We start from the raw sequence: 56,907 nt of genomic DNA on the forward strand, positions 1-56,907 counted from the left end.
GGGGGGGGGGGGGCCAGGAATGCACAACCAACGCCGGCGACCCCCCCCCCCCCCGGCCCCCCCCCCCTCCGTCGGGGGGGGGGGCCGCCGCCGCCCCCCGCCACCGCCCCCCGCCGGCCCCCGCCCGCGCCGGGGATCGCCGTCCTCGGCAGCGTCTTCCTGCACGGCCTGGGCGGCGGCCCGAACGCGAACGCCGAGGCGGAGCTCGCGTTCGGGCTCGCCCTCGTGCTGCTCGCGGCGACGGCCGTCGCCGCGGTGTTCAGGCGGACCCCTCCGGAGCCCTCTCCGGAACAGGGGCGCGCGGCTGAGCTGTTGCGGCTTTGGCCCTGGTCAGGCGGTGCCGTGGGGGTTGTCGATGACGTAGCGCCATTGCCCGTCCGGGCCGCGGCGGACGACGTCGGTGGCGGTGCCGCTCATGTCGATCTCGGTGCCGTCCCGCGCTGTGCCGCGCATCGACCAGTCGACGATGAGCAGGGCGATGTCGCCGGACACGTACACGTGCTTCGGGCGGGCCTCGATCGGGAGCCCGAAGCTCTGCAGGTGCCGGTTGGCGGCGAGCCGGGCGGGGCCGGTGACGGGGTGGCCGGGGACCGGGACGAGGACGGCGTCGTCCTCGTAGACGTGGTCGAGAGCCTGGGGATCGCCAGAGTTCATCGCGGTGACGAAGCGGGCGGCGGGGCTGTCGGCGTCGCCGGAGAGCACCACACAAGGCTGGGATGTGTCATGACTATTCATGACAAAATGATCATATCACAGCCTGCCTTTCCCTGGTCGCTGGAAAAGGCAACGGGCCCACGAAGGCCTTGTACAGGCGTTCGCGGGGCAGGTCTGGACGTCGCGAGGTAGGCGCGGACAGGACGGCAGTCGGCGCGGCTTCGGAAGTGGGTCGCGTCGGCGGGCATCACCGCGGCGATGCGGGTGCGGTGCTTGGTCAGGTAGGTGATCTCAGCCGGGTAGCGGGCGCGTCGGCGAGCTGCTCGCGCGCCTCACGGATACCCAGTTCGCTCCGCCGGCGGCTGTCCGATTGCCGTCTCGGGTGCGGCCGCGTCCGGGGCGGTCAGGTCCCTGTCGCTGTGCGCCATACGTGTACACGATGCACACCCTGTACCGCCGGGGGTTCGCTCACGGGTCCACGTCGTCGTAGGCGAGGGCGACCCGCATGTCCCGCAGCCACGCGTCGGAGGTGCTCGAGCCGATGATCGCCCTCCTACGGCACCTACCCGAGCAGGACCGGCAGGCCCTCGCCGACCTGATCAACCAGTTCGCGCAGGAGGAAAAACCGGCATCTGACAGCCTGCGAAACGCCCGCAACCCTGGGTCTCCTGGTCTGACACCGTGTGAACAAAGTCCAGACGCGCGCGTCCTTATGATTTTCCAGCGGGCGGAACGGGTCGGCTGCCACTCGGCTACTGCTGGTCCGCATGACGCATACCGAGATCGAGATCACCGGGGAGCTGCTGCGTGAAAGCCCCCGACCTGGCCGATTACCCGGTGCGGCTCGGCGCGCGCGGCCGGGACAACCAACTAGCTCGGCGACGACCTCGCCATCCGGTTGCCTTGGGCGACGCAGGACGCGGACGCGCTGCTGCGCAAGGAGCACACCTGGCCGCCTTCCTGACCGCTCTTCACCAACCTGTCCCCGAAGAGGTGGACACCACCGGCGGGGGCCGCGGAGGGCCGATGGCCGGCTCCTCCGAGTGGGTCGCCCGACAGCTCGCCTCGGTCACCGAGCTGGGGCTGATCCCCGACCCGGACGCCGTCCGCGCGGTCTGAGAAGACGCCGCCGCCGCGCCCCCGCTCAGGTGCGGCGTTTCGCTGGGCCGGATGACTCGCGAAGCACCAGTTCGGTAGGCAGACGGATCGCCTCGCCCTCGCGTTGTGATCGTGCGGCGAACTGCTCGATCAAAGGCTCCACCGCGAGCCGACCGGCGTGCGAGCCGGGCCCGGCCAGGGTGGTCAACGAGGGATGGACGAAGTCGGCGGCGAAGATGTCGTCGAACCCGATCACGCTGATGTCGGCAGGGACTCGAACACCGCGCTGGGCGAGGCGTCGGATGATGCCGATCGCCAGGAGGTCGTTGTGGGCCACGACCGCCGTCGCGTCGGTGCGCAGTGCTCCGTCGGCGGCGGCCCCGCCGCCTGCGACGTTGGGGGCGTACGGACCGATCCGGTGTGCCGTCAGACCGTGCGTTTCGGCCCCGGCGCTCAGTGCCGCCCAGCGCGCCGCGCCTATCCAGGAGCTGGGTGGTCCGGCGCAGTAGGTGAGGCTCTGGTGCCCGAGCGAGGCCAGGTGTTCCAGGATCTGCCGGCAGCCGGCGCCGGTGTCGAACGTCACGCTGGTCAACCCGGGCAGCTCTCGGTTGAACAGGACGATCCGGTGCAGTTTGGCGAGGTCGCGCAGGACCTCGTCGTCGAGTCGGCTGGAGGCCAGCACGAACCCGTCCACGCCGGCGGACAGGTCGCGAATCTGGTTCTCCTCGATGCGCCGGGACTCCTCGGCGTTGACGATCACCAGAGTGACGTCGGACGCCTTCGTGCGCTGCTCCGCGCCCCGGATCAGCTCGAAGAAGTGGGGATTGGTGATGTCGGAGAGCACCATGGCGATGGTGCGGTGGCGTAGACCCGGAAGAGCGCGGTTCTGCGGTCTGTGCTGGTAGCCGAGCTGCGCCGCGGCGGCGACTATCCGCTGTCGCGTCGCTTCGTTGACCCGGCCGGGCTTGTTGAAGGCCCGGGAGACCGTCGACGCGGCCACGCCCGCAGCTTGCGCGACGTCGAAGATGGTGGGCTCCACGAACGCATCTAGCCACGAGAGTGGAAATTTTGGCAACACCTTGCAGAACTTGTCGCAAGGTACCTACGTTGCGATCATGCCGGCCACTCGATGACGTCTCGGACGAGAGGAGCGCGTAGTGTCGCAGCCCGGGCAAAGAGGTCGAGGTGTGCAGCACGACGAGCGCGATATCTCGGGTCGGGCCAGGCGGTGGTACGCGGCTGTGACGGCCGGCGCTCTGCTGGCCGCGTCGCTGACGTCGGTCGGGGTGAGGCCGGCGCAGGCGGCATCGACCGACTTCACCATCTTCAACGGCCGTACGACCGCTCCGATCCTGATCGACCCGTCCTATGGCGGCGATCACGCCGATCGGGACTACAAACAGGTGCGCCGCGCGGTTCAAGACCTGCGCCAGGACGTCGCCATGGTGACCGGGGCGATCGATCCCGGTGAGGTGCAGAGCCTGTTCGCCGACGATGAGCCGGCCAAGGAGGCGCGGCTGGCGAAGGCCGACCGAAGCAAGCTGCCGGCCCTGCTGACCGGGGCCGCGGGTCAGAAGACCGCGATCATCGTCGGCCAGATCGGTCAGAGCCGGCTGATCGACGGGATCGTCGGAGCCGGCAAGTTCGAGGAGGCCGCCGGGATCAAGGGCAGGTGGGAGGCGTACGCGACCAAGACCATCAAGAACCCGGTCCCCGGGGTCGACAACGCACTGGTGATCGCGGGCAGCGATGCCCGCGGGACGATCTACGGGATCTACTCGATCTCCGAGGAGATCGGCGTCTCGCCGTGGTACTGGTACAGCGACGTACCGGTCAAAAGGCTCGACGACATCAAGGTCTCAGGCAAGGCCCGGGCCGACGACGGGCCGGACGTCAAGTACCGCGGAATCTTCGTCAACGACGAAGAACGCACCGTCGCGTGGGCGAAGAAGAAGTTCCCCACCGCCAACGGCACGCCTGACGTCAACTACTACCGGCACGTCTATGAGCTGATGCTGCGGCTCGGGCTGAACACCCTGTGGCCGGCGATGCACCTGGCTTCGAGGGCGTTCAACGCGGTCACCGACACCGGGACGTACGACCAGGGGACCCCGATCAACGCCCGCGAGGCGGCAGCGTTCGGCGTGGTCGCATCCTCCTCCCACGCGGAGCTGATGCTGCGCAACAACGAGGGCGAGTGGCGGCAGTGGTACGCCCGCAACAAGGACGCGCTCGACATCAAGGGCCCGGACGCCGTGGCGGCCTTCGACTATTCGATCAACAAGCCCGCGATCCTGGAGTACTGGCGCCAGCGGGTGGTCGCCAACGCCGCCTTCGAGAACATCCTCGCCCTGGGTATCCGCGGTGTGCACGACAGCGATCCGGTGTTCACGCCCGGCAACCCGTACGGGTTCAAGGACAAGATCGAGATGCTGGCCGACGTCATCCGCGAGCAGCGCAAGCTGATCGCCGCGGTCTACGGCAGCGTCGACGCCGTGCCGCAGGTGTTCATCCCCTACAAGGAGATGAACGATCTCTACAACGCCGGGCTGAAGGATCACATCCCCGGCGACGTGACCCTGATGTGGGCCGAGGACAACCAGGGCTATCTGCGCCAGGTGCCCACCCGGAACGAAGCCGCCCGGTCCGGCGGGAACGGCGTTTACTACCACATCTCCTACTGGGGCGAGCCGAAGAGCTACCTGTGGCTGAACTCGACGCCGATGTCCTTGATGGTGCAGCAGCTGCGTCGGGCGTGGAGTTCCGGTGCGGGGCGCTACTGGATCCTCAACGTCGGGGACATCAAGCCCGGCGAGATCAAGCTCGACCTGTTCGCCAAGCTCGCGTGGGACGTCAAGGGCTATGACGACACGAACATCGCAAGCAGGTTCCTCACCGAGCACGTGCAGCGGGACTTCCGGCTGAGGGGCGCCAACGCCGCCGTGGTCGCCGACGCGCTGGAAAGGTTCGATGCGCTCGAGAACACCAAGCGCGCCGAGTTCTGGGGGGAGATCAACTCGTCCAACGCGAACTCGGGAAGGATCCACAACGGTCAGGTCTTCCCGTTCAGCGCCACCTCGGACGGGGACGAGCTCCAGCGCTACATCAACGAGTCCGGCAAGCTGGTGGCGATTCTCGAGGATGCTTCCGCGAAGCTCGACCCGCGCTATCGCTCCGCGTTCTATCAACAGGTGCTCCATCGGATCCGGTCCTATCGCAACATGGCAGAGCAGATCGGCTACTACTGGAAGAACCAGCTCGCTGCCGCCCAAGGCCGCTACGCCAGCGCGGGAAGCTACGAACTGCTCTCGAAGCAGGCCCGTGAGCGCATCCTCACCGACGAGGACTACTGGAACACGATCAGCGGCGGCAAGTGGGACCACGCCATCGGCCACAGCCATCCCGAAGGCTTCCCGAACGAGGGCGCCGTCATGCTCACCAACGACCGGTATGCCCGGGTGGCCACACCGACCGATGCGGTGGGCGCCGCCGCCGAGGGGAGCAAGGAGCCTGGCCGGGGCACGCTCAGGTTCAACTCGGCCGCGCCCGACGACAAGCGGTTCTTCGACGTGTTCTCCCGGGACGACGTAGCCGACCCGCAGGAGTGGGTCGCCGAGGCGGACGCTCCGTGGATCGCCCTTTCCCGGCGCTCGGGCACGACCGCGACAGAGCAACGCGTCACGGTGACGGTCGCCAGGAACCATCCGGCCACGACGGGGACGATCAAAGTCTTCAACGCCGTCGACGGCGCCAAGACCGGCGACCCGGTCGCGACGTTCACGGTCGACGCGGAGCGGGCAGCCGTGGATCTGCGCCGGGTCGCCGAGCCGGCGCACCTGGAGGCCAACGGTTACGTGGCCATCGAGGCCGAGCACTTCTCCGAGAATGTGCGCGGCGCCGACGGGAGCCGGTGGGCCCCCCTTGAGGGCGTGGGGCAGCGCGGGGCGTCCATGGGCAGCTTCCCGGAGATCGCGCCCCGGGTCGACTCCGGCTTCGAGACGACCGCCCGCCTGAGATACCGGGTCTACTTCACCTCCACCGGGAGGTTCACCGGGACCTTCTACCGGATTCCGACGCTGAACGAAGGCACAGAGGACGACGGCACGCCGCGAACCGCGCGCACGGCGATCGGACTCGACGACCAGGCCCCCAGCCTGCTGCGCGGCAACTCCGTCGCCGGTACGAGCACCAGCACCTGGGGATTCAACGTCATGCACGGAATCGAACCCCTGAACTTCACCGTCGAGGTGACCACGCCGGGCTGGCACGACCTCGTGGTCTACCGCTCGGACGCGGCGATCCTCTTCGACCGGATCATCATCGAGACCCGCGCCGGCTCGGTCGGTGACGGCCTCGTCGGCCCGCCCGAGAGCCCGAACAACATCGCCGCACCCCAGAGGGCCACCGTGGCGCCTCGTCCTGACACGATGCCGGAGCTGCGCCGGCTGCCCGCGATCCGGACGTCGGCCGGCGAGACGAGCACGGTCGAGGGCGTGCGGGATGTGGTGTCCGCGGCCTCCGACAACGAGACCGCCGTGTCGGTCGCGGTGCAGAACGGTCAGGTGCGGGTCACCGGACACCGGGTCGGGACGGCCGAGGTCTCCGTCACCGCCGGTCGTGGCGAGGCGTGGGTGGTGCCTGTCACGGTGGGCAGGGCTGCGGGGGCGCCGGTCGGCGCCTATCTGGAGCGGGACGGTTCGGTCGTCTTCGACGCGGCCGACGCGTTGGAGAAGAGTGCTTTCGCCAACGCGGTCGACAGCAACAACGGGACGCACGGCTGGGCACTGGCCCGCAACGGTCTCCAGGCCGTCCCGCCGGCCGACGCCGGCGCGAAGGCGCAGTGGCTGGCGACCACGGCGGCCCAGGCCGAGGCGTTGTTCGGGGCGGGCCCGACGCAGAAGGTCAACGGGAGCTCCGCGGCGGGAGCACCACCGCGGCTCGACTTCACCGTCGACATCCGGACCGGTGGCACGTACTACCTGTTCGTCAACACGAGCAACCCGAACGCCGACGCCGACTCCTACCACGTGCTCGTCGATGGGCGGTGGAGATACCAGTCGAACAAGTCCGGGCCGGAGACCGGGTTCGAGACCTGGTACGGCAGCACGAGCGCCGCCGCGGCCGCGTTGGCGCTCGGGCCGGGTGAGCACACGATCTCGCTGGCGCCTCGTGAGGCCGGGCTGGTGCTCAACCAGATCGTCTTGACCACGGACGACACACCCGGCCTCATCGGCTTCCAGACCCCCAGCGACCGGAGAGCGAGCGCTTCATGACGCTCTGACACCGAGCGGCGCCTCATCTCATCTGCCTTGGCCCCTCTAAGCCGGAGCAGGCATTGTGTCCCCCGACTCGCAGGTGTGCCCATGCTCAACCCGGATCCACCGTACGCCGCTCTGATCTTCGACTGTGACGGCACCCTCCTCGACACGGCCGCCGCCAACGAGAGCGCTTGGAGAACGGCGCTGGGGAAGTGGGACATCGAGCTCGACTCCGGGTGGTATCGCGCCCGCACCGGACTACCCGCTGATGCCCTGATGGCCGAGCTGACGGCGGAGACCGGACGGGAGTTCGACCACGCCGCCGTGCGCGTTGCAGAAACCCCACCCAACCAGCCACATTCACCGCTCCAAAACGATCAGGAACCGCAATCGTGACCACTCGGGCCGCTACCTGGCGGCTGGGGACATGTTCGGGAGTGGAGGGCCGGCATGGCCGCTGCCGGGGAACGCCGACCACCTCCTGATGATCATCGCGCTTGCGGGACAGGCCGCGAACCTCGCGCTTATGGCTGCCCGGTTCAGCACCGTGCCTTTACCTGCCTGACAAGATCATCTCGCTCTGACCTGCGAGAAGGGGCCAAGAACCCAAGATAACGATCGGCCCGGGAGTTGCACGTGTTCTCCACGCCGCAGACGGAGGAGATCGCTTGGGCGAGTGGGCAGGTGCGGTCGGACAACCACCTGCTGGCACTGATGGTGCAGCTGAAGTGCTTCAACCGGATGGGCTGTTTCCCCCGGCTGGATGACGTCCCGGAGGCAGTGGTGGCCCACATCCGCCGAGATCTCGGGCTGGGCGAGGACGTCGCCGCGGTGTACGACTCGGACCGGACCCGGGGCCATCATCGGATGCTGATCCGCCGGCGTAGCGAGGTCGTGTCGGACATTCAGCAAGACCGCCGTCGTCGTCATCACCGCGAAGTCCGCCGGGCGCAAGGTCTTCGGCCTCGCCACCGCAGACGTCCGTCCCGCTTGACCTCTTGCGCGTCAGTCCGGCAGCCAGTGCAGCTCGTGCGCCAGGGTTTTGGCGACGGCACGGATGCGGCGGTGTAGTGGCGACTGCTCGCGTGGGAGGACCAGGTGGAACGTCAGGCTGGGCGCGCCCCGCAGCGGTCGCCAGGTGAGACCGGCCGGTTGTGCCGTGGCCGCGGCTTCTCCGGCCGGGGCGAGGGTGACCCCGTCGCGCAGGTCGCGCTGAGACATGTCGAAAGAGACTGCGGGCGTGTGGAATCGGGGGTGTGGTCGGGTGTCTCGGAACAGTGCGGACAGCTGATCGTGGATCACGGGGTTGGCCGCACGGTCCGGGAGTCGCAGCGGATACGCGGCCGCGTCGGCGATCTCGATCTCCGGGTGTTCGGCCAGCGGATGGTGCTGCGCCAGCTGGACCCCGATGCGCGCACGCCGCAGCAGGAACCGGCGCACGCCACGGCCCGGCTGTTCACCGCGGGTGATCCCGGCATCGATGCGGCCGTCGGCGACCGCGGGGGAGATCTCCGGTGTCGCCATCGGGACCGCGCCGACCTCGAGTCCGCTGTTGCCGCGAATCAGCCTGTCCACCAGGGCCGGTGCCGTCTCGGCCCCGGCGCTGAGGCTGTATCCGATGCGCAGCGTGCCCAGTTCACCGGCCGCCGCGCTCCGGGCGGTGTCCCATGCCCGGTCCAGCGCCGCCAGCGCGGGCGGCGCGGACTCCGCCAAAGCCGCACCGGCCGTGGTCAATACGACGCTACGCGTGTTGCGGACCAGCAGGGCCGTACCGAGTTCCGCCTCCAATCGGCGCATCCGGGCGCTGAGTGCGGGCTGTGCGATACCGATCCGTGTGGCCGCGCGGGTGAAGTTCAACTCCTGCGCCAGCACCAGGAAGTACCGCAGGCTCACCGTATCCGGCGCCACGTGCCCTCCCCGCCGATTGATAACGATCCGTTCTGAGTCTATCCCGTACCGGTCTTTCCCTCGGCCGCACATCAAGCCCTAACCTGCGCATATGGCGATTCAACTGACCGCAGTACCCGTCCCCGGGATCGATCGATCTGAGTGTCAATTCGAAGTCGGACCTGTCCGGCCGAACACAGGAGGTTTCCATGGCTAAGGGCTACTGGGTCAGTGTCTACCCCGCCATTTCCGACCCTGAGAGGCTGACTGCCTACGACAAGCTGGCCGGTCCGGCTGTCCGGGCTGGGGGCGGGCGCACCCTGTCCCGTGGCGGTCGAGTCGTCGCCCACGAGGCCGGAATCACGCAACGCGCCGTTCTGATCGAGTTCGACAGCTTTGAACAGGCCGTCGCGGCATACGAGAGCGAGGCATACCAGAAGGCGCTGGTGGCCCTCCCCGACGGCGTCGAGCGCGACTTCCGCATCATCGAAGGCATCGACTGACCGGCGGGCCCAGCCATCGCTGAGCATCCGTCACCTGAAACGCACACGGTGCTGAACGACGACTCACGAGACGAGTTCGAAGCGATGCCCCGCGTCCCAGTTCGTCGTCGACGTCCTCGACGGCCTGATCCCTGTCGGCGGCTCGCCGCGCTACCCAACGTCGAGCAACTTGCCTGACTTGCCTGATCCGGCGATCAAGCTCTGACCTGCCGCAACGGCGATTTCGGTGCGGGGTTCGCGCTGCTGGCCGCCTACCTGCTGGTGCAGTCCACCTGGGTGCTGGTGGCCGGCTTCCGCCCGCACCACTCCCCGCTGGGCATCGCCTGGACCGCCGTCACCGCGGCGGTGATGTTCGCGCTCGCCTTCGGCAAGGCCCGCACCGGCGCGGCCCTGGACAACCCGGTACTGAAGACCGAGGGCCGCGTCACCCTGATCGACGGCCTGTCGCGGGGTCGGGGAACAGCGGGACAGCCATTAGCGGCACCGGCCGGTAACGATCGCCCCCGGAGCTACTAGTCATCCTGCCCCGCAGGCCCAGGGACGTCCTGGGGATGTTCTCAGCGTCCTGACCATCCTCGGGGGCGAGGAGCAGCCGTTGGTTTGTTGGACGCCTGGGATCAGGCGAGGGTGAGCGGCCCGCCGGCCAGGTACGCCGCCGGCGGACCGGTCACCTGGGACTGTGTCGGCGGTTGCAGGGCCAGCCCGTTGGTGTAGGTGGCGAGGTAGGCGACCTCGTCGGCGGCCGTGGAGTCGAGGTAGGCGAGCAGGTCGACCGCGCGCGGGACCACCTGGGAGAGGGTGTCCTGCACGCAGTACCGGACGTACAGCGAGTCGGCGAGCGTCGACTCGAGCGGGTCTCCGTCGTCGATCCGGCGGGCGACGCGCTCCGCGGCCGACATCGCGCCCTCGACCTCCGCCAGCAGCCGGACCCGCTCGGACTCGGGCACCCGGTCGTTGAGTAGCACCCGCTCGACCAGTGCGTTGGCGGCCCCGAGGTAGCTGCCCGTTATCAGCAGCTGGAACCAGGCGAAGCTCGCGGTGAGCAGTACGTCCAGCGGCCCGTCGAGGATCGGGGTCAACACCACCAGCTCCTCCGGCATCGGTACGTTGACGAGGGTGGCCTGCTCGCTCTCCGCCCCCTCCCCGCTGACGGTCAAACCCTTGCTGTCCGCGAGCACCAGCACCACCGCCAGTTCCGTCTGGCCGTCCTGGGGGGTGGCCATGACACTGGCGATGAGGGAGCGGCCGCGGCGCTGGCTGCGGGCATGCGGGTCATCGACGTACGGCCGGCCCTCGGCCGAGCTGCGACTTCGTAACAGACCGCAGAGGTCAGGCGCGCTTGGCCTTGCGCCATGAGTGGTCGTAGAGCGTGGCGCTGTCGAGGGTCGAAGGGCCGCCTTCGTCGCCCAGCGTAGGCCCGTCGACCGTTTTGCGGCTGGAGATGAACCGGTGTTTGCCGGTGGAGTCTATTCCCAGATAAATGCCGACATGGTCGAGGGCTGTGCCGTCGTCCGTGCTGGCGTCCCAGAACAGCAGGTCGCCCGTCTGCAGCTCCGCGTAGGACGTGGGTTTGGCCGTTCCACCGTCGACCACAGTGACGCCCGGGGCGTTCTCATCGGCCATTTGTACGGCTCGGCGGGGAAGTGCGGACTTGCTCAGCGTGTCGCCGATGCCCAGGGGGTATCCGCCGCGGTAGCCAAGGACCATCCTGACGAAACCGGAACAGTCCAGCGATTCCAACTGGCGGGCTTCCGGGGGATCGATCTTGTCGTCGTAGGTCCAGGTGAGGCCGAGGTAGTCGTTGAAGTCCGAGCCCTCCTCCCGGGTGCCGTCCGGGAGCAAGGGGCCGTAGTGCGCGTCGCCCGCGTAGCGCAGGCCGTCCCGGACCTTGGAGGGGGCATCCGCGAGGTACTGCGTGGCGATGTCCAGCAGATCCTCGTCGGTCCTGGCGATGTTGGCCGCCGGCCATGAGGCCGCCCATGGCGCCGAGGGTGACCACGGGCCGGGCAGCAGGCGGACCCAGGCTCGGGTCGAGACGGTCGCTTCGGTCGTTGCCTCGGCGAACCTGCGTTGCTGGCCGTAGGTGACGGCGGTTCGGGCGCCTTCCGTCAGGACAGCGCCGACCCGGCCTTGGCTGTAGTAGAGGCTCTGGCCGGATCCGCCGGGGGAGTAACCAGTGAAGGACTGTCCCGGCGAGCAGGCGGAGGCGTCGGCGAACAGGGTGGTGAAGGAGGCGAATCCTTCTTTCAAGGGGCGGCGGTCCTGCCAGACCGGTGCCCCGGCGAGGGGGTCGGCATGATGCTGCCACCACATCCGGCCGGACGCGTCGAGCGCGTAGACGACTCCCGCTCCGGCGCCGGACGGACTGCGGTAATCCTGCCAGCCCTCGCCGGTCACCAGTCCCGTGCCCGGGCCGAAGGTGGTGCCGCCTGCGACCGGATCGGTGTGGTCGTACCAGCGGACGTGTCCCTTGGTGTTCACGCCGTACAGGGTGCCGTCGCGCCCGGTCATCAGGGTGGTGATCGCTGTCCAGCCCGAGCGGATGACCTTGCCGCTCCCCGGCGCCCACTGGGCCTCGCCGGTTGTCGGCGAAAGATGGCGGTACCAGTGCAGGTCGCCTGCTTTGTCGAGTGCGTAGATGACCCCGGAACCGGTCGACACGATGTCGACGAAGTCGCCCCAGCCGTGGCCGATGACCGTGCGCTCGCCGGGAGCCCAGCCGCGCTCACCGGTCGCCGGATCCAGGTGACGGTACCATTTCAGGTCCCCGTCGCCGTCGACCGCATAGATCACGCCGTTGCCGCCGGAGAACACCTTGGCCAGCGTGTTCCAGCCGTAGCCGATCTCCTTGCCGCTGTCGGCAACCCAGGAATCCTCGCCGGAGGCGCCGGCGCGGTGGCCGTACCAGCGCAGTTTTCCCCCGCCATCGATGCCGTACACCGGCACGACCGCCGAGCAGGTCAGGGCGGAGGCGGCTACGGCAGGTCGCGGGTCGAGCGTGGACAGCAGGGAAGCTCCGACGATCGCCGCGGCCAGAACGGCCAGATGTGTACGCAGCATGTCCGCAACCTTTCGATCTCACGCCTCGACGCCGCCGGGCCGATCGTAGGAAATGATCTCACGGATGTCCCCGGGCCAGGCTGCCGCCGATCGCGCCCGCAGGCCCGGCGTGCTTCCTGCGGGCGCGTGCAGGAAGCACGCCGGATCGGTGGTTCAGTGGCAAGCCACCCTGAGGAGCCAGAGACGGCCGTTGTACGTGGGCTTGCCGCCGTTGTCCTCGGCGTCATCGTGTTGGGCCTTGATGGTCACGCAGAGGTTCTTGCCGTAGACCTTCACCGGACCCGCGTAGTACTTGAAGCTCCCGCCATCGGAGTCCCTCTTGCCCTTCACGTTCTTGACGTAGTCGTCGGCCATGAGGTCGTTCTCCATGTAGATGTCCATCGGGGTGCGCACGCCGTACCGCGCGAGTCCGGGACGCTTGGCGAGGACGGCGCAGTTCCAGCCGGTTCTCGCGTTGTAGTAGAGCTTGATGTCACTCCGGTAGTAGGTCTTTTTGGTTATCGCGTCTTTCAGCGGCAGGGGCCAGCTGCGCACCAGCGAGCCGGTGCAGCCGTACGCACTCGCGTTCGCCGGTGCTGACGCGAGCGCCTGCAGGGCCATGACGGAGGCCGTCGCAAGCACAACCGACAGAGATTTGCGGAACATGTCAAACTCCTGATTCGACGTCAACCAGTTCAGTGCAGGGGTCGGCCGGTCACCGAGAGCGGGCGCTTCTCTTGGACGCCGCGCACGGAGGTGGGCGGTTGCGAGGGGTACTCGGGAGCGCAGTGCGTGCCGTTCGGCGGCAGCTTCAGGCTCGTCAGGTACGTCTCGATGTGGTTGCGGGCGCAGGTGCTGTTGCGGTACTGGCCGTGGCCCACGCCGTCGTACTCCAGGATCCTGGCGTTGGGGATCTGCGCGGCCGCGGCGTAGTTCCAGGCCGCCGGGGTGCCGACGTCGCGGCGGGCCTTGGGCAGCAGGACCGGCGGGGCCCCCGAAATGTCCAGCCGGTGCTGAGGGTTGGTGACCTTGCCCTGCCAGCCCAGACAGTAGACGACGTCCGACCAGAACGGTGAGAGCTTGGTGTGCGGGTAGAGCGCCTCGAGCGCCTTGCGGTACTGGTCGAGCTCCCTGAAGCTGCTGATCTGCCACTTCCAGTCGGAGCACCAGATGGCCGGGTAGGCGTAACTGACGGTCTCCGCCTTCGGCGTGGCGAAGGCGCGGAGGGTGGCGGGCTTGCCGGCATCGAGGGCCTTCAGGGTCGTCGCGACCTCGAACCAGCTGCCCGCCGGGTCGTACATGCCCTCGAACAGGAACATGCGCAGCTGCTCGGCCGTGATCGGATCACCGGTGGAGGGGTCCTTCAGCGTCCCCTCGGCCGCCTTGCGGTGCAGCCCGTCCCAGATCGCCGTGACGTTCTCGCCGTTGAGCGGGCAGGCCTGCGTCTGGCCGCACCACGTGACGAACGCCTTGAACGAGCCCTCGAAGTCCTCGGTGGTCGTCTGCAGGTAGCGGAAGGCGGAGGTGATGCTGTGGTCCATGTTCGAGTCGATCGCCATGGCCCGCAGGTTGCGCGGGAACAGCTCCGCGTACTGCTGGCCGACCTGGGTGCCGTACGAGATGGCGAAGAAGCTGATCTGCCGTTCGCCCAGCGCGGCGCGGATGGCGTCCACGTCACGGGCGGCGCTCGTGGTGTCCACGTGGTCGAACACCGGGCCGGTGCGCTCGCGGCAGTTCTGCGACAGCTTCGCGTTGTAGGCCAGCCAGGCCTCGTACTCGCTCTCGTCGGCCGGGTAGGTGACCGGCATCCGCTCCACCAGGTCCCGGTCGCACTGGATCGGGTTGCTCCGGGCGACGCCCCGCGGGTCCACGCTGACCAGGTCGAAGTACTGGCGCAACGCGCTCTCGGCGGGGATGGCGTTGCGGAGGATGAACGGGTTGATCCCGGAGGCGTCGGGCCCGCCCGGGTGCACGATCAGCACGCCGATCCGCTTGGCCGGATTGAGCGCCTTGAGCCGGCCGATCGCCAGGTCAAGGGTCGGGCCCGAGGGGTTCGCGTAGTCGACCGGCACCTTGATCGTGGCGCACTCGCCGCCATGGTCGCCGCACGCCGCCCAGCTGACCGGGGCGGGGGCGGCCGGCTGGGGGTCCGGTTTGGCCGAGGCGGCCGTGGTGGTCACGGTGGCGAGCATCACACCCGCCAAGAGAGCGCTGACTAACCCTTTTCGCATGGAATTCCTGTCCCAGATCGCTGTTTCCTGCCGCTGCCTCATTACTTTCGGTAATGGCTCCGGTCAGAATGGGCAACCCACAAGATACATCATTTCGGAGCGCGTGCTCTGTTATTAGAGTGGCCGGGAGAGGTTCAGATCATGGTGACCGCTTGGCCTGCGACGTGCACCAGAAACGATCACCAATATAGGATCACCAGATGCTCCAGGCAGGGCGGCGGTCATGAGGCATTGCTGCAGTTCGGACGCCGTGATCACCGGCGGTGACGTAAACCTGCGCGATCGCCCGCTGACGTCCGCCACGGACCATCCCACGGTGAACATGCCATGACCTCGAACGACACCGCCGGCGATCACCACCCCGCCCACCGCCGCCCCGACCCCGCCGAACCGCTGCAGCCCTCGGCGATCCTCCGGCCCGGCGACGCCTCGCACGGCCCCACCGGCCACGCCACGGCGGAACCCGGCCTGCCCGCGCCCGCCATGCGCGTACACGACCAGGACGTCGCGCCGCCGCCGAGAGCGCTGGTGCGCAGCGTCGGCGAGATCGCCGGGCTGTCGCCGCGCCGCCACCGCGGCGATCGCGGTGAGGTGGCCGGGCACGACGTCGACCGTATCGACGCTCTCGACCCGGTCGCGTGGCACGCGGCGGCGACCTGGCTGCAGAGCCTGAAGACCGCCGAGACCCGCCGCACCTACCTGGCCGCCCTGTCCGGGTTCCTGGCCTGGCTGAACACGCTGGACGCCCAGCAACGCCCGCCTGGGCTGCTGGCCGTCACCGAGGACCATTTGCAGGCCTACAAGGACGACGCGCTGAACGGACGGCTGCGCCACGGCGTGCGCGAGCCCGGCACCCCGCTGGCGGCCAGCACCGTCGCCAAGCGCATCACCACGCTGCGCTCCTTCTTCAAGTACGCCCACCGTCGCCGCGCGAACGACCACAACCCGGCCATGTACGTGGAGCCGCCGCCCACGCCCCGAGGGGGCCGCACGTTCCCGCTGTCCAAGACGGAGGCCGGACAGGTGCGTGAAGGGGCGCGCATGCTCGCCGAGACCCGCCCGGACGCGGCCGCCGCGGTGGCCATGCTGGCCGGGCTCGGAACCCGCAGCGGCTCGCTGCTCGCGCTGACCGTGGGCGACATCCGCACGCTCGTCGACTTCCACGGCGTCCGGCATCTGACCGTCTCCTTCCGCAACAAGGGCGGCATGGAGGAACTGCTCCCGCTGCCGACGCTGGCCACGGAGCTGCTCAAACCGCTGCTGGCCGGCCGCGCCGCCACCGAGCTGCTGTTCAGCAAGCGCGACGGGTGGCCCATCGACCGCTGGTGGGCCCGTGACGCGCTGCGCGAGGCCGCCCGGCTGGGCGGCATCCCTGCCGAGCGCGCCGCGGAGCTGCACCCGCACATGCTGCGCTCCACGTACATCACCCACGCCTTCGCCCTGGGCATCGCACCCGACAAGGTGCAGGCCGCCGCCCGGCACGCCAGCATCGCCACCACGCTGCGGTACAACCATCCCGAGCAAGACCTCGGCGGGCACGTCGCCTACCAGCTCGAAGCCGACTTCGACGACGCGTGAAGGCCGCCCCGCCGTCTTCAGGCGGTGCTACGGCATGCCGGTGATCGCGCCGTCCAGGCCGGAGCGCTTGAGATCCAGCGTGCTCAGGTCGCATCCCCGCAGGTCGACGCCGTCCAGATCACACTCACGGAACGAAGTGTGGTCGAGGATCGCACCGGTGAAGACCGCATCGGTCAAGGTCGCCGGCTGGATCATCGCACTGCCCAGCCGAGTGAAGGCGATGGTCGCGTTGACCATCTCGCTGAAGCCGAACCCCGCCCTGGTGAGGTCGGCGCCGGCCAGATTGGCGCCGGTCAGGTCGGCACCGGAGAAGATGGCGCCGCGTGCGGAGGCTCGCGACAGATCCGCGCCGGCGAGGTTGGCACCGGCGAAGACCATCTTGTCGAGGTCCAATCCGCGCAGATCGGCGCCGGAAAGGTCGAGTTCCTCCTCCGGGTTGTCGGCGCGCCACTGATTGAAGGCGAACGGCCCCTGCCTCAGGATCCCGATAACCGTCGCCACGCCGGCCTCCCCGTCGAGATGCCCCACCCGCTCAGGACCGTCGGTGGTGTAGGCGTCGAGCGCGGCGACGTCCTCCCTCGCGCCGGCGAGTTCCGCGGCGAGCTCCTCATCGTACGGATACATGTCCGCCATCGCCTCCGTCATCGCGAGGCGGGTGCTCAGCAGTTTCAGTGCGTTGTCCCGATCGCCGTTGCCCTTGGCCAGGTCGGCGAGGCGTCGGAAGGCCAGACCGGCCTCCATGGCCGTTTGCGGGCTCGTATTCGCCTGGAAGAGCCGGGTACGGATCGCAGAGCACTCGGCCCAGATCTCGTATTCCTTGTCCTTGTGCTCCGGCAGGTCGAGCGCGCGGTACACCTCGCCGAGGTGCTGCAACGAGTTGGCGAGCCGCTGGTCTGCTTCCATGAAGGTCGGGTGCTCGGCCGCGAGCTCGTGGTAGATGTCCACGGCGACCGTGAGCACGGCCTCGGCCGCCACCAACTGGCCGTCGGCGAACCGGGCCTGGCCGCAGGTGTCGTGCGCGGCGCCGAGGCAGAACCTGGCCTCGTCGCGCTGCGGGTGGGTGACGGCCCACTCCTTGACGGCGGACAGCGACCGTTCGGCCACCTCTCGCGCGGCGCGCGGGAAGTTGTGCCGGATCAACATGGCGACCAGATTGTCACGGATGGGACGGTGATGGCCGTTGGCCGCCGACACGTACGGCGCGATCTCTCCCAGGAGCGCCATCCCCGCGTACTCGAAGTCTGGCTCCAGGCTCTCGATGACGGCGAGGACGAAGTGTGTCAGGTCCCCCATCCCGTCGACCGCCACCAGGTGCCGGCAGACCCCGACGTAGTCGTCGAACGTGCCGTCGCCGTGCGTGCGGCTGTAGTGCATGTTCATGGCGCGTTCGTGACGGTCGGCGATCGCCGGGCCCTGGTGCGGCGCCAGCATCTCCGCGATCCAGCGGTCGGCGACGTAGACGGTGTCCCCGTCCCACCCCTCCCACGCGTTGAGCAGTCCGAGCTCGGCGAGCCGGGCCGCGGTGGCCTGCACGCTGTCGAGCGCCGCCCGCCTGGGCTTCGGGCGCTCCCTCCGGTCCGGCTTGCTGGTGTCGCAGGCGATGGCCAGGTCGTACGCGGTGACGGGGAAGGTGGAGATCGCGGCCTGGAGCAGGGTCTCTCGCTGTTGCCCTGTCAGCTCGGCCATGATGAGGTCGGGCGGTGCGGCCCCCTGAGTCACGGCCGCGAGCCGCGCCCCCGCACTCTCGGGGTTCGCGGACAGCCAGGCGTCGACCAGCTGCAGGGACCGTGGATGCGCCGCGGTCGCGCGGACCACTCGCTCGCGGGTGACCGGATCCACTGTGGACAGGAAGGGCAGTCCGGCTGCCAGCTCGGTTCCCGCGGTGAGGTCCAAAGGGTCGAGCCGCAGGACACCGAGCCGGTTGCCCGCGGTCGACGCCGGTAGCGGCGTCCGGCTGGTCACCAGCACCCGGCCCCGGTCGGCGGCCTGGCACAGTCGGTCGAAGACCTCGCCGAAGCCGGGATCCAGGTAGCCCGTGCCGCCGAGGTTCTGGCCCAGGTCGTCGAAGAGCAGGACGAGGGGGAAGCTCTTCAGGAGTTGGCAGGTCGTCTCCAACATGGCGTCGTCCGACGGAGCCAGGCCGAGGGTCCCTATGATGCGCGCTTGTTCCGGGGAGAGCTCCTCGCCCCAACCTAAGAAGGCCTCTGTGACACCTCGGAACAGCGTTTGCGGTGCCCATCTGCCCACCACGGCGGCTGCTCCCCAGCCATCGGCCTGAAGCCGCCCGAGCACCTGGCGAGCCAGGGCGCTCTTGCCCGCCCCCGCGCCCCCGTTGATCACGAGCCCGGCCGGACCTGCGGCCAGCATGGTCAGCGCGGCCCGCAGGTCCGGCTGTCTGACCAGGCCAGGCGATCCGAGCCGCCGCACCTCCGGGCTCATGTTCGTTTCCCCGTTCACGATCGTCCTCCAACAGGCACGACGAATTTGACTGATCAAGCCCCCGAATTCGGGTGAGCTTACTTGATCGTCGGCGATCTCTGAGGCGATCTCTGAAATGAGCCGGTTGAGGGACTGAGGCCGCCGAGGAGAGCGTGCGGGCCGCGCCGCCGGACAAGCGTGAAGTCGATCTCGAAGGATCGGTTCCAGGGGAACGTGACGTCTTCGATCGTCCAGTCCGGGTCGAACCCGTGCAGGATCGGCTGGAGCTGCTCGCGGGCCGCGGCGGCGTCGGGGCCGGTGGCGCGGACGACGGCCTGGTAGCCGTAGTCCTCGGTGAGGCGGTGCAGCAGGAGGCGGCGGGCGGCCGTACGGTCGAGGGTGTGCTCCCTGGTCCCGACGACGGTCGCCACGGCCGCGGCGACCACCGAGCCGATCGTGTTGCCCGCGGTGTTCCAGCCGCCGTAGGCCACCAGGCCGTCCACGAGGCCTTCCGCCTGCAGCGCCGTGATCAGGTCCGGGTCGCCGCCGTTGGTGTGACGGACGTCCGCCAGCGCGACCGGGACGCCGGACTCGCGGACCGCGCGAACCGTCGCCGCGACCGCGGCGGGGTCCGGACCGGGCGGGTTGCCGAACCAGTCGGTACGGGCCGGGTCCGGGGTGTGCAGGACCAGGGCGACGTCGGCGTCCTGGCCCGGGGAAGCCACCTGGGCGCCGGCGGCGAGGATCTGCCGTCGCGCGCCCGCGCCGGCCGGCAGGTTCTCGTAGGCGGCGACGACGTCGAGCCCGGCCGGGTCGCCGCTGACCACGCCGATGCGGATCGGGCGGCCGTGCCGGGCCGCGAGCGCGCGGGCGACCAGCACCGCGCCGACCTCGTCCGCGCCCGGGTACATCAGCAGGGTGCCGGCCGGATCGAGGGCCCGGGCCCAGTGCCGCAGCCAGCCCTGCTCGACCGAGCCCGCCGAATGCACGGCCGTGTCGTCGGCGGTGATGAGCAGCGGGTCGACGACGCCTTCCGCGAGCAGCCGCAGGGCCTCCAGGTTGACGACGTGGTTGCGCAGGCGGCGCAGCTCGAAGTCGGCCCGGATCTCAGCGGGGATCCGGCCGGTGAGCTCGTCGGCGGGCGGCTCGTCTCCGGTGATGTCGGCCAGGTGCGCGCGGTGGAGCAGCCCGCCGTACGCGTGCAGCTCGCGGCCGAACCGCGGCCAGTAGGGCGGCTCCTCGTCGCCGTGGTAGCTGTCGCTGGCCCTGGTGACCAGCGAGACCGCCGCGACGGGCAGGCCGGGCCGGGCCTGGCGGAGCTCGCGCAGCACGCCGAGCCGGTCGAGGACGGTCAGTGTGTCGTCCGCGCTGGTCCTGGACGGGATGAGGCCGCCGTGCACCAGCGTCTCCAGGCAGACCACCGCGGCGTCGACGTCCTGGTCGAGCAGCCAGTCGCCGAGCGGCCCGGCCTTGCCGGGGATCCGCATGGACGGCAGCAGCCCGGCGTCGGGCAGGCTGAGCCGCGCGCCGGCGATGGCCGCGACGTCGGCGGGCAGGCGGGTGTTGACCGGGCGCTCGTCGAGGGGCAGCAGGGCGATGTGCATGGCGGTGGGACTTCCTACTGGGGGTCGCGGTAGATGGTGAGCTGGTAGGAGTAGCGATCTCCCCGGTAGAGCGAGTCGGCGCGCTCGATGGCCCGGCCGCGGGCGTCGAAGCCGGTGCGTTGCACCAGGAAGGCAGGGGAGAACGGCGGCGCGCCGAGGGCCTGCGCGTCGTCCGGATCCAGCACGGTCGCCTTGATCGTCTGCTCGGCCCGGTGCAGGGTCAGCCCGTAGCGGGCCGACAGCGCCTCGTACAGCGAGCCGTGCAGCTCCTCCGGCCCCAGGTCGTCGGGCACGAGCTCGCCGGGCAGGTAGCAGCGCTCCAGGCACATGGGCTCGTCGTCGGCGGTGCGGACCCGGCGGATGTGCAGGACCTGCGACGACGGGCTGATCTGCAGCGCGTAGCCGATGTCGGCGCCCGCCGGGATCCGCTCGCAGCCGACCTCGAGCGACCCGGGACGCAGGCCGCGCGAGCGCATGTCCTCGCTGAAGGAGGTCAGCTCGACGGACTTGCGGATGCGCGGCTCGCTCGCGAACGTGCCCGACCCCTGGACCCGGTAGACCCGCCCCTCCCGCTCGAGCTGGTCCAGCACCCGGCGCACGGTGAGCCGGCTGACCGAGAACTCCTCGGCCAGGCTCCGCTCGGTGGGCAGCTGCGCGTGCGGGGCCAGCTCGCCGAGCAGGAGGTCCACCAGGTGCTGACGGAGTTGCTCAGACTTGGCCGGGGGGCGTTCCGTCTTCATGGCCCAGGAGTCTAACCCAGAATTGGTGTACTCCAATATCTTGACCACTTCCCCTCGGCTGGCCTATACCAATCACAGCAATTACGGCATTTTCCGAGGAGCGAGAGATGAAGATCGTCAAAGTGGGCATGCCCTTAGTGCTCGTTGCCGCGCTGGCGGCCTGCTCCGGCAACGCCGCCGAATCCGGTGGCAAGACGACGATCACGTTCTCCTACCTCTGGTCCGGGCCGGAGGGCGAGGCGATCGAGAAGCTCATCGCCGCCTTCAACGCCGGCCAGAACAAGATCACCGTGAAGGGCGTGTCGAGCCCGGACGCCCAGAAGCAGCTCGCCTCGATGTCCAGCGCCAACGGCACCTTCGACATCTCCGACAACTTCGGCAACACCGTCGGCTCGTGGGCGGCCAAGGGCGTCCTTGCCCCGCTGGACGACCTGCTCAAGGGCCAGGGAGTCGACACGGGCGCGTTCGCACCCGCCGCCATGGACCAGATGCGCTACAAGGGCCAGACGTACGCGCTGCCGATCGCCGTGCACACGTTCCAGCTCGTCTACAACAAGAAACTGCTCACCGCGGCCGGGGTCCAGCCGCCCACGACCATGGACGAGCTCGCCGCGGCCATCCCCAAGCTCACCAAGACCGACGGCAAGGGCGCCATCACCCAGCTCGGCCTGGGCAACCCCAGCCTCTCGACCTCCATCACCACGCTCGGCTACGCCTTCGGCGGCACCTGGGACGGCACCGAACCGGCCAACCCGGCCCCGACCCCCGGCGATCCCGGCAACCTGGCGGCGCTGAGGTTCTGGCAGGACAACATCACCAAGAAGTACGGCGCCGACAAGGTCAGCGCGTTCAAGGCCGGGTGGGGCCAGTACATGTCGGCTCAGGACCCCTTCTACACCGGCAAGGTCGCCATGGTCATCGACGGCGAGTGGCAGGCCGTGTCGATCCCGAAGAACGCGCCCGGGCTCGAGTGGGGCGTCAGCCCCATCCCCGTCGCCCGGCCCGACCTCGACGGCACCACCCAGCTGACCGCGAGCACGCTGTTCATCCCGGCCAACTCCAAGCACCGGCAGGAGGCCGCCGCCTTCCTGAAGTACATGGTCTCGGAGAGCGCGGCGCGCGAGCTGAGCCTCGCCCTGGGGAACCTGCCCGCCCGTACGGGCCTGGCCGGCGACCCCGCGTACGCGAAGATCGCGAACTTCGACGCCTGGCTGACGGCGATGAAGTCGCCCAAGGTCCGCTCGCTGTCCAGCGCACCGTACGCCGCCGAGTACGCCACCGACCTCGAGAGCGCCTTCGACTCCGTCGCCAGGGACACGGCGACGCCCGAGGAGGCGATGGCCAAGGTGGCCGGCCGGGCGTCGGGTTATGCGAAGGGCTGAGGGGAGGGGGCTGGTCAAGGGGCTGGCGTTCGCCTCCCCCTTCCTGGTCGGGTTCGCGGTGTTCATCGCGTACCCGATCCTGGCCTCCTTCCGCTACAGCTTCACCGACTTCAACCTGTTCCAGGACCCGCAGGGTGTCGGCCTGGCCAACTACACGAGGATGCTGGGCGACGAGCGGCTGTGGCAGAGCCTGGGCAACACGCTCTACCTCACCGCGCTCGGCGTCCCGCTGACCATCGGGATCGCGCTGGCCGGGGCGCACGTGCTCAATCTGCCGGTGCGCGGGCAGCCGCTGTTCCGGGCGCTGGTCTATCTGCCGACGATCGTGCCGGTCGTGGTCGGCGGCTACCTGTGGCGGTGGCTGCTCAACGCCCAGTACGGCTTCGTCAACTGGGGGCTCGGCCTGCTCGGGCTGCCCGCCCCGCTGTGGCTGGAGAGCCCCGACTGGTCGCGGCCCGCGATCGTGCTGATGTCGCTGTGGACGGTCGGCGGCACCATGGTCATCTATTTGGCGGCGCTCAAGGACGTGCCCGCCGAGTTGTACGAGGCCGCGGCCATCGACGGGGCCGGGACGTGGCGCCGGTTCCGGCACGTCACCTGGCCGATGTTGTCGCCGATCACGCTCTTCCAGGTCATCGTCACCTTCATCGGATTCCTGCAGATCTTCGCGCAGCCGTACCTGCTCACGCAGGAGCGCCTCAACACCAGCAGCGGCGGCCCGGGGGACACCATGCTCAGCTACTCCATGTACCTGTTCCAGAACGCGTTCGTGTTCCTGAAGATGGGCTACGCCTCGGCCATGGCGTGGGTGCTGTTCCTCGTCACGCTGATCATCACGGCCCTGCTGCTGCTGAGCTCGCGCAGGTGGGTGCACTATGGTTCGCGCTAACGGCCGGCGGCTGGCGGTCGCCGGGCTCGTGCTGCTGTTCGTCTTCCCGTTCCTGGCGATGCTGAGCACGGCGTTCAAGCTGCCCGGCGACATCTTCCACGCGCCGCCCCGGCTGCTGCCGGCCGAGTGGACGTGGGACAACTTCGCCGCCGCCTTCGAGCAGATCCCGATCTGGCGTTACCTCGGCAACACGCTGTTCATCTCGGCCGCCAACGTGATCGGCACGCTGCTGGCCTGCCCGCTGGTCGCCTACTCGCTGTCGAAGGTGACGTGGCGTGGGCGCAGCGCGCTGCTTGCCGTGGTGCTCGCCACGATGATGTTGCCGCCGCAGGTCACCATGATCCCCGTCTACCTGCTGTGGAACGGGCTGAACGCGGGCGACACGTACTGGCCGCTGATCGCCCCCGCCTTCTTCGGCACGCCGTTCCTCATCTTCATGATCCGTCAGTTCCTGATGAGCGTGCCGAACGACCTGATCGCCGCCGCCCGCCTCGACGGCGCGAACGAGCTGCGCATCTACTGGTCGATCGTGCTGCCGCTGGCCCGTCCCGCGCTGGTGACCTCCGCGGTCTTCCAGTTCGTGTGGACGTGGACGGACTTCCTCAACCCGCTCATCTACCTCAACGACAGCGAGAAGTACACCTTGTCCATCGGTCTGTACGCCTTCTTCGCCGAGCACGACGTCGCCTGGGGGCCGCTGATGGCCGCCTGCGTCATGTTCACGATCCCCGCCCTGCTGATCTTCATCGCCGGTCAGCGCTACTTCGTGGGCGGCGTCTCCACGGGGGCACTCAAATGAAGGAGCTGCGCGGCGGGCTGGTCGTCTCCTGCCAGGCTCCGGCCGGGCATCCGTTACGCGATCCCGAGGTGATCGCCCGGCTGGCCGAGTGCGCCGTGCTCGGCGGGGCGGCCGGGCTGCGGGTCAACTCGGCCGAGGACGTCGCCGCGGTGCGCCGCCGTACGACATCGCCGGTCATCGGCCTGCACAAGGTCAGGCACGGCCACCGGGACGTGATCACGCCGACGCTGGAGCTGGCGGCCGGGCTCGCCGAGGCCGGCGCGGACATGATCGCCGTGGACCTCACGCCGGAGACCCCCGGGCCGGGGCTGAAGCTGATCGAGGAGATCCACGCGCTGGGCCTGCCCGTCATGGGGGACGTCTCGACCCTCGACGAGGGCCTGGACGCCTGGGCGGCGGGCGCGGACGTCGTCGGCACCACGCTGTCCGGCTACACCGCCCGCCAACTCCCCACGCCGCACGACCCCGACCTGCACCTGGTCGGCGCGCTCGCCTCGCGCGGGGTGCGGGTGATCGCCGAGGGCCGCTACCGCACCGAGCAGCAGGTACGGCAGGCGTTCGCGGCAGGCGCGTGGGCCGTCGTGGTCGGCGGCGCGATCACCGACCCCATCTCCATCACCCGGCGCCTGGCCACCGCGGCATCGCGATGACGCCGCTCGCGCTGGCCGTCGACATCGGCGGCACCAAGATCGCGGCTGGGCTCGTGGCGGCGGACGGCACGCTCGTCGAGCACCGCAGGACGGCCACCCCCGCCGGTCCGGAGATCCTCGAGACCGTCTTCGAGCTCGCCCGGCCGCTGGTGAAGCGGGCCGCGGTCTGCGGGATCGGCACCGCCGGCACCGTCGATCCGCGGGGGCGCATCGCCTCGGCGACCGACCTGCTCACCGGCTGGGCGGGCACCGACGTCAAGGGCGCCGCCGAGCGCACGCTCGCGCTCCCCACGGTCGTCCTGAACGACTGCCATGCCGCCGGAGCCGCCGAGGCGCGGGCCGGGGCCGCCCGCGACGCCCGTACGGCGCTGGTCGTCGCCATCGGAACGGGCATCGGCGGCGCGGTGTGCGTCGAGGGCCGGGTCCGGACGGGGGTCTCGGGAACCGCGGGCAGCATCGGCCACCTCCCCGCACCGACGACCGCGGGCGTGCGCTGCTCGTGCGGAGCGCTCGACCACATCGAGGCCCACGCGTCCGGACCCGCGATCGAACGCGCCTACCGGGAGGAGACCGGTCAGGCGCTCCCGCTCACCGAGATCGGCCGGCTCGGCTCCCACGTGATCACCGACGCGGCGACGCTCATGGGCCGCGTGCTGGCCGGCGCCGCCAACCTGATCGACCCCGACGCGATCGTCATCGCGGGCGGGGTCTCGATGCTCGGCCCGGCGCTGCTCCGGCCGATGGAGGCCGCCTACCGCGCCGAGACCCTGCCGGGCCCGTCCGCCGCACCGATACTCCCGGCCTCACTCGGTACGGACGCGGGGCTGGTCGGCGCGGGCCTGGAAGCCCTGTCCCATCTCGAGAACGGATCGTCATGCGCCGCGTTCTAGCCGTCTTATCCCTCGTCATGAGCCTGCTGGCCGTCGCGGGCCCCGCCGGTGCGGCAACGTGCACCGCCACGCCGCGTTTCGCCGGGTCGTTCCTGCAGCCCGGCCTCGGCGACACCTGGACCTCCGCCACCTGGGACCAGGAGCTCGGATACCTCACCCGCGCCTGCATGAGCCAGCTCGTCCTGCAGTGGACGGCCGACAGCAAGGCCGGGACTGCCGTCTACCCGTCCGCGCTCTACGGCCAGTCCACGACGACCGACGTGGTCGGGGCCGCCCTCTCCACCGCCGACCGCGCGGGCATGACCGTCTACCTGGGCCTCCAGGTCAACGACGACTGGTGGAACACCTACGCCAACGACCCAGCCTGGCTCGACAACGAGGCCACGATCGCCAACAACCTGGCCGACGACCTGTGGGCGAAATACCGGACCCACGCCTCGCTCGCCGGCTGGTACCTGTCGTTCGAGGTCGACAACTGGAACTTCACCACGACCGCGAGCCAGAACGCGATGGCCGCCTTCTACAAGAAGGTCGCCGACCACCTGCACGCCCTCAGCCCCGGCAAACCCGTCGTGATCTCCCCGTTCTTCAACACCGCCGGCGGGCTCACCACCGCGCAGTGGCAGAGCATGTGGACCACGATCCTGGCCACGAGCCCGATCGACGTGATCGCCCTGCAGGACGGCGTCGGCGCGGGACACGCCACCGCGGGCCAGCTCGCGGCCTGGTTCGCGGCCACCAAGAACGCGATCACCGCCGCCCGGCCCGCCACACAGCTCTGGGCCGACAGCGAGACCTTCAACCTCGACTTCCAGCCGATGCCGATCAAGGGTGTGGTCGACGACCTCCAGGCCGTGCAGCCGTACGTGAGCTCCTACTGGAGCTTCTCCTACGACCACTACCAGAGCCCCCTGCAGGTCGCGCCCATCTACGACCGGACCTACCGCGACTACCTGGCCACCGGGTCCGTCGAGTCGACCGCGCCCACCGCGCCCTCCGGGCTGACCGCCACCGCCACCGACCCGCTGACCGTCACGCTCTCATGGAGCGCCGCGACCGACGCCGTGGGCATCGCCGGATACCGGATCACCAGGAACGGCACGCCGGTCAAGACGTTGTACGGCACGGCCACCACCTTCACCGACGCGGGGCTGGACCCGTCCACGGCCTACACCTACACGCTGCGGGCCTTCGACGCGGCCGGCAACCAGTCGGCCGCGAGCGGCTCGGCCTCCGCCACGACCCCGGCCGCGCCGAGCAACCCGGTCAACCTGGCAGCGGGCCGGCCGTACACGGTGTCGCTCGCCGCCTCCCCGTCCTATCCCGACGGCGGTGGCGAGCTGACCGACGGCGCGTACGGCGCGGCGTCGTACGGCGACGCCGCCTGGCAGGGCCGCAACACCGGCGCCACCTACTCGATCACCGTGGACCTCGGCGCGCAGAAGACGATCAAGGAGCTGCGCAGCGACTGGCTGCAGACCAAGAGTGTCTACATCTTCTTGCCGAAGAAGGTGACCTACGAGGTGTCGGCCAACGGATCGTCGTACACGGCGGCCGGTTCCGTGGCCGCCCCCGCGGCCGGGGACGCCGACCAGGCCCGCACGTACCGTCTCCTCGGGCTGAACACCACCGCCCGCTACGTCCGGATCACCGTCGAGCCGGCCGGCAGCGCCTGGTCCTTCACCGACGAGGTGGAGGTGCGCACCACCTAGCCGGATCAGCCGTCGTGGACGGCTGAGGATTCCCCCGGCTACGACCGCGCACGGCCAGTTGCGCCTTGACGGCGGACGCCATCGCCGCCGTCAAGGAGCAACGACTCAAGGAACTCGTGGACATCTACGCCGCCGTCGCCGACCACGGGCCGACCCGCCGCAACAACGACACCCTCACCTGCTCAGCGGCCCATCCGGGCGCTGGGTCAGGCTGTTGGCGAAGGCGGCTCGTCATGAACGGTGACCCAGTCTGTGGAGAGCGGCCACTCGCGTTCGGGGCGGCGGGGGTGGATGCCGACGACGGCCAGCGGCGGCAGGTCGTCGAGTTCCGACAGCTCCCGCCATTGGTCCTGGGTCACCTCCAGGTACCGCAGTCCCTTCAGCTCGGTCACCGTGGTGATGTCGGCGACGGATGCCGCCGCGATGTCCAGCGCCCACAGGTTCGGCACCGTACGGAGCGGAGCCAGTTCGACGGGCCGCGCGCAGGTGATCGACAGCGAACGCAGCTCCCGGTTTCGGGCCGGCGCCGTCAGGTCGGGCGACTCCACATCGAGCTCCAGATACTCCACCGGATGGCCGCCGAGTGGGGTCAGGTCGGGCGAACCCTTGCTCGACAGCGCCAGCGAACACACGTCGGGCACCGCGGCGAGGAACGCGCAATCCTCCACGTCGACCACCCGGACCTCCTGCACACGTGGACCGGCCTGCATGGCCTGCGCGAGGGAGGGCCGCCTGTCACTGTACGTGGAGTGTTCGCCGGGCAGATCCGGCAGGTCCGCGTCGATCCACAGGCTCCTGTCGTGATGGCGGTAGTCACCGCGTTCCAGCGCTTCCACCAGACGGCGCAGGAACGTGGTCACCGAGTCGGTGACGTACGTCGGCCCGTTCGTGTAGTCGACTCCGACCTTGATGACCTGTCCGGGACGACCGTTCGGCCCGGGATCCAGGTCCACGGCGAGCCAGTTGCCGCCGGTGTCGAACGCGAACCGGATCCAGCCCGGACGCAGCGGCGACCTGCGGACGGTATTCGGGGGCTCGGTATCGAACACCGTCTGCCGCCAGGGTTCGTACTGCCATTCCTGTGCGATGTCGAGCCACTCGTCATCCTGTTCGCCGATCTCGGAAAGAGGGAGCCACTCGTGCCGGTCGAACAGCGGGTTGACGAGGTCACCGTCGCCGTCGGCGATGCCGTACAGCGCGCGGAGGTCTGGAGGCAGGACAACGCCGAGCTTCTCCTCCACCGCGGCGAGGTCCTCCTCGCTCGCGGGCTCGGGGAGTTCCTCCTCGTATCCGAGGATCTGCGCCATCAGCCGCCGGTAGTGGTGCAAGAGCCGTACGGCCTCGTCCGGATCACCAGCGGGAACCGCATACGCAGGCCCTTCCTGCTCGTCACCCCGATCGGGCGGAACGAAGTCCTCATCGATCACATAAAGGGACGGCGGCTTCTGCCGGGAGGATGTCGCCATGCCACCGCAACCTAGCACCGCCCTGGCACAGGTACGTCCCTGTGCCAGGAGAGCTGACACCGACTCGCGCCACAGAGGCAATTCAGGATGAGGCCGATGCCGGTGCGCTCGTGGCAGTCACGGAGCTGTTCGAGCGCGGCGGTCTGGAAGCGTCGTCAGGGGCGTCGGTGATGCGCCCGCGATCGCCTTGCGAAAGCCGGCGTGGCAGGTCGTCTCGGCGTCGTGCGAGGTGCGCACCACGCAGTGCCGCCCGGTCTGCGATGGGGCGGCCCCGGCCGGGGCCGCGCCCAGCGTCAGAGGAAAACGCGAGCGATGTCAAGCCACGTCTGCGCATCGTCGCCGACCGCCGTGAGGTCGGTCTGGGCTCGGGACCTGCGGTGGGTGACTCGAAGGCAGAAGTCGAGGGCACTGCCCTGAACCCGTTGCACGGCATCTTCTGGGCCCCATGCCCAGTTTTGGCCGTCGGGACCGGTCAGCTCGACACGGAACGGCCCTGCCGGAACAGGCAATTGGGCAGCGTAGAACGACAGCTCTCGCCCCACCACGCCCAACGAGGCCACATGCCGGAGCCGACCTGTCGGACGGCGTGAGACACCCAGCGCATCGAAAACGTCCTGCCCGTGAGCCCACGTTTCCATCAGTCGAAGCGGCACCATGAGGGCTGTGGTCAACTGCGAGCCGTACCACGGAACCCCATGGTCCAGCGGAACGTCACGTAGCGCCGCCGCCACCTCGGTTCGACCGGCGCGCCATTGCTCCAGCAGCGCCGATCGCGGTTTGGCCGCTCCCGCGGCGGCGTCGAGATCAGCGTATTGGCTGCCCGCGGCCTCCGCCTGCTTCAGCACAGCGTCGAACGCCTCCGGGGTCCGAATAGCGATGAGAACGTTCGCATCAGCTGAAGCAAGATGAGCGATCTGGTGGGCGATCGTCCACCCCGCTGCCGGAGTAGGCGTCGACCAGTCGGCCTGCGCTGATACCAGGGCGTCGAGCTCATCCCCTTCAGCCACCAAGTCGGGCAGAGCAACGTCGAGCTCAATGCCGGACATATCAAGGCCGTAGTTCAACATCGGTGTCACCTTCACACATTGACGGCAACGGGTTTGTCCCGTTCGGACGGGTAAAGTTGATCTAGCGTTGTCAGGCTATCTGAGGTTGATCAAGGCAAGCCGAACTATCGGGTCCAGCCGAGAAACAGGTAAAACCGGCCATGAGTCGATCTTGAGAACGTGCGGCATGCCCACTGCAGGCCCCGGGTTAGGGGTACTTGATACCCGGCGCTGGCTGCTGCTCCGCGAGGGTGAGACGGTGCATCGCGCCGACGTGGCCATCATGTCGCCCTACCAGGAGGACAAAGTACGCCGCTTTGGCGACTACATCTACGACCTGAACGGCCCGCTGGAAGGCATGGAGGTACAGCTCGACCTCGGGAGGAGGCGGCCTGAGACGGGCCTGCCGCCGCGCACGGGGCGGCTGGCCCCGGTGTCAGGCGCTGTGCCCGGCGGGCCAACCGTCGAGGCTGAAGGCGTGACCGTGGCGGTAGGCGTCGATGCCGGTGCGGATGTAGGTGACGGACGTCGTCGGGCAGGTCGTTGAGGTCGAACCAATCGAGCTTGCCGCACTTGCCGGGCTCGGCGTTGACAAGCTCTCCCGTCCAGCGGGTGGCGGCGAAGAAGACGCCGAGGCGGGCCTGGCCGTTGGGGTCGGCGTGGTGGCACAGGTGCACGAAGGCCAGGTTGTCGTCACAAACAATGATGATCACGCGGTGGCCGTCCCCGTCCCCAGCGTGTGCGGGTGCAGGCCGGGGCGGCAACCGGTTAGGTGCCGCGCCGGAATCCGGTTGCCGCGGTGATGGCTCCGAGACCGGCGAGGACACCGATAGCGGCGAATGCGGTGTGGAAGCCGTCGAGGCCGGTTCCGGCTACGAGGACTGTGGATACCGCGGCGACGCCTGCCGCGCCGCCGATCTCGCGCATTGTCTCGAGCAAGCCCGATACGAGTCCTGACTCCGATTCGGTGGCACCGGACAGCGCGCCGATCTGGAGCGAGGGCCCGCAGACCCCGAAGCCGAGTCCGGCGACCAGGAACGCCGGAAGCAGGTCGGTGAGGTAGACGGCGTCGGCGGGGACCCGAGTAAGCCACACCACTCCGACGGTCACCAGCGTCAGGCCGGTTACCAGCAGACGCCGGACGCCCACGGCGGCTGCGAGACGGCCTACGGCCCACGCGACCCCGAACCCGGTCGTTGTCGTGGCCAGCCACGACAGACCTGTTCGCGCTGCTGAGTAGCCGAGTTTCTGCTGCATCAGCAGCGATCCGAGGAAGATGAACGAGAAGAACGCGCCGAATGCGAGCAGCGCGGTGAGGTTCGCCGTGACGAGCGTGCGGTTCCTCAGCGCCCCGGCCGGCACGAGCGGGGCTGGTGAACGCTTCTCCGACCACACGAACACGGCCATCAGCACGCCGGCCGCGATGAACCACGCCAGTGTGCCGGCGGAGGTCCATCCGTGGGTGGAGGCATGGTGGAGTGCGTAGACGAATGTCAGCAGTCCGCCGGTCACCGTGCTGGCCGCTGCGACGTCGAGCCGCCCGGAACGGCCACGGGGCTCATCGGCCGCAGGACAGGTGATGGCGAGTGCGATGAGCGCGAGGCCGGCGGGAACGTTGATGAAGAACGCCCACCGCCAGCCCGGACCAGCGGCAATGAGACCGCTCGCGACAACGCCCGCCGTTCCGGCTACTCCGCCGACGGCTCCGGCGATGCCGAGAGCCCGATTGCGTTCCCGCCCTGCACGGAAGGTGACAGCCAGCAGCGACAGGATTGCCGGTGCGATGAGTGCACCGCCCAACCCCTGGAGCCCACGCGCCGCGATCAGCACGCCGCTGTGCTGCGCCACGCCCGCCACCAGCGACGCGGCGGTGAACAAGCCAAGGCCGGCGAGCAAGACGCGGCGTCGTCCAAGCAGATCGGTCATCCGGCCACCGACGAGGAGGAATCCGCCGAGCAGGAGACCGTAGGCGACGACAACCCACTGCAAACCGCCTTGGCTGATGCTGAGGTCTCGCTGGATCGAGGGCAGGGCCACGTTCACGATGGCGATGTCGAGGCCCACCATCGCCATGGCGGCGCACGCCAGTACCAGTACGAGCCGTTGGCGAGGGCCCGGCTTCTGCTGGCGCGTGGAGGTCAGCGGACTAGCGGCGATTTCCACGGGGCTTTGCGCGTCAGACATGGGTGCGGTGTCTTTCAGTTCGCGGCGGTTCACCGGCGGTAGCTCACAATGGGCTGACCGGCGCCGGTGGTGAGCAGCTGCGGCAGGCTCTTGGTGATGAAGAAGGTCCAGGCGCGCGAGCACGCTTCGAAGCAGGCGGATTCGGCCGCGGTGAGGCCTTCGTGCGTGAAATGCAGCGTCGTGCCCTGCGCGTCGGTGGTGATGTCGAAGATGACGTTGGTGTCGGTCCACTCGTCACGGTCGTCGAGGCCGGTGTTGTCGGAGTCCACGACGTGCCAGACCACCCGCCGGCCGGGCACGAACTCGGTGATCTGGAACCGGGCGAAACGGAGGCCCTTCTTGGCTCGGACGGTCTCACCGGCGTATTCGCTGTCGTCGGTGAAGACGAACTCGTCGTGCAGGGCGGCAGAGTGGCCGATGAGGTTCTCGCTCCACCAGCCGCGGACGTTGGTAATGGCCTCGAAGACCTGCTCCGGCGTCCGGTCGACGGTCATGGTGGCGGTCAGGTACTCGGTGTCCGGCATCGTCCTTGCCTCTCTCTTGGGTGGTTTCGCCCCACCGACGAAGGAGGCCGCCCGGGATCGACATCGACCGGGAAGAAACTTCGAAAATTCGGCCGCGATGGCCTTTGCGCTGGTCAGAGCTCGGAAAGACGACCCGTCAGATAGCGACGTTCGGCGTCGGTCGGCGCCAGTTTCAGCGCCTCCTCGTAGGATGTCGCGGCCTCGGCGAGGCGGCCGTCCCGGCGGAGAAGATCGGCCCGTGTCGCGGGCAGCAGGTAGTAGCCATCGAGCTCGCCGGACTCGGTGAGATCGTCGACGAGGGCGAGTCCGGCGGGGATGCCGTCGGCCATCGCGACCGCCACGGCGCGATTGAGGTCCACCACGGGAGATGGCGCCAACCGCATGAGCTCCGCATAGAGGGCGGCGATCTGCGGCCAGTCGGTAGCCGCGGCGTCGGGCGCTGTGGCGTGACAGGCGGCAATCGCGGCCTGCACCTGATACGGCCCGGAGCGCCGCACGGCCAACGCGTCGTCAAGCGTCGTAAGGCCTTCGGCGATCAGCGCGCGATCCCACTGGGATCGGTCCTGGTCCTCCAACGGGACCAGCACGCCGTCGTCGATGCGATGCGCGCGCCGGGCCTCGAGCAGCAACATCAACGCCAACAGGCCGCGCGCCTCAGGCTCGGTCGGCATCAGGCGGACCAGCGTCCGGGCGAGGTGGATCCCCTCAGCGGCCAGTGCCCTGCGCCCGTCTTCTTCGTCGTAGCCCTCGTTGAAGATCAGGTACAGCACCGCGAGGACAGCTGTCAGCCGCTGCGGCAGGAGCTCCGCCGGTGGAACCCGGTACGGTATCCCGGCCTCGACGATCTTGCGCTTGGCGCGCACCAGGCGTTGCGCCATCGTCGGCTCGGCGGTCAGGAACGCCTTGGCGATCTCACCCGTGCTCAGCCCCGCCAGCGTCCGTAGCGTCAGGGCAACCCGGGCAGGGAACGGCAGCGCGGGATGGCAGCACGTGAAGATCAGCCGCAACCGCTCGTCCGGAATCTCCTCAGCCGACGGCTCGATCGGATCCCGCTCCAGCACAGCAAGCTGCCGCAACTTCGCCGCCCCCGCCGTGTCCCGCCGCAGCCGATCGGTCGCCCGGTGACGGGCCGTCGTCGTCAGCCACGCACCCGGGCGAGCCGGAACGCCATCGCGCGCCCACGTCGCCAACGCGGCGGCGAACGCGTCCTGCGCGCAGTCCTCCGCCAGGTCCCAGTTCCCGGTCAGCCCGATCAGCGTGGCGACCACTTGGCCCCACTCGTCCCGAAATGCCGCATCGACCGCGGCACGAACCGCCTCCGGCGCGGTCATTCCCACACGGGGCGGACCTCGACACAACCCCGGCTCGCGTAGGGGTGCCGTGCCGCGATCGCGATCGCCTCGTCCAGATCGGCGCACTCGATGATGTCAATACCGCCGATGAAGTCCTTCGTCTCCGCGAACGGGCCATCGGACACCAGCGTCTCCCCATCGCGGACACGGACCGTCGTCGCATCCGCCACCGGACGCAACCGCGCACCACCGAGAATGGCTCCCCGCCGATCCACCTCCGCCCCATACGCCTGATGCGCCGGGTCCGCCGCAATCTCCTCCATGGACGGCGACACCTTCTCATCGTCACAGATCAGCAACACATACTTCATGAGGCCACTATGCCCGACCCGCCCGATCCGCTCGAACGCCGCACCTCTGCCAACGATCGCCGATACCGCCGCGGTCGCGGGCGGCAGAGTGCTGGTGATCCGACCGCCCGGCCGTCTTGACCCTACTTCCGAGATCGACCCAATCTCGGAAGCAGACTTCCAGGTGTGACTTCCGAGATTGCGTACTCCGGCCCCTCGCAGGTGCCCTGATCCGCTTCCGAGATTACGAAGCACCGTCCGGGCGCCCGCCCACCCGGCCCGCCTGGAGACCACCCGCCGCTACAGCTTGCGGTCAGGCCAAGACAAGGAAGACGCCCCTCAAGCTGATCACGGTTGACCGCTGACCGCTGACCGCTGACCGCCTGCCTGCCTGCCTGCCTGCCTGCCTGCCTGCCTGCGGAAACAGGTACCAAGATCGACTCATGACCGGTTTTACCTGTATCTCGGCTGGACACTCTGGTGTAGACCAGACCGGCTGATCAACGTCCTGATACGGGTGAGCGTCCATCGTTGGTCCTCCCAGCCGGGCCCTTGGCCATGTCCGCCGCCACCGCTGCACCGACCGGACGCTGACCGCAGGTCCTTGGCGATCAGCGCACTCGCCTCATCCCGAGCGAACCGCTCCGCGGCCTGGAGCCGTAACCCCTCGCGAAACTCCTGGCGTTCGGCGTCAGCCCGCTTCCCTCCGGTGACCGCAGCGAACGACCAGCCGTCATTGTGACTTGGCGCTTCAGCTGGCAGGCGAGTTGATCTCGCCGCCCGAATCGACCGAGACACCGCAGCCCAACCCGCCCGGGGCCAATGGCACATGACATGTCGGGTGTCGTCAAGGCTCCGCGTCAGGATGAGGCGAGGACGCAGAACTCGTTGCCCTCCGGGTCAAAGTCCCGTCTGCCCGGCGCTGTGTGGTGCGCACGCTCCCTAGGGCATTCCGGGAGGGACGGGCTCCGCGGTATCGCGCCGCGCCACGAACACGAACTCCCTGCCCGGACGGTCGGGTGCGTCGCGTACGTCCTCGACGACGAAGCCGTGCTCGTGCAAGTCCCGCTCGATCTCCGTACGTTCGCGGAAGCGAAGTGTCGATTCCGAAGTCAGTACGTCCCCGTCCGCAGCGAACACGTGCGTACCCCGGAAGCTCACCAGCGGCAGGCTCACGTCCGTCAGCTCGGCCCAGGTCTCGACATGCCCGACGCCCGGGATGTCCGTCATGCGGTACGTGGTCTCGCGCGTCCACGCCGCCCACTCCTCCCACACGCGCTGCGCCGGATCGCGCGTCTCGAAGACAAGCCGCCCGCCGGGCCGCAGCGCCTCGTACGCGCCGCGCAGCGTCGTACGCCATGCCTGCGGATCGGCGATCGCCTGGGCGACGTTCCCGGTCATCGTCACCAGGTCGATCTGCATGGGCGGCAGGTCCCCCGCATCGCCGTCGAGCCAGCGCACCCGCTCCGCGCCCGGCTTGCCACGCGCGACGTCGACGGACGCCCGCGCGGGATCGATCCCGGTGACCGTAATCCCGCGCTCGGCGAGCAGCAGCGCGAACACGCCCGTACCGCACCCGACGTCCAGCACGGACCGCGCGCCGAACTCCTCCGCCATCGCGAGATACGCGTCGAGATCGCTGCGGTCCGGATCGAGTGGGTCGTAGATGGCGGCGAGGCGCGGATGCCCGAAATTTGCGTCAATCATGGCGGTGAACGTATGTGGCCCCGAGCCCGCGCGGCCACTGCTTTTTCGGGTTACGGCGCCAAGCGGGCGCGGCGAAGTGCGCCGCTGATCCCGGCGCCCCTTCACCAGAGGCATAAGAATCCGCAGTCGGTGTCCACTCGATCCAGGACGCCACTGGCGGAATTCACTGTTCGCCGGGTGACATATGCATCTTTTCGCCAGCGAGCTCGTAGCACAAGGTGGACGTCATGAATCAAATCATCGCGGCTAACTCGGTTCTCCTAGACGGCTTCGTCACCGGTCCTGACGCCCGGTCCGGTCGAGATAACGGTCGACGGCGGCCGTGACCAGGAGGCGGCAGGGTCGACTATCCCCACCTCCCACCGCACCCCGGGGGCGGCGAGGTTGAAGCCGTGCCAGGCGGCAGTGCGTGGGAGGACCTGAAGCGCAACGCGGTCGAGGTGAGTCGAACAGCCAGTCCAGGCCACGAAGTCGCCTGATGTCCGGTAGTCGAGAGCGCTACCAGCGTTACAAGCCGTGAAATCAGTTCGGTGGGCCGGTCGAACCGGCCGTCGACCAGACCAGCGAAAAGAGAACCACGATCATGAAACTGACGACCACCACGCAAGTCTCCGTCGACGGGGTGATGCAGGGAAACGGCCCGTCGAAGGAGGAGCGCATGGCCGGATTCAAGCGCGACGGGTGGGCCCTGCGGCACTTTGACGACCAGGCCGGAACGCTCGTCAACCAGATCTACCAGCGTGCCGACGCGTTCCTGTTCGGCCGGTGGACGTATGAGTTTTTTGCCGGCTACTGGGGGACGATGGATCTGGGTAGCGGCCCCATCGCGGATGCCTTGAACACGCGGCCCAAATATGTGGCATCGACCACGCTCACCGAACCGCGATGGGCGGACACGACCGTCCTGTCCGGAGACGTCGCAGCCGCCATCGCAGAGCTGAAGGACAAGCCTGGGGGTGAGCTGCAGGTGCACGGCAGCGGCAGACTGATCCGCTGGCTGCTGGAGAACGACCTTGTCGACGAGATGAATCTGCTCATCGTCCCGGTGGTCGTCGGGCAGGGAACGCGGCTGTTCCCCGACTCCGGCCCGGACATCGCGCTCGACCTGGTCGACTCGCGCGCTTTCCCGAAGGGCATATCGCTCCAGGTCTACCGGCCCACCGGACGCCCGCAGTATGCAACGTGACGACCTGGACCCCCTATGGTTTCGGCGAGCCCCGTGGGCTGCTGGCCGCGGACTGGGTCTCCGCCCGAAATCGCTCTTGGCGACTCGTTTCTTTTCGACTGAACGCCGTGGTCGGCCCGCTGTCAGGTGCGGTAGCGGCGGGCGGCGGTGTCAGGGCTGACATCCAGGATGCTGGCGATCTCCTCCCAGGTGGCTCCGGCCGCTCGGTCGGCGGCGACGGCCGCGGCCAGGACGGCGCGGGCCTGGGCGAGCAGGGGCAGAGCGGTGGTGGAGTCGACCGACATCAGCCAGTTGATCTCGTCCCCTGCACGCAAGCTCTCGCCGCTACCGAGACGCCGCAGCCCAACCCACCCGAGGCCATGGCACATGACGCGTCGGGGTGTCGTCAAGGCTCCGTGGCACGATGGGGCGAGGACGCAGAACTCGTTGCCCTCGGGGTCGGTGAGGACCGTCCACGGCACTTTGCCCTGGCCCACGTGGGTGGGCGTCGCACCGAGAGCCTGGAGGCGCGCGACCAACTCCCGCCTGGTGGGCCGCAGAAGTCGTGGCGGGACACCACGAGTGCAACCTCAGTGGCTAGCACGTCTGTAAAGACAGGACGCGGGCTGCGCCCTCGACGTTGATCTCGCCGGCGATGGAGAGGGCCAGGTGGGTGAAGGTGGGGGCCAGCCGGGTCAGCGCTTCGAGGGGGTCGCCGTCCGTCTCGTGTTCCTGGATCTGCAGGCTCTTGATCTTCAGGCTCTCCAGCTGGGGGAGGATGGGGGAGCCGGCGAGCGCTTCGAGGGTGCCGAAGTTGCCGGCGTCGAACTCCGCGCGGCTCAGGTCGAGGTGCCGCAGGGCGGGGTAGCCGGCCGGGTCGAGCTCGTCGAGCTGCTCGATCGGGCACTCGGTGCCGAAGACGTCCGAGCGGATCTCCAGGGCCAGCGTGACGACGTTGGGCGCCTTGCGCGGGAAGACCGCGCCGTCGGCGAGCACCGCGCCGCGCAGCCGCAGCTCGGTCAGCGAGGTCAGCGTGTCCCCGTCGATCTCGTCGAACAGCAGTCCGCCCTCGGCGGTCAGCTCCCGGAGCGCCGGCAGCGCGTCCCACAGGCCGTTGCGCGAGTCGTCCGTGAAGCCCTCGTGCAGCCGGCTCAGCGGGTCGATCGCAGCGTCGGTCGAGGTGGTGCTGTGCTCGTACAGATAGGTGAAGTCGTGGCCGAAGTACAGGCTGGTCAGCCGCTCGCGCCGCTGTGTGGCGAGCGCCCGCGCGGCACGGCGCGCGGAGTGGTGGAAGTCGGTGAGGTGTAACTCCAGCCGGCGCAGGTCGGCCGCGGCCGGGTCGGTGAGCAGCGCCTCGATCAGCGCGGCCTCCCACAGCTCCGGGTCGGTCGCATCCGCGCCGAGCCGCTCCACCAGCGCGCGGCGGCCGGAGGCCGTGTGCGGCGCCAGCCGGAAGACGGCCTCGTCGAGCCGGCCGCCGGACCAGGTGAGGTGCCAGGAGCGGTCGGTGCTCAGTCCGTCGAAGTCGATCACCACGGCATCGTAGGCAGCGGGTACGACACTTTCAGCCGTCCCGGCCAGACGGAGCCGACCGAGCGCGACGAACGGGTGATCCGCTACGGGAGTGGAGTACGGGGGTGCTACCGGGATACGGCGGGAATGGGCCGCCGGAGGGGCCGACTTGGCTGAGTCGATGCTCTCCGGTCTTGGGCCGACCGGCCCGCCGACCAACGATCGCCCTGCCGACCAATCGACCGACCGACCAATCGACCGACCGACAGTGCGGCCAGGCTCGGTCGCACCCGCCGCGGTGCCGACGGCAGGTGGCCTCGCGCCGTCTGCGGTCCGGCACCGCGGCGGGTCTGCCGCTCCCAGCCCGCCGTAAGTTCTTCAGGACGGCCGGCTCGGCGCCGCTGAGGGCGTCCGGGTTCATTCAGGCGGTGTCCTGCGCGAAGCCGAGCTCGTTGATGAGGTTGCCGCCGAAGAACGTCGCATAGACGGCGTCGGCGTCGAAACTCGCCGGCGGACGGCCGAGCAGGATCTCAAAGGCGCCGGTCAGCTGTTCTTGCCACGGGCCCGAAGTGTTGGCAGACGCGGATATAGGCCGCACCATTGATCAGCGTGGGCGGCTGAGGGCGGCCTCGGCCAGATCCGTCCACGTCTCGGCCGAGGAGTGGGGCACGACCACCCAATCCTTCATGGCCCTGCCCTGCCCCGAGGGGTCGAACAGGGACGAGCCGGCCAGCTGGAGCGCGGCGGTGTGTTCGGGGGTGTCCCTGACCAGCCGGAACACCATCGCGCCGTCGCGCTGCAGGCTCGCGAACACCTTCCCCGCCTGATCTTTGAGCGCGGGACTCCCCATCATCCTGGAGATCCGTACACCCAGGTCGGCCAGCTCGGCGCCGACCTGCTTGAAATCCTCTTCCGCGCTCATCGTCAGTCAGTCAGTCCCAAACTCCATGGCGGTGTGGCCGAGCAGCGCGGCCCCCGCCTTCCGGCAGAACGGCGATCAGGGTAGTCGTCCTGGCGGTACCGATCAAGGCCGGATGCGGAGTGCCGACCGGGTGTGACGCGGAGGAACGCCGAGGAACGCGGAGGAACGCGATGGAACGCCGGACCTGTAGGGAGTCAGGTCGGTGGACCGGGGGTGGCTCCCGGCGATCCCCGGTGTGACCGCTGTCCGCGGTGTTCGCCGCCGTCTGACGCGCTCATCAGAACCAGTCATCGGAGGGTGTCCATGGTGTTGTACCGTCCGTTCGACCAGCCTGGTGGTCACCAGGCCGGCCCTTCGACGATCAAGATGCTCGGCCCGCTCGACGTCCGGCGTGGGGGTCGCCCCCTCGTGCTGCCCCCGCGGCGCAGGAGCCTGCTGGCGCTGCTGGCGTTCAGCCCGGGCAGGGTCGTGACCGCCGAACAGCTGGTGGACGGTTTATGGGGCGAGGATGCTCCGCCCACGGCCTTACGCACGCTGCACGCTCACATCGCCAAGCTGGGCGCGGACCTGTCCCGGCATCGCGGCGAGCGGCCCATCCGGCGGCAGGCCCCCGGATACCTGCTGCGCGCGGACGCGGTGGACGTCGATGGGGAACGGTTCGAGGAGTCGGTGACGACGGGGCTGCGGTTCTCGGCGCAGGGGCGGTTCGCCGAAGCGTCGCGGAGTCTGCGCGCGGGGCTGGCGCTGTGGCGCGGGAATGTGGTGTCGGACTGCCAGGTGCACGGTTGGGCTCTGGCCGAGATCGGCTATCTGGATGGGCTTCGGCTCCAGGCGTACGAGGGGGAGTTCGCCGCGAGCCTGGCGGCGGGCGTCACGGACACGGCGGTCGGCCGTCTGGAGCGTCTGGTGGGCGAGCATCCGCTGCGTGAGCGGCTGTGGGAGCTGCTCATCGTGGCGTTGCGGACGGCCGGCCGCCCCGGGGACGCGCTCGGCGCCTATCACCGGGCTCGCCGCACTTTGATCGACGAGCTTGGCATCGAGCCAGGGGAGGGGTTGCGACACGTCGAGGCGGGCGTGCTGCGAGGCGTCACCGACCCCCGGATGCTGCTCCGCCTGTCGTCAGGCCCGCCGGTGGCGATCACCGACTGCGCATGAGGCCGGTCTCCACGGCGAGGAAGGCGAGCGCGTCGGCGCCCACGGCCACCCCCTTGCGGCGGGACCGGGGTTGGTGGCCGAGGCCGCCGGCGACGTGGAAGAGGACCGTGCCCGGTCCGGTGCCGGCGTGCTGCAGGGCGGCGGCCATCTTGCGCGCGTGCATGTGATCGACCCGCGTGTCGTGCTCGAACACCACGAACATGCACGACGGGTACGTCTCGCCCGGGACGACGTGATGGTAGGGCGAGTACGCCATCAGCCAGTCGAGCTCGGCGGGCACGTCCACGCTGCCGTACTCGAAGCGCCAGGCCGGTCCCATCCCGAAGCGCTCGTAACGCGCCATGTCGGCCAGCGGCGCGATGCAGACGGCGGCGCGGTACAGCTCACGGCGCTGGGTCACGGCGACCGCCGCCAGCAGGCCGGCGTTGCTGGCCCCGATCACGCCGAGCCGGTCACCGCTCGTCCAGCCCCGGTCGATCAGCCACTCGGCTGCCGCGTGGAAGTCGTCGAAGGCGTTCTGCCTGTGCCCCCGCATGCCGGCACGGTGCCAGGCCGCTCCCTGCTCGCCCCCGCCCCGCACGCACGCGACGGCGAACACACCGCCTGCCTCCACCCAGGCCAGGGCGCTCGGCTCGAAGGACGGCGTCACGGCCGCGCCGAAGCCGCCGTAGGCGGTGAGCAGCGCCGGCCGGACACGATCCGGCCCGGACGCGCAGCTCGCCGGCGCCATCACGAAGATCCGGACCTCGGTGCCGTCCGCCGAGACATAGCTTTCCCGCCGCGTGGTGATCGTCGCCTGGGACGTCGTACGCCGGTCGGCGCCGGTTCGCGCCGCAGGTCCGGCGTACCGCAGGACGGTGGGCGCCGTCGTGTAGTCGGTGTAGGTGAACCAGGCGGTGGCGGGTGCGCCGGGCCGTACGGAGACCTCGCGCACCGTCCCGGCGCCCGGCAGCGCGACGCGGTCCAGGCACCGGCTGGACCGGCCGTCCCAGACCGTGACCTCCGACGCCGCGTCGCGTGTGCGCACCACGAACAGCCGGGGCGCGGCCGTCCCGTCGTCCTCCAGCAGGGAGAATCCGGAGATCGCCGCGGCAGGGTCCTCCGGCACCACGTCCCTCCAGGATCGGCCGTCCCACTTCGCGGCCGTCGTTCCCAGGTTGCGGGCGGCCATGGCGCGGACGCGGCCCCGCGGTGCCGCGCCGGTGGTGTGCAGGTAGATCTCGCCGGATCGGCTCACCCGCGCGAAGCCGAGCGCCCCCGGGGCGAGCGGGATCGGCAGGAACCGCGGTTCGTCGGGCGGCGAGACGGTCAGGTCCGCGAGGTGCAGCGTGTTCCACGGGGCCGTGCCGACCCTGGCGGACACCACGAGCCAGCGCCCGTGGTACAGCGCGACCCGATGGCTCGTCCCGGCGTCGCCGCCCAGGCCGAAGACCGGCGTGTCCTTCCGGGCGTCGCGGCCCACCCGATGCAGCCACACGCTCCGTACGGCCCCCGGAGACTCGTCGAGACCGCGCCTGACGTAGAAGAACGCGGACTCGTCGGGCAGCCACGCGACGGTCGGGTACCGGACGCCGCCGATCGGCCCGTCGACGATCTCGCCCGAGACGAGGTCGGCGACGAGCAGCACGCCCTGCTCGGTGCCGTCCCGCGACACCTGGCAGGCCAGCAGGCGGCCGGTCGAAGAGAGAGACCAGGAGTCGAGCGTGGCGCCGGCGCTTCCCGGCCCGCCGAGGCGTGCCGGATCGAACACGACGCGCTCGCCGCCGTCGTCCCTGCAGTACAGCGCGGCGTGTTCCTGTCCGGGGCGGCGGCTGAGGAAGTACGCCCGAGTCCCGCGCCAGACCGGTGCGGAGTCCGTCCCCGGTGTCATCAGCCGGTCGAGCCGGTCGGCGAAGAACGGCCGGGGCCTGGACGACCTGAGATACTCCTCCGTCAGCTCGTGCTGCGCCCGCAGCCAGCGCCGGCTCTCCGCGCCGTCACCCTCCAGCCAGCGGTACGGGTCCGGGATCACCCGTCCGTGCACGACGTCGGAGTCCTCGCCCCGGCGGGCCGGCGGGTAGGCCCGCGCGCTCATGCGGGCCTTTCGGCGTCGCCGCCCTCGGCGACCGGAACGGCGGCCGCCGCCGCGTGAGCGTGGTCCGGCGTGCGGTCGTCGCCCGCCCGCATGACCCGCAACACCGGAAGCAGGAGCAGCATGCTGACGGCCGACACCCCGCAGGCGACCCACAAGGTGGGGACGATCCCCGCCTGCTGCCCCAGAGCCCCGCCGATGAGCGCCCCCGCGAAGGCGCCGGCCGCGGTGAGCAGTTGCACGCTGACCGACAGCCGCCCCAGGACCTCTTCGGGAATCCGGATCGTGACGAAGCCGAGCAGCCCGACGTTCGCGATCGCGCCGAACAGGTACGGGAGCCCGATGCCCAGGCCCGCCGTGATCGCCGCCACGAGCACGGGCCCGCCCGCCAGCGGTAGCGCCACGGTGCCGATCGCGCCGCCGATCAGGCCCACCATCGTGAGCCGTTCGGTGTTCAGCCGCCGCGAGAGCAGCTCGCTGAGGAACGTCCCCGTCACCCCGGCGACGCCGAGGAGCACGAACAGCAGGCCGTACCACTGCGCCGGGACGTGCAGGACCTTCAACACGTACGGCGCGATCAGCGCGAGGGTCATCCCCATGACGAGCTGCTGGCCCACGAGGAAGGGGACGAGCGCGCGCAGGAAAGGCTGCCCCCACAGTGACCTGAACCCGGCGCCGAGCTCGTGGGCGAAGGAGCGTTCCTGCCGCGCCTGCTGGGCCGGCCGCTCCGGTGTCCTGATCAGAGCGGTGGTGCCCGCGCTGATCAGGCGCGAGACCGTGTCCACCAGGAAGGGGACGACGGGGCCGAGCGCCGCCGCCGGGCCGGCCAGCGCCCTGCCGAGCGTCCCGCCGACGTACTCGCCGCGGTTGAGCCGGGCCCTGGCCTTGACGATGTCGCCGGTGCCCACGATGGTCTTGAGGTAGACCAGGTACAGGGTCTCCACCATCACGCCGACCGTGCCGATCACGAACACCAGCGCGCCCAGCGCCCAGATGCTGAGCCTGCCGGTGAGCATCGACACGATGGTCAGGCCGAGGGCCACGGCGACCGTGAGGTCGCACGCGATGAGCACCCGCCGCCGGGAGCTCAGCCGGTCGACCAGGCTGCTGATGAACAACCCGAGGAGCGGTAGGGGAAGGCTCCCCGCCGCGACCAGGAAACCCGTCTCCGCGGGTGAGGCGCCAAGATATTGCACCGCCACCAGGGGGACCGCGATCACCGTGAACACCGAGCCGAAAGCCGAGGCGACCTGGCCGCCCTGGAAGAGCCGGAAATCTCGTGTCATGCCATTCTCCGAAGTTTCAGGCCGGCCGGCGAGTGTGGGCGGCAGACCGGTGCGAACGCTGGGAACGCGGGACCGGGAAGCAAGACGGCCGGCATCCGCTGGTCTCGGTGCCGGCCGCTCGCGTTCGGCGCGGCGTCAGATCGGACGCCCCGCGTTCATCCGCCTCGATGGCGGCATCAGTTGGTGTTGTTGCAGTTGAACAGGCTCAGCGTGCTCCAGGGAGCATCCTCCGCAAGCTCGACGTCAAGCTCCTGAAGGGCCAGAACTTCCGACATGGGTCACACACCTCCTTCCTTCTCTCGACACCTTCTCCGGCCGGCGGTCGCCGGCCGGGAGCTCAGGGTGGGGCAGGTCAGTCCAGCAGCAGGAAATGGCCGGCTGGACGGTTCAGCACCCGGTGCAGGGCCAGCAGGACGCCCGCCCCGCCGCTCCAGAGCTCCCCGCTGAACCGCAGCGAGCCCTCGCCGAGGAAACGCACGCCTCGCCGGCCGCCGACGGCGTACTTGACGAGGCCGGTGGCGACGTCGAGCGCGGCGTCCGCCGAGCGTGGATCGTCCATGAGCTCCGCGTGGTCCGCCAGCGCGAACGCCAGGCCCGCCAGGCCGCAGTACAGCCCGGGGAAGGCGCAGCAGTTCTTGCGGACGTCGCTGAGGACACGTGGCAGCGCCGTCGTGATCCGGGCGTCGCCGAAGTCGTCCGGGCCCGCCGCGTACCGGCTCAACGCCAGCGTGACCCCCGCCGAGCCGCTGAACAGGTAGGGCAGGCCGCGATGGGTCTGGTCGCTGTCGCTGAAGGAGAGCGCGCCGTCCGGTAGTTCGATGGCCAGGTCGAGCTCCTCGTGCAGCAGGCGCCTGCCGGCGTGCGCGTAGCGGTCGTTCCCGGTCACCGCGCTCAGCCGGTGCAGGAAGAGGGCGATGCCCGCGCGGCCGTGCAGCAGCCCGCGAGCGTTGCCCGGCCCCAGAGTGGGACGCAGGTCGCCGGCGCGGACGATGGCCTCGCCCGCCGTCACCGCCAGGTCCAGGAAGCGCGCCTGATCGGTGCCGCGGTGCATGCGCAGGGCGGCCATGCCGACGCCGGCCCGCCCCTCGCCGAGGGTCGTCGCCGTCTCCAGGATCGAGTGGCGGGCAGCGTGCGCGAGCACGTCACCGGCCTCGTCGAGCAGGCCGAGGTCGGCGAGGACCCAGGCGACGCCGGCCGTCCCGGTGTGCAGGCCCGGCGGGAGGTCGCCCGCGTGGTCCACCGCCCGGGCGCGAAGGCGCTCGGCCAGCCCGGCAGGGATCGCGGAGCCCGTGACGTGCAAGGCGTGCAGGATGCCGGCCAGGCCGTAGGCGACGCAGAGCAGATTCGTCTCGAATCCCCGTGGCACGGTGGGGAAGTTCCGGTCGAGCTGTTCGGCGTCGATCATGTCCGTGAGCCCCAGCCGGACCTCGTCGGCGAACCGGTTGAGACTCTCGCGTGGCCGTTCGTCGAGCTCCCCGGGAGCGGGCAGCGAGCCGGTCCGCGCCGTGTCCCGCTCGTCGTGAAAGCGTGTCGCACGTTGCCACAACGCGGCGGGGACGGGAGCGTGCTTGCCGACGTCCCGGCGCAGCCAGCGCAGATTGCCGGGGCTGCGCTGGACCACCGCGTGCATCGGCATGACCAGCAGCAGCGCGATGGCGGAAAGCCCGTACTCGTCCCAGGCGAACGGGCCGGACAGGGGGAAGCCGGCCGGCGGCGCGTAGCCGTCCGCCCCCATGGGGATGAGAGGGGCGTCGCGGTGGGTGCACGACTCGAAGTCGACCAGCCTGACGCCGTCGGGGGTCACCATCACGTTGCGCGGGTTGAGGTCGCCGAAGCGGAACCCGGCTCCGTGGAGCCGGGCGAGCGCCTGGTCCAGCTCGGCGAGCACCCTCTCGCATTCGCCGTAGTAGGCGTCGAAGTCGGCCGATGTCCTGCCGGCCTGGATCAGCGGCGAGTGCAGCGCCGCCCACGTGTGCAGCGGTGTTCCGGCGACGAACTCCGTCACCAGGAACTCGTGCTCCCACTCCTGGAAGTAGTCGAGCGGCTGCGGGCAGGCGTCCGGCGCGGCCTGGTACAACTCGGTGAGCACGCGGTGCTCCCGGCGCAGCCGTTCGACGGCCGTGCTGCGATCCCAGTACAGGCCGTTGTGCGCGCGTGCCTCCTTGATGAACACGGTGCGGCCCGTCCGGGTGTCCTTGGCCTCGTAGGCGCCACCGGCGTTGCTGGGCTGGAGGACCTGCACGATCTCGTAGCCGTGGATCACCGGCGGGCCGTTGCGCGGCCGCCCGGCCGGCTTCGCGAAGGGGTCGCCGATACCTGGGGGCAGCGTGAAGGAGACGCCTCTGGAATCGGTGACGTCGCGGCCGTAGCCGTCGCGTACCAGGCTCTCCCTGCCGCCATCCGCCCGCAGCCCGCCGCGCGCCTCGAACGCGCCGTAGCGGTAGTACACCGTGCGCGAGTCGCGGAAACGGCGGTCGGACAGGACGTAGGGCCCCTCCTCCCCGGCGAGTTCGCCGGCCAGCCGTTCCATCAGGCGCAGGGCGCTCCGCTCGTCGGGGTACAGGGCGCAGAACTTGCCGGCCTGCGGCCTCGGTCCGTGCTTGTGGTGCATGAACAGGAAGAACACCTCGGCCGACAGGTGCTTGAAGGCCACCCGCTCCGCGTGGCAGGCGCGGGCGACCGCGTCCAGTACGAGGTCGGCGCGTTCGAGGCGGGCGGAGACGTGCACCTTCCACCCCTGGTCCGGCGTGACCACGTCGGGATGGGTCCACCTGGTCCACACGTCATGCGTGGCGGAGGTCCAGCCGTCGGAGACGGACCTGGGGGCGAAACGCCTCCCTGGGTCCGGCAGCCAGGACAGCGGCGCGTAGAACTCAGGATCCGCCTGCGCGTAACTGTAGAAGCCGAGCATTGGTATGTCCCCGTTTCACTGACCCGACCGGTACGTCGCTGGTTCTTTGGTATCCGGGGGGTGTTGCCGGGCCGTTGCCACGCAGGTGGAGGCGGTTGGGGACACTGGCAGGGGCACCAGGGCCGCTGCCGGCCGCGCGGGAAACCGCCGTGAGCCGCAGGGGTGGGAACGGCCTCAGCCGTGATGCTCGACGAGGCGGGTGAGCAGGTCGATCAGGTTCTGCCGGTCGGCCGGGGGGAGCGGGGAGAGGAACTCGTCCTGGGCGGCGGCGAGCAGCCGGTCGAGGTGGGTGAGTTGGCTTCGGCCTGCCGCGGTGATGGTGATGATGTTGCGACGGCGGTCGTCCGGGTCGGGTGCGCGCTCGAGGAGTTGCCGTTCGGCGAGGTCGTTGACGGTCGCCACCATGTCGCTACGGTCGATGCCGGTACGGCGGCCGAGGGCGGCCTGGCTGGCCGGGCCGTACTCCTCCAGCGCGGCGAGCAGGGCGTAGTGGTAGCGCCGAAGGCCTGCTTGGCCGAGCGCCTGGTCCACGATCCGGTTGGCGGTCTGCGCCGCATGGTTGGTCAGCCTGCTCGGCAGCGTACGCAGCCGCTGTGGCGGCGGCCCCTCTGGCGTGTCCACGGGGACAATCTAGCAAATTGTTGGCCGCACCCACGATTAGGTGTACTGTTGGCCGCACCAACGTTGGTCTAACCAACATTCTCGTCGCTGTGGGCCTTCGAGAAGGCGCACAACTGACATGCTGGAAAGGCGGATAACTGACATGCCGACGACGAATTCCGCAGTGGTGAGCCTGGACGCGTCGATCCGGGGGCGCACGCTCTATCCCGGTGACGAGGGCTTTGAGGAGGCCTGCTCCGGCTGGTTGCTGACGGTCGAGCACCGGCCCGCGGCTGTCGTGGTCGCCGCCGACGCCGATGACGTGGCCGCCGCCGTCCGGTTCGCGGCCGAGGCAGGACGCCCGGTCGCGGTGCAGTCGACCGGGCACGGTAAGTCGGTGCCCGCGGATGGAGCCGTGTTCATCGCCACCGGGGAGCTGCGCGAGCTGTCGGTGGACCCGCGTGCCGGCACCGCGAGGATCGGAGCCGGGTTGCGGTGGGGTGAGGTGCTCACCGCGGCGGCCGAGCACGATCTCGCGCCGCTGTGCGGCTCCTCCGGCCAGGTCGGGGTGATGGGCTATCTGACCGGCGGCGGGCTCCCGCTGGCCGGCCGTACGTACGGCTTCGCCGCCGACTACGTCCGCTCGCTCGACATCGTCACCGCCGACGGCCTGCTCCGCACCGTCTCACCGACCCAGGAGCCCGACCTGTTCTGGGCGGTACGGGGTGGCAAGAGCAACTTCGGCGTCGTGGTCGCGGCCGAGATCGAGCTGCTGCCGCTGCGTACCGTCTACGGTGGTGAGCTCCACTACCCGGTCGAGGATCGCAGGCGCGCCGCCCACGTGCTCGGCTCCTACCTGGCCTGGGCCAAGGAGCAGCCGGAGGAGATGTCGTCCTCTGTGACGTTGCTGCGCTTTCCTGACGTGCCGCAGTTGCCCGAGGAGTTCCGTGGCCGTTCGTTCGTGCAGGTCCGCGTGGTCCACATGGGGGACGAGGAGCAGGGTGCGCGGCTGGTGGAGCCGTTGCGCGCGCTCGGCCCGGAGAAGGACACCTGCGGCGCCAGGCCGTACACGCAGATCACCGAGATCTACCAGGACCCCAAGAACCCGGTCATGGCGCACCTGCGCAGCGCGTTGTTGCACGAACTGGACGACGAGGCCGTGGAGGAGCTGGTCTCGTTCATCGATCCGTCGAAGCCCGGGGGCCCGTTTCCCGGCATCGAGCTACGTCACCTGGGCGGGGCGCTGAACCGGCCGCCCGGCCGCCCGCACGCGGTCAGCACCCAGGGTGCGGCCTTCCACCTGTGGATGCGGATGCCGGCTCCGGCCGAGCAGGCCGACGCGGTGCGCAAGGCCGCCGACGAGGCGCTGGAGCGGTTGCGGCGGTGGGACACCGGCGCCGCGCTTCCGGGATTCCTGTTCGACCACGACTCGGCTCCCGAGCGGGTCAGGCGGGCCTACACCGAGGCGGACTACCGGCGGCTGGCCGCGCTGAAGGCGACGTACGACCCGGACCAGCTTTTCCGGATCAACCACAACATCCCGCCGTCGAGCGCCTCGACGGACTGATCGGCCGTACATCGATCACGAGGTCGGCGCCGCGGTGAGCGGCGTCGCGATGGCCTCCAGGCCCTTGCGCTCGGCCTTGACCCCGAACAGCAGCTCGACCAGCCCCGCCACGATCATCACGATGCCGCCGATGGAGAACGCGAGCGCCGTGTCCCCGGGCACCCCGGTCTCGACAAGGGAGGCGAAGACCAGCGGGCCGGCGATGCCACCGGCGGCGGTGCCGATCGCGAAGAAGAACGCGATGGCCAGGGCCCTGGTCTCCATGGGGAAGATCTCGCTGACGGTCAGGTACGCCGAACTGGCCCCGGCCGAGGCCACGAAGAGCACCACGGACCAGCACGCGGTCAGCGTCACGGCGTTCAGCAGGCCCTGGTCGAACAGCCAGGCCGTGCCCAGCAGGAGCAGCCCGGACCCGATGTACGTGGCCGAGATCATCGGGATCCGGCCCACGGTGTCGAAGAGGCGGCCGAGCAGGAGCGGGCCGAGGAAGTTCCCGACCGCGATGACGGCGAAGTAGTAGCCGGCATTCGTGTCGATCTTGAAGAAGGTGGCCAGGATCTGCGCGTACCCGAAGGTGATCGCGTTGTAGAGGAACGCCTGGCCGATGAAGAGCGACAGGCCGAGGATCGTACGTTGGGGATAGAGCGCCACCATCGTGTGGGCGATCCGGACGAAACCGATGGACTTGCGCTGGTGCACGGTCACCGACTCCTTCGGCTCCGGCAGGTCGGCGCCGATCTGCCGCTCGATGCCGCCGACGATCTCCTCGGCCTCCTTCTCCTTGCCGTGGATGAACAGCCAGCGCGGGCTCTCGGGTACGTGCCGCCGTACCAGCAGGATCGCCAGGCCCAGCACCACGCCCAGGCCGAACGCGACGCGCCAGCCGATGTTCACCGGCAGGCCGCTCAGCAGCGGCACGGTCAGCAACGCGCCACCGGCGGCGCCGAGCCAGTAGCTGCCGTTGATGATGATGTCGATGCGCCCCCGGTGATGGCTCGGGATGAGCTCGTCGATGGCGGAGTTGATGGCCGCGTACTCGCCGCCGATCCCGAACCCCGTCATGAACCTGAACAGGAAGAACCACCACGCGTGGAAGGAGAACGCGGTCATCAGGGTCGCCGCCAGATAGACGACCAGCGTGATGAGGAAGAGCTTCTTCCTGCCGAACCTGTCGGTCAGCCAGCCGAAGAACAGCGCACCCGAGCAGGCGCCCGCGACGTAAAGGGCCGCGGCCAGGCCCGCGACCTGCGCCTGAGTGATCTCCAGGCCGCTGCCCGGCTTGGCGAGCTGCCCTGAGAGGTTGCCCACGATGGTGACCTCGAGCCCGTCGAGTATCCAGACGGTGCCGAGCCCTATGACGATCATCCAGTGCCAGCGGGACCAGGGGAGCCGATCAAGGCGCGCGGGCACTTTGGTGGTTATGGTGCCGGTCTCCACGTCGCTCATAAGCTTTTGTGGCTACCCGCGTTCTAGCCAGGTAGGCTTCCTGGCCGATCATGTGGCTGGGCGTCCCGGTATTTGTCCCGGATCTCGGGGAGTTGCCGGAATCCGGCTGACCGATAGGTGGCGACGGCGCCGACATTGGAGCTCGGGGTGCAGACGATCGCGCTCGACGAGCCCAGCTCCTGGAGCGCGGCGGCCGCGGCGACGGTGACCGCCTTGCCGTAGCCGTGACCGCGATGCTCCCGGTGTACACCCATCGGCTCGAGCAATCCGGGCTTGCCCGGTCCGGCCGACCACACCGTCACCGCCGCCACCGCGTTGCCCCGGTCGTCGTACGCGACCAGGCACCGGGCGTCGGCGTACGGCGATCCGGCCGCCATCGCGTGCCAGCGCTCGTCCGTGAACGTCGACCCGCCGAACGATGCCCGCTGTACGGCGGACCGCACATGCGCCTGCTCCGGCCCGATCACCTCGATCCGCACCCCTGGATCCTTCACCGGCTCCGTGAGGTCGCGGCGCAGCGGTGTCCACGGCTCGTCGACGGTCCAGCCGTTCTCGGACAGCAGATCCTGGACCAGCGCGCTCATGGGCGCTTCGACGTTCACCTTCCCCTCGATCAGCACGCCGCGCTCCGGCTCGGTCACGTCCTCGACCAGCCGCTGCGCCAGTTCCTCGTCCCGCTGGGCGTCCGGCGCGATCGTCAGCCGCAACAGGTCGGGCTGGTCCAGCAGCCCGATGGCGAGAATCCGGCCGTCCCGGCTCCACGTACGGACCGCCGCGGCCGTCGCCTCCGCGCCGAACCGCCAGAACCAGCCCAGGTCCCCCGGATGCAGTTGCATCGGCGCCCCTTCGTGCTGCCACTCCCGCAGCACGCCCACGACCTCGCTCAGCCCGCCGACTCCCGGCTCACCCAACACCATCGCCATGACCCCGATCACACTCCATCGCACCGGCACTCCGCACCCGGTTTTCGGCCGGTCGGCGTGCGGCCTCAGCTTCGTGGTCGCGGGTCAGATGGCGGTGGAAACTGCTGGGAAAATTGTCGTGTCCCAGGGCGACGGGCCGTGTACCGGAGAGCGAGATCTACCATGAAGTACCTGCTGCTGAAGCACTACCGAGGTGGCCCGGCCCCCGCTGTCGACCGGGCGCCGATGGACCGGTGGACGCCGGAGGAGGTCGACGCGCACGTGCAGTACATGCGCGACTTCGCCGCCCGCTTGGAGGAGACGGGGGAGTATGTCTCCAGCCAGGCGCTGGCGCCCGGGGGCGCGTTCGTGCGGTACGACGGCGAGGGGCGCCCGCCGGTGACCGATGGGCCGTTCGCCGAGACCAAGGACCTCATCGCCGGCTGGATGATCATCGACGTGGAGTCTTGGGACCGCGCGGTCCAGCTGGCCGGGGAGCTGTCCGCCGCTCCCGGGGCCGGCGGCGAGCCGATCCACGAGTGGCTCGAGGTTCGACCGTTCCTCACCGAGTCGCCCGCGGTGGCCGAGTGAACGAGTCGCTGCTGCGGGAGCTCGTGCCCGCGGTGATCGGTGTCCTCGTCCGACGCGGAGCCGACTTCGCCGCGGCCGAGGATGCCGTGCAGGAGGCCCTGATCCGGGCGCTGGAAACCTGGCCCGACGATCCGCCCCGCGAGCCCAAGGCATGGCTCGTCGCGGTCGCGTGGCGCAAGTTCCTCGACGCCGCCCGGGCCGAGGCGTCGCGGCGGGGACGGGAGCTCGCCGTGGAGGTCGAGCCGCCCGCCGGTCCGGCGCCCGCCACGGACGACACGCTGCGGCTCTACTTCCTGTGCGCGCACCCCACCCTGCCGCCGAGTTCGGCCGTCGCCTTGACGCTGCGCGCGGTAGGTGGCCTGACCACGCGGCAGATCGCGACGGCGTACCTGGTCCCCGAGGCGACCATGGCGCAGCGGATCAGCCGGGCCAAGCGGCGGATCGCGGGGCTGCCGCTCGACCAGCCCGGCGATCTCGGGACGCTGCTGCGCGTGCTCTACCTCGTCTTCAACGAGGGCTACGGGGGAGACGTCGACCTGGCGGCCGAGGCGATCCGCCTCACCCGCCAACTCGTCGCCCTGACCGACGAGCCCGAGGTCGCGGGGCTGCTCGCGCTCATGCTGCTGCACCATGCGCGCCGCGCGTCCCGTACCGGACCGGGAGGCCGCCTGGTGCCGCTCGGCGAGCAGGACCGATCGCGCTGGGACACCGACCTGATCGCCGAGGGGGTGACGATCCTGCAGACCGCGCTGGCCCGCGACCGGCTGGGCGAATACCAGGCGCAGGCCGCGATCGCCGCCCTGCACGCGGACGCTCGGAGCGCCGCCGAGACGGACTGGGTGCAGATCGTGGAGTGGTACGACGAACTGCTGCTCCTCACCGGCAGCCCGGTGGTGCGGCTCAACCGCGCAGTGGCGGTCGGGGAGGCCGACGGGCCGCAGGCCGGCCTGGCGGCGCTGGCTGACGTGCAGCCCGACCTGCCCCGTTACGCCGCGGTGACGGCATACCTGCACGAACGCGCCGGCGACCTCGAGCACGCCGCCGACCTGTATGCGGAGGCCTCCCGCGCCGCCACCAGCGTGCCGGAGCGCGACCATCTCACGCGCGAGGCCGCCCGGGTGCGGCAACTGCTGCGTCCGTGAGTACGCCATCACGTTGAAACTCTACGATGCCGAGCACCACGAGCAAGGCCGTCACCAAGGCCGGTGCGAGCGTCCTGCGGCGCGCCATGGATCACCTCGCGCTCACCTTAACGCCTTGCTGCCGCGCAGGTCATCCAGGTGTTTTCGCTGGACACACGGTCGAGGCCCGGGCAGGGCCGCGATGATCGCCAGCCTCCTGACCTGCACGCCACACCTGCCGACCGGGACTGATTCCCTGGCGTGTGCCCCGCAACCTTGGCATCGGCACCGTGCCGGTGGGTTCCACCGCCGCATGGGTCGCTCAGCTGGAGGGGAGCTGGTAGTGCGACACCACGACCTGGCCGTCGAGGACGCGCGAGTCGACGAGCCGCAGCTTGTGGCGCTGCTCCGGCGCGGCGAACAGCTTCCGGCCGCCGCCGAGCACCACCGGGTGCACGGCGACGTGGTACTCGTCGATGAGCCCCAGCTCGGTCAGCGCCGCCGCGAGTGCGGAGCCGCCGGTGAGGAGCAGGTCCCCGCCGCCCGGCCGGGCCTTGAGAGCGGCGACCTCCTCGGCCAGGTTGCCGCTGATGACCCGGCTGGTCCACTCATCGCCCGGGTACGTACGCGAGAAGACGATCTTCGGCGTGGCACGCCAGAACGGCGCGAAAGCGGCGACATGCGGATCGTCCAACAGCGACTCGGCGTTCGGCCAGAACCCCACCATCATCTCCCACACCGGACGTCCGAACAGCAGCGTGTCGACCCTCTTGTCCAGACCTTCGGAGTACGCCGACAACTCCGGCCCCATCACCGGCCAGTCGAACTCCCCGTCGGGTCCGTCGATGAACCCGTCCACCGACGCGTGCACCCAGTAGATGATCTTGCTCATGAGTTGCCTCCTCTTGTCCGTGCGGTCATGGGTAGGTCGGAGCCGACCGCTGTTTGTCGACATGCGATGGCGAGCAGGCTCGGCATGCCAAGGCGACCCTTCTGCGTCGCTGTCGCTGCCTGCGACTCTGGCCTGCCGCGACAGGCCGGGACATCCGTGCAGACCCCCTGACCGCCACGGAAGGGGCACGGATTCGCCACGGAGCCCGTCCGTACCCCTTGACGTCGGCGTCCACCGCCGACCGCTACTCCGCCCTGGTGAACGCCGCGGCATTGACCTGGGCGTTCAGCCTGATCGCTTGGTGTTCCGGTGGGGGTCCCCTAACGGAACACCCGCCACGATCACGCGGCCGTCGGCCTGTGGCCCCTCGTCCTTGCCGCCGTCTTGAGCCGGGCCGCTGTGGCCGGCACCGCCAGGACGCGGACGCCTTCGTGCAGGTGCCCGACCGGCTGGCCACCGCGGATGGCCCGGCCGACGCGCTCGGCCGGGCTGCGCGACAGGTACGGCTGGCGCGGCGTGATCCGCTCGACCGGGAACAGCAGGAGCACGGCGAGCACCAGCGTGACCGCGGCGCCATGCTGCTCGGCATGCGTCGCGAGGCCACCGGCGCCACACTGCTCGGCATGCGTCGCGAGGCCACTGGCGCCACACTGCTCACCATGCACCGCGAAGCCGGCAAGGGCCATGCTGCCTGGCAAGAAGACCGGCCGGCCACGCGCCATCGGCCCCACCGGACTGGCCGCACCGCGCCGCCTGGTCGACGTCGGCATCTCGGTCACCGAAGCCGCCCGCACCCTCAAAGTCGACCGATCCACCGGCTATGCAGCACTTGCGCGACCCTGACCAGCAGCCATCCCACCAACATGCCAGCTCTGCTCGGCCGCGCCCCCAGCAAGATCGCTCTTATCGATAACGGCTGTCCGGCGGTTCCTCGACCCCCGGAACTGCAGGTCCTGCGCATCACTTCGAGTCGGCACGCTCCCGTCGAAAGTCGTGCGGGCGCGAGCGCGGCACAACAGGTCACGTTTTCTGAATTTTATTTTCTGGAAAATCAAAAATGGTAGGCTGCCGCCGTGACTCCGGATGCCAGTGTGGTAACGCCTTGTAAGCACTGTGGGTCGCCGATCGAGCAGCGGCGGGGGAGAGGGCGGCCCAAGGCGTACTGCCCTGAGAAGGACTGCCAGGCGGCGGCCAAGCGGGAGCGGGAGTTGCGGCGGGCCACGCCTGGGCTGGAGGGGGCGCTGGCCAGGGCCGAGCAGTTGTACGACCGGATGGAGAGCGGGCTGACCGCCGCCATCGAGCCGCTGGCGCGGGCGCTGGCTGCGGAGCTGAGTCCGGCGGGGGTCGAGGCGAAGCTGAGCGCGATGCAGGCCGAGGCGCACACGCGCGTGGCGATCGCCCGTACCGAGCGGGAGCAGGCGTTCGAGCAGGTACGGCTGGCGCGCGAGGCCGCCGAACACGCCCGCAGGCAGACGGCCGAGATGCGGGTACGGCTCGAAGAGGCGCAGGGCGAGCGTGAGACGGCACTGGGGGATGCCGAGCGGGCGCGGGAGCAGGCACTGGCCGCGTTGCGGGAGGCTGCGAGTACCGAACGACAGGCGCTGCAGACCGCCGAAGAGGCGAAGCTGCGCGCGAAGACGGCCGAGCGGCGGGCCGAAGAGGCGCTGCATCGGGGCGAGTTGACGGAGCAGGCCAGGGACCAGGTCGTTCATGAGCTGGCCGAGCGGGCGGAGCTGGCCGAGCGGCGTACCGCTGAAGTCATGGAGCAGGCTGAGCAGCGCACCGCCGAGGCGCGGGCGCAGGTCGTACAGGCTCAGGAGGAGGCCGAGCGGGCACGGGAGGAACGCGACCGGGCCCGGGACGAGACGGCGGCGGCGGTGCGGGAGCGTGAACAGGCCGAACGGAAGCTGATCGAGGCGCAGACCCGCGCGGAGGCGGCGGCACAGGAGCGGGACCGGACGGTGGAGCGGGCCGTCACAGCCGAACGGGCGGCGGCGGAGGCCGAGCGGGATCGGGCCGTGGCACTCAAGGAAGCCGAGCGGGACCGGGCCATGACACTCAAGGAAGCCGAACGCGATCGGGCCTTGGCACTCAAAGAGGCCGAGCGGGACCGGGCGGTGGTGCTCAAGGACGCCTCGCAGGCGGCGGCCGAGGTGGAGCGGCTGGAGGGGAAGGTGGCGGAGGCTTCCGCGTCGCTGACCCGGGAGCGGAAGCTGGCCTCCCGAGAGAAGTCCCGGGCCGATGCCGCGGCGAAGGAGCGCGACGGGTTGCTGGCGGAGCTGAGGCTGGAGCGGATGCGGCTCGAGGATCTGCGGGCCGAGTTGGAGGCGGCACGGGCGGAGGCGGCGCAGCTGCGGGAACGGGCGGTGGCCGCGGAACTTCGCTCGTCCTAGACGGCCCAGCATTCCCGAAGCTGCCCCCAAGTGTGGAGCAGCAGTGTCATGGCACTTCAGCGGGGCCGTGACCGCTGAGGATTGTGCAGCGGGTCGATGGGACAGACTCGTTGAGGTCGGCAAATCCCAGAAGCAATGCTTCAACCGAATTGGATGTCCGACCCATTCTCACGGGCGATTCTGTCGATGAGCAAGGGAGCCAGATGTCGGCGAGTTTGGGCGCCATGTGAAGATCAGCGGCCTGAAAGTGTCGATGAGTTTGACGCCAGTACTCGGACCTCGACTGCCTTACACTCACGTCCATGACCGTGGCCATGATCGAGTTGGGTGAGGGTAGGCAGCTGCGCACTTGGACCACGGGCTCAGTGATCCCGCAACGATTTCCTGTGGTTATGCTGCACGGCGGTCCAGGGGTCCCCGACTATCTGGCTCCGGCCGCCGGCATCATCGACGACCTGTGCCTGGTCCACCG

50 protein-coding genes and 1 pseudogene (1 of these 51 only partly in view) are annotated in these 56,907 nt (G+C 69.8%); 20 read left to right on the plus strand and 31 right to left on the minus strand.

The window, feature by feature from the left end:
* Positions 1-330: 330 nt before the first annotated feature.
* Positions 331-735, minus strand: a complete 405-nt coding sequence (locus ACWDRB_RS57220) for a YybH family protein (RefSeq protein WP_449909601.1) — start codon at positions 733-735, stop codon at positions 331-333.
* A 1,063-nt stretch (positions 736-1,798) separates the two neighbouring features.
* Positions 1,799-2,791 (minus strand): LacI family DNA-binding transcriptional regulator, encoded by a 993-nt coding sequence (locus tag ACWDRB_RS57225; protein WP_449909604.1) that lies wholly within the window; start codon positions 2,789-2,791, stop codon positions 1,799-1,801.
* Between the two features lie 148 nt (positions 2,792-2,939).
* On the opposite strand from ACWDRB_RS57225, the gene ACWDRB_RS57230 reads away from it, so the two are divergent.
* The 3 genes from ACWDRB_RS57230 to ACWDRB_RS57240 all read left to right on the plus strand — a co-directional run bounded on the left by ACWDRB_RS57230 (position 2,940) and on the right by ACWDRB_RS57240 (position 8,081).
* A complete protein-coding gene (locus ACWDRB_RS57230; protein ID WP_449909607.1) occupies positions 2,940-7,025 on the plus strand; it encodes a glycosyl hydrolase 115 family protein in 4,086 nt (1,361 codons plus the stop codon).
* 90 nt (positions 7,026-7,115) lie between these two features.
* On the plus strand, positions 7,116-7,406 hold the full coding sequence (locus ACWDRB_RS57235) for a hypothetical protein (RefSeq protein ID WP_449909610.1): 291 nt from the start codon (positions 7,116-7,118) through the stop codon (positions 7,404-7,406).
* Between the two features lie 234 nt (positions 7,407-7,640).
* Positions 7,641-8,081, plus strand: a complete 441-nt coding sequence (locus tag ACWDRB_RS57240; RefSeq protein WP_449909614.1) for a DUF4158 domain-containing protein — start codon at positions 7,641-7,643, stop codon at positions 8,079-8,081.
* On the opposite strand, the gene ACWDRB_RS57245 is transcribed toward ACWDRB_RS57240, so the two are convergent.
* Positions 8,016-8,918: a LysR family transcriptional regulator gene (locus ACWDRB_RS57245; protein ID WP_449909618.1), complete on the minus strand. Its 903-nt coding sequence runs from the start codon at positions 8,916-8,918 to the stop codon at positions 8,016-8,018. The genes ACWDRB_RS57240 and ACWDRB_RS57245 overlap by 66 nt on opposite strands.
* 188 nt (positions 8,919-9,106) lie before the next feature.
* On the opposite strand from ACWDRB_RS57245, the gene ACWDRB_RS57250 reads away from it, so the two are divergent.
* Both ACWDRB_RS57250 and ACWDRB_RS57255 read left to right on the plus strand, forming a co-directional pair.
* Positions 9,107-9,400 carry a DUF1330 domain-containing protein gene (locus tag ACWDRB_RS57250; protein WP_449909621.1) on the plus strand — a complete coding sequence of 98 codons (294 nt, stop codon included), beginning with the start codon at positions 9,107-9,109 and terminating at the stop codon, positions 9,398-9,400.
* Between the two features lie 261 nt (positions 9,401-9,661).
* Positions 9,662-9,916 carry a hypothetical protein gene (locus ACWDRB_RS57255; protein ID WP_449909623.1) on the plus strand — a complete coding sequence of 85 codons (255 nt, stop codon included), beginning with the start codon at positions 9,662-9,664 and terminating at the stop codon, positions 9,914-9,916.
* A gap of 101 nt (positions 9,917-10,017) precedes the next feature.
* Here the strand turns inward: ACWDRB_RS57255 and ACWDRB_RS57260 are convergent, their stop codons facing one another.
* From ACWDRB_RS57260 to ACWDRB_RS57275, 4 genes are all read right to left on the minus strand, one after another.
* Positions 10,018-10,623 carry a hypothetical protein gene (locus ACWDRB_RS57260; RefSeq protein ID WP_449909626.1) on the minus strand — a complete coding sequence of 202 codons (606 nt, stop codon included), beginning with the start codon at positions 10,621-10,623 and terminating at the stop codon, positions 10,018-10,020.
* A 106-nt stretch (positions 10,624-10,729) separates the two neighbouring features.
* On the minus strand, positions 10,730-12,460 hold the full coding sequence (locus ACWDRB_RS57265) for a tachylectin-related carbohydrate-binding protein (RefSeq protein ID WP_449909629.1): 1,731 nt from the start codon (positions 12,458-12,460) through the stop codon (positions 10,730-10,732).
* Positions 12,461-12,613: 153 nt separating this feature from the next.
* On the minus strand, positions 12,614-13,105 hold the full coding sequence (locus ACWDRB_RS57270) for a hypothetical protein (RefSeq protein WP_449909632.1): 492 nt from the start codon (positions 13,103-13,105) through the stop codon (positions 12,614-12,616).
* A 29-nt stretch (positions 13,106-13,134) separates the two neighbouring features.
* On the minus strand, positions 13,135-14,619 hold the full coding sequence (locus tag ACWDRB_RS57275) for an alpha/beta fold hydrolase (RefSeq protein WP_449909635.1): 1,485 nt from the start codon (positions 14,617-14,619) through the stop codon (positions 13,135-13,137).
* Positions 14,620-14,997: 378 nt separating this feature from the next.
* Between ACWDRB_RS57275 and ACWDRB_RS57280 the strand changes: the two genes are divergently transcribed.
* Positions 14,998-16,248: a tyrosine-type recombinase/integrase gene (locus tag ACWDRB_RS57280; protein WP_449909638.1), complete on the plus strand. Its 1,251-nt coding sequence runs from the start codon at positions 14,998-15,000 to the stop codon at positions 16,246-16,248.
* Positions 16,249-16,275: 27 nt separating this feature from the next.
* Here ACWDRB_RS57280 and ACWDRB_RS57285 read toward each other — a convergent pair whose 3' ends face one another.
* Genes ACWDRB_RS57285 through ACWDRB_RS57295 form a run of 3 tightly spaced genes read right to left on the minus strand, consistent with a single transcriptional unit; the run spans position 16,276 to position 21,010 of the window.
* The gene (locus ACWDRB_RS57285) at positions 16,276-18,705 is read right to left on the minus strand and encodes a pentapeptide repeat-containing protein (protein WP_449909641.1); all 2,430 of its coding nucleotides are present in this window, start codon (positions 18,703-18,705) and stop codon (positions 16,276-16,278) included.
* Between the two features lie 59 nt (positions 18,706-18,764).
* The gene (locus ACWDRB_RS57290) at positions 18,765-20,270 is read right to left on the minus strand and encodes a DUF4127 family protein (protein ID WP_449909645.1); all 1,506 of its coding nucleotides are present in this window, start codon (positions 20,268-20,270) and stop codon (positions 18,765-18,767) included.
* 14 nt (positions 20,271-20,284) lie between these two features.
* Entirely contained in the window at positions 20,285-21,010 is a 726-nt protein-coding gene (locus ACWDRB_RS57295; RefSeq protein ID WP_449909648.1) for a GntR family transcriptional regulator, read from the minus strand.
* Positions 21,011-21,117: 107 nt separating this feature from the next.
* Here ACWDRB_RS57295 and ACWDRB_RS57300 point away from each other — a divergent pair, with 107 nt between their 5' ends.
* Genes ACWDRB_RS57300 through ACWDRB_RS57325 form a run of 6 tightly spaced genes read left to right on the plus strand, consistent with a single transcriptional unit; the run spans position 21,118 to position 27,332 of the window.
* The gene (locus ACWDRB_RS57300; RefSeq protein ID WP_449909651.1) at positions 21,118-22,392 is read left to right on the plus strand and encodes an ABC transporter substrate-binding protein; all 1,275 of its coding nucleotides are present in this window, start codon (positions 21,118-21,120) and stop codon (positions 22,390-22,392) included.
* Entirely contained in the window at positions 22,379-23,281 is a 903-nt protein-coding gene (locus ACWDRB_RS57305) for a carbohydrate ABC transporter permease (RefSeq protein WP_449909654.1), read from the plus strand. Before ACWDRB_RS57300 ends, ACWDRB_RS57305 begins: the two co-directional genes overlap by 14 nt.
* The gene (locus tag ACWDRB_RS57310) at positions 23,268-24,080 is read left to right on the plus strand and encodes a carbohydrate ABC transporter permease (protein WP_364265426.1); all 813 of its coding nucleotides are present in this window, start codon (positions 23,268-23,270) and stop codon (positions 24,078-24,080) included. Before ACWDRB_RS57305 ends, ACWDRB_RS57310 begins: the two co-directional genes overlap by 14 nt.
* A complete protein-coding gene (locus ACWDRB_RS57315; RefSeq protein WP_449909657.1) occupies positions 24,077-24,730 on the plus strand; it encodes an N-acetylmannosamine-6-phosphate 2-epimerase in 654 nt (217 codons plus the stop codon). The genes ACWDRB_RS57310 and ACWDRB_RS57315 overlap by 4 nt, the downstream gene beginning before the upstream one ends.
* Positions 24,727-25,620, plus strand: a complete 894-nt coding sequence (locus tag ACWDRB_RS57320; RefSeq protein WP_449909660.1) for an ROK family protein — start codon at positions 24,727-24,729, stop codon at positions 25,618-25,620. Before ACWDRB_RS57315 ends, ACWDRB_RS57320 begins: the two co-directional genes overlap by 4 nt.
* On the plus strand, positions 25,605-27,332 hold the full coding sequence (locus ACWDRB_RS57325) for a DUF4434 domain-containing protein (protein ID WP_449909663.1): 1,728 nt from the start codon (positions 25,605-25,607) through the stop codon (positions 27,330-27,332). The genes ACWDRB_RS57320 and ACWDRB_RS57325 overlap by 16 nt, the downstream gene beginning before the upstream one ends.
* A 206-nt stretch (positions 27,333-27,538) precedes the next feature.
* Here ACWDRB_RS57325 and ACWDRB_RS57330 read toward each other — a convergent pair whose 3' ends face one another.
* Together ACWDRB_RS57330 and ACWDRB_RS57335 are read right to left on the minus strand one after the other, a co-directional pair.
* Positions 27,539-28,798 carry an SMI1/KNR4 family protein gene (locus ACWDRB_RS57330; RefSeq protein ID WP_449909666.1) on the minus strand — a complete coding sequence of 420 codons (1,260 nt, stop codon included), beginning with the start codon at positions 28,796-28,798 and terminating at the stop codon, positions 27,539-27,541.
* 293 nt (positions 28,799-29,091) lie between these two features.
* Complete coding sequence (locus ACWDRB_RS57335) at positions 29,092-29,865, minus strand: TIGR03084 family metal-binding protein (RefSeq protein WP_449909669.1); 774 nt, start codon at positions 29,863-29,865, stop codon at positions 29,092-29,094.
* A gap of 238 nt (positions 29,866-30,103) precedes the next feature.
* On the opposite strand from ACWDRB_RS57335, the gene ACWDRB_RS57340 reads away from it, so the two are divergent.
* On the plus strand, positions 30,104-30,391 hold the full coding sequence (locus ACWDRB_RS57340) for a hypothetical protein (RefSeq protein WP_449909672.1): 288 nt from the start codon (positions 30,104-30,106) through the stop codon (positions 30,389-30,391).
* Between the two features lie 221 nt (positions 30,392-30,612).
* Here ACWDRB_RS57340 and ACWDRB_RS57345 read toward each other — a convergent pair whose 3' ends face one another.
* From ACWDRB_RS57345 to ACWDRB_RS57365, 5 genes are all read right to left on the minus strand, one after another.
* On the minus strand, positions 30,613-32,061 hold the full coding sequence (locus tag ACWDRB_RS57345) for an MFS transporter (protein WP_449909675.1): 1,449 nt from the start codon (positions 32,059-32,061) through the stop codon (positions 30,613-30,615).
* Entirely contained in the window at positions 32,058-32,552 is a 495-nt protein-coding gene (locus tag ACWDRB_RS57350) for an SRPBCC family protein (protein ID WP_449909678.1), read from the minus strand. Before ACWDRB_RS57350 ends, ACWDRB_RS57345 begins: the two co-directional genes overlap by 4 nt.
* Before the next feature lie 113 nt (positions 32,553-32,665).
* Complete coding sequence (locus ACWDRB_RS57355) at positions 32,666-33,883, minus strand: RNA polymerase sigma factor (RefSeq protein WP_449909681.1); 1,218 nt, start codon at positions 33,881-33,883, stop codon at positions 32,666-32,668.
* Complete coding sequence (locus ACWDRB_RS57360) at positions 33,880-34,215, minus strand: YciI family protein (protein WP_355196208.1); 336 nt, start codon at positions 34,213-34,215, stop codon at positions 33,880-33,882. The genes ACWDRB_RS57355 and ACWDRB_RS57360 overlap by 4 nt, the downstream gene beginning before the upstream one ends.
* Positions 34,216-35,136: 921 nt before the next feature.
* The gene (locus ACWDRB_RS57365) at positions 35,137-35,901 is read right to left on the minus strand and encodes a class I SAM-dependent methyltransferase (RefSeq protein WP_449909685.1); all 765 of its coding nucleotides are present in this window, start codon (positions 35,899-35,901) and stop codon (positions 35,137-35,139) included.
* A gap of 583 nt (positions 35,902-36,484) precedes the next feature.
* Here ACWDRB_RS57365 and ACWDRB_RS57370 point away from each other — a divergent pair.
* Positions 36,485-37,087, plus strand: a complete 603-nt coding sequence (locus tag ACWDRB_RS57370) for a dihydrofolate reductase family protein (protein ID WP_449909688.1) — start codon at positions 36,485-36,487, stop codon at positions 37,085-37,087.
* A 122-nt stretch (positions 37,088-37,209) separates the two neighbouring features.
* Here ACWDRB_RS57370 and ACWDRB_RS57375 read toward each other — a convergent pair whose 3' ends face one another.
* The 5 genes and pseudogenes from ACWDRB_RS57375 to ACWDRB_RS57395 form a co-directional block, all read right to left on the minus strand.
* The gene (locus ACWDRB_RS57375; protein WP_449909838.1) at positions 37,210-37,401 is read right to left on the minus strand and encodes a hypothetical protein; all 192 of its coding nucleotides are present in this window, start codon (positions 37,399-37,401) and stop codon (positions 37,210-37,212) included.
* Positions 37,402-37,491: 90 nt separating this feature from the next.
* Positions 37,492-37,636 (minus strand): annotated as a pseudogene (locus ACWDRB_RS57380) (VOC family protein); the annotation flags it as partial.
* Positions 37,637-37,663: 27 nt separating this feature from the next.
* Positions 37,664-38,599: a hypothetical protein gene (locus tag ACWDRB_RS57385; RefSeq protein WP_449909690.1), complete on the minus strand. Its 936-nt coding sequence runs from the start codon at positions 38,597-38,599 to the stop codon at positions 37,664-37,666.
* Between the two features lie 400 nt (positions 38,600-38,999).
* Positions 39,000-39,179, minus strand: a complete 180-nt coding sequence (locus ACWDRB_RS57390; RefSeq protein WP_449909692.1) for a hypothetical protein — start codon at positions 39,177-39,179, stop codon at positions 39,000-39,002.
* Positions 39,180-39,182: 3 nt separating this feature from the next.
* On the minus strand, positions 39,183-39,500 hold the full coding sequence (locus ACWDRB_RS57395; RefSeq protein WP_449909695.1) for a hypothetical protein: 318 nt from the start codon (positions 39,498-39,500) through the stop codon (positions 39,183-39,185).
* Between the two features lie 303 nt (positions 39,501-39,803).
* Here ACWDRB_RS57395 and ACWDRB_RS57400 point away from each other — a divergent pair, with 303 nt between their 5' ends.
* Positions 39,804-40,655, plus strand: coding sequence for an AfsR/SARP family transcriptional regulator (locus tag ACWDRB_RS57400; RefSeq protein WP_449909698.1), 852 nt, complete (start codon positions 39,804-39,806; stop codon positions 40,653-40,655).
* On the opposite strand, the gene ACWDRB_RS57405 is transcribed toward ACWDRB_RS57400, so the two are convergent.
* The 5 genes from ACWDRB_RS57405 to ACWDRB_RS57425 all read right to left on the minus strand — a co-directional run bounded on the left by ACWDRB_RS57405 (position 40,639) and on the right by ACWDRB_RS57425 (position 47,544).
* Entirely contained in the window at positions 40,639-42,729 is a 2,091-nt protein-coding gene (locus ACWDRB_RS57405; protein WP_449909701.1) for a prolyl oligopeptidase family serine peptidase, read from the minus strand. The two genes, ACWDRB_RS57400 and ACWDRB_RS57405, sit on opposite strands and share 17 nt — an antisense overlap.
* Positions 42,726-44,012, minus strand: a complete 1,287-nt coding sequence (locus ACWDRB_RS57410) for an MFS transporter (protein ID WP_449909704.1) — start codon at positions 44,010-44,012, stop codon at positions 42,726-42,728. Before ACWDRB_RS57410 ends, ACWDRB_RS57405 begins: the two co-directional genes overlap by 4 nt.
* 176 nt (positions 44,013-44,188) lie before the next feature.
* The gene (locus tag ACWDRB_RS57415) at positions 44,189-44,287 is read right to left on the minus strand and encodes a class III lanthipeptide (protein ID WP_350730711.1); all 99 of its coding nucleotides are present in this window, start codon (positions 44,285-44,287) and stop codon (positions 44,189-44,191) included.
* A 77-nt stretch (positions 44,288-44,364) separates the two neighbouring features.
* Positions 44,365-46,923: a class III lanthionine synthetase LanKC gene (lanKC, locus tag ACWDRB_RS57420; protein ID WP_449909707.1), complete on the minus strand. Its 2,559-nt coding sequence runs from the start codon at positions 46,921-46,923 to the stop codon at positions 44,365-44,367.
* A gap of 174 nt (positions 46,924-47,097) precedes the next feature.
* A complete protein-coding gene (locus tag ACWDRB_RS57425) occupies positions 47,098-47,544 on the minus strand; it encodes a MarR family winged helix-turn-helix transcriptional regulator (RefSeq protein WP_449909710.1) in 447 nt (148 codons plus the stop codon).
* Between the two features lie 142 nt (positions 47,545-47,686).
* On the opposite strand from ACWDRB_RS57425, the gene ACWDRB_RS57430 reads away from it, so the two are divergent.
* Entirely contained in the window at positions 47,687-49,090 is a 1,404-nt protein-coding gene (locus ACWDRB_RS57430; protein ID WP_449909713.1) for an FAD-binding oxidoreductase, read from the plus strand.
* Positions 49,091-49,105: 15 nt separating this feature from the next.
* Here ACWDRB_RS57430 and ACWDRB_RS57435 read toward each other — a convergent pair whose 3' ends face one another.
* Together ACWDRB_RS57435 and ACWDRB_RS57440 are read right to left on the minus strand one after the other, a co-directional pair.
* Positions 49,106-50,536: an MFS transporter gene (locus ACWDRB_RS57435; RefSeq protein WP_449909716.1), complete on the minus strand. Its 1,431-nt coding sequence runs from the start codon at positions 50,534-50,536 to the stop codon at positions 49,106-49,108.
* 23 nt (positions 50,537-50,559) lie between these two features.
* Positions 50,560-51,459, minus strand: coding sequence for a GNAT family N-acetyltransferase (locus tag ACWDRB_RS57440; RefSeq protein WP_449909719.1), 900 nt, complete (start codon positions 51,457-51,459; stop codon positions 50,560-50,562).
* A gap of 162 nt (positions 51,460-51,621) precedes the next feature.
* Here ACWDRB_RS57440 and ACWDRB_RS57445 point away from each other — a divergent pair, with 162 nt between their 5' ends.
* Positions 51,622-52,029: a YciI family protein gene (locus tag ACWDRB_RS57445; protein WP_449909722.1), complete on the plus strand. Its 408-nt coding sequence runs from the start codon at positions 51,622-51,624 to the stop codon at positions 52,027-52,029.
* Entirely contained in the window at positions 52,026-53,171 is a 1,146-nt protein-coding gene (locus ACWDRB_RS57450) for an RNA polymerase sigma factor (RefSeq protein ID WP_449909725.1), read from the plus strand. The genes ACWDRB_RS57445 and ACWDRB_RS57450 overlap by 4 nt, the downstream gene beginning before the upstream one ends.
* 301 nt (positions 53,172-53,472) lie before the next feature.
* Here ACWDRB_RS57450 and ACWDRB_RS57455 read toward each other — a convergent pair whose 3' ends face one another.
* Both ACWDRB_RS57455 and ACWDRB_RS57460 read right to left on the minus strand, forming a co-directional pair.
* A complete protein-coding gene (locus ACWDRB_RS57455) occupies positions 53,473-54,042 on the minus strand; it encodes a dihydrofolate reductase family protein (protein WP_449909728.1) in 570 nt (189 codons plus the stop codon).
* 341 nt (positions 54,043-54,383) lie between these two features.
* Positions 54,384-54,821, minus strand: coding sequence for a hypothetical protein (locus ACWDRB_RS57460; protein ID WP_449909731.1), 438 nt, complete (start codon positions 54,819-54,821; stop codon positions 54,384-54,386).
* Between the two features lie 312 nt (positions 54,822-55,133).
* Between ACWDRB_RS57460 and ACWDRB_RS57465 the strand changes: the two genes are divergently transcribed.
* A complete protein-coding gene (locus tag ACWDRB_RS57465; RefSeq protein ID WP_449909734.1) occupies positions 55,134-56,435 on the plus strand; it encodes a hypothetical protein in 1,302 nt (433 codons plus the stop codon).
* 302 nt (positions 56,436-56,737) lie between these two features.
* On the plus strand, positions 56,738-56,907 hold the 5' end (the start) of the coding sequence (locus ACWDRB_RS57470) for an alpha/beta fold hydrolase (RefSeq protein WP_449909737.1). Its footprint extends 697 nt past the window's final position; 170 of the gene's 867 nt are visible here — the first part of the coding sequence; its start codon is at positions 56,738-56,740; its stop codon lies beyond the right edge, outside the window.

The organism is Nonomuraea sp. NPDC003707 (assembly GCF_053587055.1).

Bases quoted from the DNA above. Each gene is read 5' to 3' on its own strand.
- ACWDRB_RS57220 (WP_449909601.1), bottom strand. From the start codon at position 735: ATGAATAGTCATGACACATCCCAGCCTTGTGTGGTGCTCTCCGGCGAC.
- ACWDRB_RS57235 (WP_449909610.1), top strand. From the start codon at position 7,116: ATGCTCAACCCGGATCCACCGTACGCCGCTCTGATCTTCGACTGTGAC.
- ACWDRB_RS57250 (WP_449909621.1), top strand. From the start codon at position 9,107: ATGGCTAAGGGCTACTGGGTCAGTGTCTACCCCGCCATTTCCGACCCT.
- ACWDRB_RS57260 (WP_449909626.1), bottom strand. From the start codon at position 10,623: ATGGCCACCCCCCAGGACGGCCAGACGGAACTGGCGGTGGTGCTGGTG.
- ACWDRB_RS57265 (WP_449909629.1), bottom strand. From the start codon at position 12,460: ATGCTGCGTACACATCTGGCCGTTCTGGCCGCGGCGATCGTCGGAGCT.
- ACWDRB_RS57270 (WP_449909632.1), bottom strand. From the start codon at position 13,105: ATGTTCCGCAAATCTCTGTCGGTTGTGCTTGCGACGGCCTCCGTCATG.
- ACWDRB_RS57280 (WP_449909638.1), top strand. From the start codon at position 14,998: ATGACCTCGAACGACACCGCCGGCGATCACCACCCCGCCCACCGCCGC.
- ACWDRB_RS57290 (WP_449909645.1), bottom strand. From the start codon at position 20,270: ATGCACATCGCCCTGCTGCCCCTCGACGAGCGCCCGGTCAACACCCGC.
- ACWDRB_RS57295 (WP_449909648.1), bottom strand. From the start codon at position 21,010: ATGAAGACGGAACGCCCCCCGGCCAAGTCTGAGCAACTCCGTCAGCAC.
- ACWDRB_RS57300 (WP_449909651.1), top strand. From the start codon at position 21,118: ATGAAGATCGTCAAAGTGGGCATGCCCTTAGTGCTCGTTGCCGCGCTG.
- ACWDRB_RS57305 (WP_449909654.1), top strand. From the start codon at position 22,379: ATGCGAAGGGCTGAGGGGAGGGGGCTGGTCAAGGGGCTGGCGTTCGCC.
- ACWDRB_RS57310 (WP_364265426.1), top strand. From the start codon at position 23,268: ATGGTTCGCGCTAACGGCCGGCGGCTGGCGGTCGCCGGGCTCGTGCTG.
- ACWDRB_RS57315 (WP_449909657.1), top strand. From the start codon at position 24,077: ATGAAGGAGCTGCGCGGCGGGCTGGTCGTCTCCTGCCAGGCTCCGGCC.
- ACWDRB_RS57320 (WP_449909660.1), top strand. From the start codon at position 24,727: ATGACGCCGCTCGCGCTGGCCGTCGACATCGGCGGCACCAAGATCGCG.
- ACWDRB_RS57325 (WP_449909663.1), top strand. From the start codon at position 25,605: ATGCGCCGCGTTCTAGCCGTCTTATCCCTCGTCATGAGCCTGCTGGCC.
- ACWDRB_RS57330 (WP_449909666.1), bottom strand. From the start codon at position 28,798: ATGGCGACATCCTCCCGGCAGAAGCCGCCGTCCCTTTATGTGATCGAT.
- ACWDRB_RS57335 (WP_449909669.1), bottom strand. From the start codon at position 29,865: ATGTTGAACTACGGCCTTGATATGTCCGGCATTGAGCTCGACGTTGCT.
- ACWDRB_RS57350 (WP_449909678.1), bottom strand. From the start codon at position 32,552: ATGCCGGACACCGAGTACCTGACCGCCACCATGACCGTCGACCGGACG.
- ACWDRB_RS57355 (WP_449909681.1), bottom strand. From the start codon at position 33,883: ATGACCGCGCCGGAGGCGGTTCGTGCCGCGGTCGATGCGGCATTTCGG.
- ACWDRB_RS57360 (WP_355196208.1), bottom strand. From the start codon at position 34,215: ATGAAGTATGTGTTGCTGATCTGTGACGATGAGAAGGTGTCGCCGTCC.
- ACWDRB_RS57365 (WP_449909685.1), bottom strand. From the start codon at position 35,901: ATGATTGACGCAAATTTCGGGCATCCGCGCCTCGCCGCCATCTACGAC.
- ACWDRB_RS57370 (WP_449909688.1), top strand. From the start codon at position 36,485: ATGAAACTGACGACCACCACGCAAGTCTCCGTCGACGGGGTGATGCAG.
- ACWDRB_RS57390 (WP_449909692.1), bottom strand. From the start codon at position 39,179: ATGGTGCGGCCTATATCCGCGTCTGCCAACACTTCGGGCCCGTGGCAA.
- ACWDRB_RS57395 (WP_449909695.1), bottom strand. From the start codon at position 39,500: ATGAGCGCGGAAGAGGATTTCAAGCAGGTCGGCGCCGAGCTGGCCGAC.
- ACWDRB_RS57400 (WP_449909698.1), top strand. From the start codon at position 39,804: ATGGTGTTGTACCGTCCGTTCGACCAGCCTGGTGGTCACCAGGCCGGC.
- ACWDRB_RS57405 (WP_449909701.1), bottom strand. From the start codon at position 42,729: ATGAGCGCGCGGGCCTACCCGCCGGCCCGCCGGGGCGAGGACTCCGAC.
- ACWDRB_RS57410 (WP_449909704.1), bottom strand. From the start codon at position 44,012: ATGACACGAGATTTCCGGCTCTTCCAGGGCGGCCAGGTCGCCTCGGCT.
- ACWDRB_RS57415 (WP_350730711.1), bottom strand. From the start codon at position 44,287: ATGTCGGAAGTTCTGGCCCTTCAGGAGCTTGACGTCGAGCTTGCGGAG.
- lanKC (WP_449909707.1), bottom strand. From the start codon at position 46,923: ATGCTCGGCTTCTACAGTTACGCGCAGGCGGATCCTGAGTTCTACGCG.
- ACWDRB_RS57430 (WP_449909713.1), top strand. From the start codon at position 47,687: ATGCCGACGACGAATTCCGCAGTGGTGAGCCTGGACGCGTCGATCCGG.
- ACWDRB_RS57435 (WP_449909716.1), bottom strand. From the start codon at position 50,536: ATGAGCGACGTGGAGACCGGCACCATAACCACCAAAGTGCCCGCGCGC.
- ACWDRB_RS57440 (WP_449909719.1), bottom strand. From the start codon at position 51,459: ATGGCGATGGTGTTGGGTGAGCCGGGAGTCGGCGGGCTGAGCGAGGTC.
- ACWDRB_RS57445 (WP_449909722.1), top strand. From the start codon at position 51,622: ATGAAGTACCTGCTGCTGAAGCACTACCGAGGTGGCCCGGCCCCCGCT.
- ACWDRB_RS57455 (WP_449909728.1), bottom strand. From the start codon at position 54,042: ATGAGCAAGATCATCTACTGGGTGCACGCGTCGGTGGACGGGTTCATC.